The 57,382-nt window shown below is 61.1% G+C and carries 53 protein-coding genes (1 of these 53 cut by a window edge); 30 read left to right on the top strand and 23 right to left on the bottom strand.

Going from position 1 to position 57,382, the window contains the following annotated elements; all coding sequences use genetic code 11:
- Positions 1-103 carry the 5' portion of a sel1 repeat family protein gene (locus FHX06_RS26030; protein ID WP_112544770.1) on the bottom strand. It extends 167 nt beyond the left edge of the window, so the window shows 103 of its 270 coding nt (coding positions 1-103); it begins with the start codon at positions 101-103; its stop codon lies off the left edge, out of view.
- Between the two features lie 431 nt (positions 104-534).
- Between FHX06_RS26030 and FHX06_RS26025 the strand changes: the two genes are divergently transcribed.
- The 3 genes from FHX06_RS26025 (at position 535) to amn (ending at position 2,758) form a co-directional block, all read left to right on the top strand.
- Positions 535-873, top strand: a complete 339-nt coding sequence (locus tag FHX06_RS26025; protein ID WP_112967927.1) for a DUF2147 domain-containing protein — start codon at positions 535-537, stop codon at positions 871-873.
- A 127-nt stretch (positions 874-1,000) separates the two neighbouring features.
- Complete coding sequence (locus FHX06_RS26020) at positions 1,001-1,183, top strand: hypothetical protein (RefSeq protein ID WP_183851097.1); 183 nt, start codon at positions 1,001-1,003, stop codon at positions 1,181-1,183.
- Between the two features lie 72 nt (positions 1,184-1,255).
- Entirely contained in the window at positions 1,256-2,758 is a 1,503-nt protein-coding gene (amn, locus tag FHX06_RS26015; RefSeq protein ID WP_183881338.1) for an AMP nucleosidase, read from the top strand.
- Between the two features lie 46 nt (positions 2,759-2,804).
- On the opposite strand, the gene FHX06_RS26010 is transcribed toward amn, so the two are convergent.
- Positions 2,805-2,972 (bottom strand): hypothetical protein, encoded by a 168-nt coding sequence (locus FHX06_RS26010; protein WP_183851099.1) that lies wholly within the window; start codon positions 2,970-2,972, stop codon positions 2,805-2,807.
- A gap of 259 nt (positions 2,973-3,231) precedes the next feature.
- Here FHX06_RS26010 and FHX06_RS26005 point away from each other — a divergent pair, with 259 nt between their 5' ends.
- Genes FHX06_RS26005 through FHX06_RS25990 form a run of 4 tightly spaced genes read left to right on the top strand, consistent with a single transcriptional unit; the run spans position 3,232 to position 5,571 of the window.
- Complete coding sequence (locus FHX06_RS26005) at positions 3,232-3,582, top strand: YciI family protein (protein ID WP_183881336.1); 351 nt, start codon at positions 3,232-3,234, stop codon at positions 3,580-3,582.
- A gap of 12 nt (positions 3,583-3,594) precedes the next feature.
- Positions 3,595-3,954 (top strand): YciI family protein, encoded by a 360-nt coding sequence (locus FHX06_RS26000; protein WP_112967924.1) that lies wholly within the window; start codon positions 3,595-3,597, stop codon positions 3,952-3,954.
- Positions 3,955-3,956: 2 nt separating this feature from the next.
- Positions 3,957-4,316, top strand: coding sequence for a YciI family protein (locus FHX06_RS25995; protein ID WP_183881334.1), 360 nt, complete (start codon positions 3,957-3,959; stop codon positions 4,314-4,316).
- A gap of 19 nt (positions 4,317-4,335) precedes the next feature.
- Positions 4,336-5,571, top strand: a complete 1,236-nt coding sequence (locus FHX06_RS25990) for an RNA polymerase sigma factor (protein ID WP_183881471.1) — start codon at positions 4,336-4,338, stop codon at positions 5,569-5,571.
- On the opposite strand, the gene FHX06_RS25985 is transcribed toward FHX06_RS25990, so the two are convergent.
- Positions 5,561-6,529 (bottom strand): lysylphosphatidylglycerol synthase domain-containing protein, encoded by a 969-nt coding sequence (locus FHX06_RS25985; protein WP_183881332.1) that lies wholly within the window; start codon positions 6,527-6,529, stop codon positions 5,561-5,563. The two genes, FHX06_RS25990 and FHX06_RS25985, sit on opposite strands and share 11 nt — an antisense overlap.
- An 81-nt stretch (positions 6,530-6,610) precedes the next feature.
- Here FHX06_RS25985 and FHX06_RS25980 point away from each other — a divergent pair, with 81 nt between their 5' ends.
- Together FHX06_RS25980 and FHX06_RS25975 are read left to right on the top strand one after the other, a co-directional pair.
- Positions 6,611-7,621: a glycosyltransferase family 2 protein gene (locus FHX06_RS25980; RefSeq protein ID WP_112544778.1), complete on the top strand. Its 1,011-nt coding sequence runs from the start codon at positions 6,611-6,613 to the stop codon at positions 7,619-7,621.
- Position 7,622: 1 nt separating this feature from the next.
- Positions 7,623-9,113: an ArnT family glycosyltransferase gene (locus FHX06_RS25975; protein WP_183881330.1), complete on the top strand. Its 1,491-nt coding sequence runs from the start codon at positions 7,623-7,625 to the stop codon at positions 9,111-9,113.
- Between the two features lie 55 nt (positions 9,114-9,168).
- Here the strand turns inward: FHX06_RS25975 and FHX06_RS25970 are convergent, their stop codons facing one another.
- A complete protein-coding gene (locus tag FHX06_RS25970) occupies positions 9,169-10,536 on the bottom strand; it encodes an aspartate aminotransferase family protein (protein WP_183881328.1) in 1,368 nt (455 codons plus the stop codon).
- Between the two features lie 75 nt (positions 10,537-10,611).
- Here FHX06_RS25970 and FHX06_RS25965 point away from each other — a divergent pair, with 75 nt between their 5' ends.
- Positions 10,612-11,958, top strand: coding sequence for a glutamine synthetase family protein (locus FHX06_RS25965; protein WP_183881326.1), 1,347 nt, complete (start codon positions 10,612-10,614; stop codon positions 11,956-11,958).
- 163 nt (positions 11,959-12,121) lie between these two features.
- Positions 12,122-13,900: a sensor domain-containing diguanylate cyclase gene (locus FHX06_RS25960; protein ID WP_112544781.1), complete on the top strand. Its 1,779-nt coding sequence runs from the start codon at positions 12,122-12,124 to the stop codon at positions 13,898-13,900.
- Positions 13,901-13,903: 3 nt separating this feature from the next.
- Here the strand turns inward: FHX06_RS25960 and FHX06_RS25955 are convergent, their stop codons facing one another.
- A complete protein-coding gene (locus tag FHX06_RS25955; protein ID WP_112967918.1) occupies positions 13,904-14,848 on the bottom strand; it encodes a diacylglycerol/lipid kinase family protein in 945 nt (314 codons plus the stop codon).
- 295 nt (positions 14,849-15,143) lie between these two features.
- On the opposite strand from FHX06_RS25955, the gene FHX06_RS25950 reads away from it, so the two are divergent.
- Entirely contained in the window at positions 15,144-16,391 is a 1,248-nt protein-coding gene (locus FHX06_RS25950; protein ID WP_112967917.1) for an MFS transporter, read from the top strand.
- On the opposite strand, the gene FHX06_RS25945 is transcribed toward FHX06_RS25950, so the two are convergent.
- Positions 16,359-16,760, bottom strand: a complete 402-nt coding sequence (locus FHX06_RS25945) for a winged helix-turn-helix transcriptional regulator (RefSeq protein ID WP_112544784.1) — start codon at positions 16,758-16,760, stop codon at positions 16,359-16,361. The two genes, FHX06_RS25950 and FHX06_RS25945, sit on opposite strands and share 33 nt — an antisense overlap.
- A gap of 105 nt (positions 16,761-16,865) precedes the next feature.
- Between FHX06_RS25945 and FHX06_RS25940 the strand changes: the two genes are divergently transcribed.
- Complete coding sequence (locus tag FHX06_RS25940) at positions 16,866-17,879, top strand: zinc-binding alcohol dehydrogenase family protein (RefSeq protein ID WP_183881324.1); 1,014 nt, start codon at positions 16,866-16,868, stop codon at positions 17,877-17,879.
- A gap of 316 nt (positions 17,880-18,195) precedes the next feature.
- A complete protein-coding gene (mgtE, locus tag FHX06_RS25935) occupies positions 18,196-19,569 on the top strand; it encodes a magnesium transporter (RefSeq protein WP_112544786.1) in 1,374 nt (457 codons plus the stop codon).
- Here the strand turns inward: mgtE and FHX06_RS25930 are convergent.
- The 5 genes from FHX06_RS25930 to FHX06_RS25910 all read right to left on the bottom strand — a co-directional run bounded on the left by FHX06_RS25930 (position 19,566) and on the right by FHX06_RS25910 (position 23,925).
- Entirely contained in the window at positions 19,566-20,378 is an 813-nt protein-coding gene (locus tag FHX06_RS25930; protein ID WP_113212415.1) for an ABC transporter ATP-binding protein, read from the bottom strand. The two genes, mgtE and FHX06_RS25930, sit on opposite strands and share 4 nt — an antisense overlap.
- Positions 20,371-21,378 (bottom strand): FecCD family ABC transporter permease, encoded by a 1,008-nt coding sequence (locus tag FHX06_RS25925; RefSeq protein ID WP_183881322.1) that lies wholly within the window; start codon positions 21,376-21,378, stop codon positions 20,371-20,373. The genes FHX06_RS25930 and FHX06_RS25925 overlap by 8 nt, the downstream gene beginning before the upstream one ends.
- Positions 21,375-22,388 carry a FecCD family ABC transporter permease gene (locus FHX06_RS25920; RefSeq protein ID WP_113212413.1) on the bottom strand — a complete coding sequence of 338 codons (1,014 nt, stop codon included), beginning with the start codon at positions 22,386-22,388 and terminating at the stop codon, positions 21,375-21,377. Before FHX06_RS25920 ends, FHX06_RS25925 begins: the two co-directional genes overlap by 4 nt.
- A gap of 6 nt (positions 22,389-22,394) precedes the next feature.
- Positions 22,395-23,327, bottom strand: a complete 933-nt coding sequence (locus FHX06_RS25915; RefSeq protein ID WP_113212524.1) for an ABC transporter substrate-binding protein — start codon at positions 23,325-23,327, stop codon at positions 22,395-22,397.
- A gap of 124 nt (positions 23,328-23,451) precedes the next feature.
- Positions 23,452-23,925 (bottom strand): Lrp/AsnC family transcriptional regulator, encoded by a 474-nt coding sequence (locus tag FHX06_RS25910; protein WP_113014089.1) that lies wholly within the window; start codon positions 23,923-23,925, stop codon positions 23,452-23,454.
- 143 nt (positions 23,926-24,068) lie between these two features.
- Here FHX06_RS25910 and FHX06_RS25905 point away from each other — a divergent pair, with 143 nt between their 5' ends.
- Positions 24,069-24,974 (top strand): DMT family transporter, encoded by a 906-nt coding sequence (locus FHX06_RS25905; RefSeq protein ID WP_183881320.1) that lies wholly within the window; start codon positions 24,069-24,071, stop codon positions 24,972-24,974.
- Positions 24,975-25,069: 95 nt separating this feature from the next.
- Here FHX06_RS25905 and FHX06_RS36320 read toward each other — a convergent pair whose 3' ends face one another.
- The 3 genes from FHX06_RS36320 to FHX06_RS25895 all read right to left on the bottom strand — a co-directional run bounded on the left by FHX06_RS36320 (position 25,070) and on the right by FHX06_RS25895 (position 27,934).
- Positions 25,070-25,300, bottom strand: coding sequence for a DUF6719 family protein (locus FHX06_RS36320; RefSeq protein ID WP_112547812.1), 231 nt, complete (start codon positions 25,298-25,300; stop codon positions 25,070-25,072).
- A 128-nt stretch (positions 25,301-25,428) separates the two neighbouring features.
- Positions 25,429-26,049, bottom strand: coding sequence for a L,D-transpeptidase (locus FHX06_RS25900; protein WP_112547811.1), 621 nt, complete (start codon positions 26,047-26,049; stop codon positions 25,429-25,431).
- Between the two features lie 220 nt (positions 26,050-26,269).
- Positions 26,270-27,934: an electron transfer flavoprotein-ubiquinone oxidoreductase gene (locus FHX06_RS25895; RefSeq protein WP_183881318.1), complete on the bottom strand. Its 1,665-nt coding sequence runs from the start codon at positions 27,932-27,934 to the stop codon at positions 26,270-26,272.
- Between the two features lie 254 nt (positions 27,935-28,188).
- Here FHX06_RS25895 and FHX06_RS25890 point away from each other — a divergent pair, with 254 nt between their 5' ends.
- Positions 28,189-28,977: an SDR family oxidoreductase gene (locus FHX06_RS25890; protein ID WP_113208445.1), complete on the top strand. Its 789-nt coding sequence runs from the start codon at positions 28,189-28,191 to the stop codon at positions 28,975-28,977.
- A 7-nt stretch (positions 28,978-28,984) separates the two neighbouring features.
- Here FHX06_RS25890 and FHX06_RS25885 read toward each other — a convergent pair whose 3' ends face one another.
- Complete coding sequence (locus FHX06_RS25885) at positions 28,985-29,863, bottom strand: phosphotransferase family protein (protein ID WP_113208444.1); 879 nt, start codon at positions 29,861-29,863, stop codon at positions 28,985-28,987.
- A 296-nt stretch (positions 29,864-30,159) separates the two neighbouring features.
- Here FHX06_RS25885 and FHX06_RS25880 point away from each other — a divergent pair, with 296 nt between their 5' ends.
- The gene (locus tag FHX06_RS25880; protein WP_113212410.1) at positions 30,160-31,473 is read left to right on the top strand and encodes an efflux RND transporter periplasmic adaptor subunit; all 1,314 of its coding nucleotides are present in this window, start codon (positions 30,160-30,162) and stop codon (positions 31,471-31,473) included.
- Positions 31,470-34,586: an efflux RND transporter permease subunit gene (locus tag FHX06_RS25875; protein ID WP_112967907.1), complete on the top strand. Its 3,117-nt coding sequence runs from the start codon at positions 31,470-31,472 to the stop codon at positions 34,584-34,586. The genes FHX06_RS25880 and FHX06_RS25875 overlap by 4 nt, the downstream gene beginning before the upstream one ends.
- A gap of 37 nt (positions 34,587-34,623) precedes the next feature.
- On the opposite strand, the gene blaOXA is transcribed toward FHX06_RS25875, so the two are convergent.
- Complete coding sequence (blaOXA, locus tag FHX06_RS25870; RefSeq protein ID WP_113212409.1) at positions 34,624-35,448, bottom strand: class D beta-lactamase; 825 nt, start codon at positions 35,446-35,448, stop codon at positions 34,624-34,626.
- Between the two features lie 104 nt (positions 35,449-35,552).
- Between blaOXA and FHX06_RS25865 the strand changes: the two genes are divergently transcribed.
- From FHX06_RS25865 to FHX06_RS25845, 5 genes are all read left to right on the top strand, one after another.
- A complete protein-coding gene (locus FHX06_RS25865) occupies positions 35,553-36,443 on the top strand; it encodes a LysR family transcriptional regulator (protein WP_113212408.1) in 891 nt (296 codons plus the stop codon).
- 145 nt (positions 36,444-36,588) lie between these two features.
- Entirely contained in the window at positions 36,589-37,884 is a 1,296-nt protein-coding gene (locus tag FHX06_RS25860) for an Hsp70 family protein (protein WP_018114301.1), read from the top strand.
- A 68-nt stretch (positions 37,885-37,952) separates the two neighbouring features.
- On the top strand, positions 37,953-38,843 hold the full coding sequence (locus tag FHX06_RS25855) for a uracil-DNA glycosylase family protein (protein WP_113212407.1): 891 nt from the start codon (positions 37,953-37,955) through the stop codon (positions 38,841-38,843).
- Positions 38,844-38,977: 134 nt separating this feature from the next.
- Positions 38,978-39,169: a hypothetical protein gene (locus tag FHX06_RS25850; RefSeq protein WP_018114375.1), complete on the top strand. Its 192-nt coding sequence runs from the start codon at positions 38,978-38,980 to the stop codon at positions 39,167-39,169.
- Positions 39,170-39,235: 66 nt separating this feature from the next.
- Entirely contained in the window at positions 39,236-39,382 is a 147-nt protein-coding gene (locus tag FHX06_RS25845; RefSeq protein ID WP_183881316.1) for a hypothetical protein, read from the top strand.
- Positions 39,383-39,405: 23 nt separating this feature from the next.
- Here FHX06_RS25845 and FHX06_RS25840 read toward each other — a convergent pair whose 3' ends face one another.
- Complete coding sequence (locus FHX06_RS25840; protein ID WP_018114373.1) at positions 39,406-40,278, bottom strand: hypothetical protein; 873 nt, start codon at positions 40,276-40,278, stop codon at positions 39,406-39,408.
- A 247-nt stretch (positions 40,279-40,525) separates the two neighbouring features.
- Positions 40,526-41,464: a DMT family transporter gene (locus tag FHX06_RS25835; RefSeq protein ID WP_029616336.1), complete on the bottom strand. Its 939-nt coding sequence runs from the start codon at positions 41,462-41,464 to the stop codon at positions 40,526-40,528.
- A gap of 438 nt (positions 41,465-41,902) precedes the next feature.
- Here FHX06_RS25835 and FHX06_RS36080 point away from each other — a divergent pair, with 438 nt between their 5' ends.
- The 3 genes from FHX06_RS36080 to FHX06_RS25820 all read left to right on the top strand — a co-directional run bounded on the left by FHX06_RS36080 (position 41,903) and on the right by FHX06_RS25820 (position 48,362).
- Complete coding sequence (locus FHX06_RS36080) at positions 41,903-43,009, top strand: methyl-accepting chemotaxis protein (protein ID WP_113013849.1); 1,107 nt, start codon at positions 41,903-41,905, stop codon at positions 43,007-43,009.
- 184 nt (positions 43,010-43,193) lie between these two features.
- Entirely contained in the window at positions 43,194-45,842 is a 2,649-nt protein-coding gene (gene pepN / locus FHX06_RS25825; RefSeq protein ID WP_113212406.1) for an aminopeptidase N, read from the top strand.
- 204 nt (positions 45,843-46,046) lie between these two features.
- Positions 46,047-48,362 (top strand): PAS domain-containing sensor histidine kinase, encoded by a 2,316-nt coding sequence (locus tag FHX06_RS25820; RefSeq protein ID WP_113146105.1) that lies wholly within the window; start codon positions 46,047-46,049, stop codon positions 48,360-48,362.
- A gap of 11 nt (positions 48,363-48,373) precedes the next feature.
- Here the strand turns inward: FHX06_RS25820 and FHX06_RS25815 are convergent, their stop codons facing one another.
- The 4 genes from FHX06_RS25815 to FHX06_RS25800 form a co-directional block, all read right to left on the bottom strand.
- Positions 48,374-51,331, bottom strand: coding sequence for a bifunctional [glutamine synthetase] adenylyltransferase/[glutamine synthetase]-adenylyl-L-tyrosine phosphorylase (locus FHX06_RS25815; protein ID WP_113212405.1), 2,958 nt, complete (start codon positions 51,329-51,331; stop codon positions 48,374-48,376).
- 93 nt (positions 51,332-51,424) lie between these two features.
- Positions 51,425-52,831, bottom strand: a complete 1,407-nt coding sequence (locus tag FHX06_RS25810; protein WP_113212404.1) for a sensor histidine kinase — start codon at positions 52,829-52,831, stop codon at positions 51,425-51,427.
- The gene (locus FHX06_RS25805) at positions 52,828-53,574 is read right to left on the bottom strand and encodes a response regulator transcription factor (RefSeq protein ID WP_029616368.1); all 747 of its coding nucleotides are present in this window, start codon (positions 53,572-53,574) and stop codon (positions 52,828-52,830) included. The genes FHX06_RS25810 and FHX06_RS25805 overlap by 4 nt, the downstream gene beginning before the upstream one ends.
- A gap of 133 nt (positions 53,575-53,707) precedes the next feature.
- Entirely contained in the window at positions 53,708-55,267 is a 1,560-nt protein-coding gene (locus tag FHX06_RS25800) for a Do family serine endopeptidase (protein ID WP_018114528.1), read from the bottom strand.
- Between the two features lie 239 nt (positions 55,268-55,506).
- Between FHX06_RS25800 and FHX06_RS25795 the strand changes: the two genes are divergently transcribed.
- From FHX06_RS25795 to FHX06_RS25780, 4 genes are read left to right on the top strand one after another with little or no spacing between them, the layout of a single operon-like run.
- Positions 55,507-55,854: an ArsR/SmtB family transcription factor gene (locus FHX06_RS25795; RefSeq protein WP_018114527.1), complete on the top strand. Its 348-nt coding sequence runs from the start codon at positions 55,507-55,509 to the stop codon at positions 55,852-55,854.
- Positions 55,855-55,893: 39 nt separating this feature from the next.
- Positions 55,894-56,370 (top strand): SRPBCC domain-containing protein, encoded by a 477-nt coding sequence (locus FHX06_RS25790; protein WP_183881314.1) that lies wholly within the window; start codon positions 55,894-55,896, stop codon positions 56,368-56,370.
- 5 nt (positions 56,371-56,375) lie between these two features.
- Entirely contained in the window at positions 56,376-56,792 is a 417-nt protein-coding gene (locus FHX06_RS25785; RefSeq protein WP_183881312.1) for a VOC family protein, read from the top strand.
- Complete coding sequence (locus tag FHX06_RS25780) at positions 56,789-57,178, top strand: DoxX family protein (RefSeq protein WP_183881310.1); 390 nt, start codon at positions 56,789-56,791, stop codon at positions 57,176-57,178. Before FHX06_RS25785 ends, FHX06_RS25780 begins: the two co-directional genes overlap by 4 nt.
- Before the next feature lie 38 nt (positions 57,179-57,216).
- Here FHX06_RS25780 and FHX06_RS25775 read toward each other — a convergent pair.
- Positions 57,217-57,382 (bottom strand): cytochrome c-type biogenesis protein CcmH (locus tag FHX06_RS25775; RefSeq protein WP_183881308.1); only part of this gene is annotated, 166 nt, incomplete at its 5' end.

The following is a 57,382-nucleotide window of genomic DNA, read 5'->3' as shown; positions in this document are numbered from 1 at the left end:
GGCCGGTCGCATACATCAGACCCATTTCGCAGAAGACATCGGCGCTGTTGCTTTCGCCACCCATGGTGGCCATTTCAGCATTGTGCATTTCAAAGCGTGCCATCGGTTCTATCCCTGTTTAGCCTGTTAAGACGTACCCTGTTTTACCTTTGGGCCTTGCCATCTTCTGCGGCTTCCGGCCTCTCCGGTCCGGCGGGTTTGCCCCGCTCGTTTGATGGGTTCACTATGCCAAACGGCTTTCAAAAAACGCCTAAAATGCATGATTAATTTGACGCAAACAAAGTGCAAATGCTTGGTAAACTTGGGTTTTTGTTAAACATCGGAATCCCTGCGAATTAAGGATTTTCCAGCGCCTTTTACGAAAAATTCAGATTTGGAAATTGAGGATTTGTTCACTATGAAATCAGCATCGCTCTGGCCATCAGCAGAAAAAACCTCGCGCGGAGGCCGGATTTTTGGCCCGTCCTGCATCATATTTACCTTTACGTTCGCGTCAGTTATTTTCCCGCCATTTCATATCTCAAGGAGGAAGAGATGATCCGTACCCTCGTTCTTGCCGGCGCACTGGCACTCGCGGCAGGCCTTGCCCAGGCAGATGAACCGATCGTCGGCAACTGGAAGACCCGCGCCGGCGATACGGCAGTGATTGCGCCCTGCGGCGGGGCATACTGCATCACGCTGAAGACGGGCAAATATGCCGGCAAGAAGATCGGCAGACTGTCCGGCGCTGGCGGCAGCTATAGCGGTGAGATCACCGATCCTGCCGACGATAAGACCTACAGCGGCTCGGGCATCATCTCCGGTGGCTCGCTCAAGATGCAGGGCTGCATGATGCAGGTCTTCTGCAAAACGCAGACCTGGACCCGTCTCTGAAACGCTCGGCCTCTGAGAACCTTAGCCGGCCTCAGAAACTGAACGCAAAATGAACCACCGTCTCAGCACCCGTTCAGCCACATCATGGCAAAACAGCACCATGAAGGGCGCATATCGGGGTAAGGACGTGGACGTGTTCATTCTGGCGAGACGCTTTACAATCATAACGCTGTTTGCGGCGATCTTCGCGATCTCGTTTTCGGCAGTCGTCGTGCGCAACGGCGGTGGCGGAGGCGCACAGCAATCGCATTTCGGCGCGAACTATACGTGCCTGGCAAGCAGCGGCGGTTACTGCACCGTCATCCGTTGAGACCCGGGAAAAATCTGGGTCTCAGCCTTTGAGCGTCGTTTGCTTGTTAAAAACGACTCTCTATAATGCCTCATGAGCAAACGAATCTATCCCCTGTCCGCGTTCGACATTTCGTCGCCTCCCCCTTTCGAGCCGCAAACCTTCGATGATCCGGCAAAAGCCGTCGAGGTGCTGACGGCACTTTACGAGCGCAACACCTCCTTCCTGATCGACAGCTTCACGAGGCTTGCGCAGGGTGCACCGGTCACCTCCCGCTACCGCGCTTTCTACCCGCAGGTCAGCATCGAGACGACGAGCTTCGGCCATGTCGACTCCCGTCTCTCCTACGGCCACGTGACGGCACCCGGCGTCTATACGACGACGGTCACCCGGCCAAAGCTCTTCAAGCACTATCTGAAGGAGCAGCTTTCGCTGCTGGTGAAGAGCCATAACGTGCCTGTCGTCGTTTCCGAATCCTCGACGCCGATCCCGCTGCACTTCGCTTTCGGCGAAGGCGCGCATGTGGAAGCGTCGGCAGCGGCTTTTGTCGATATTCCGCTGCGCGATCTCTTCGATACGCCCGACCTCAACACGACCGACGACGAAATTGCCAACGGCGAGTATCTGCCGCCTCCGGGGGAGCCCTCGCCGCTGGCACCCTTTACCGCACAGCGCATCGACTATTCGCTGGCCCGCCTGTCGCACTATACGGCAACGGGTGCCGAGCACTTCCAGAACTTCGTGTTGTTTACGAACTACCAGTTCTATATCGACGAATTCTGCTCCTGGGCACGCAAGCTGATGGCAGAAGGCGGCGATGGCTATACGGCCTTCGTGGAGCCGGGCAATATCGTCACGCTGGCAGGATCGAGCGTTCCGGAAACGGATGCCGTGCTTACCCGCTTGCCGCAGATGCCGGCCTATCACCTCAAGAAGAAGGGCCATGCCGGGATCACCATGATCAATATCGGCGTCGGTCCGTCCAACGCCAAGACGATCACCGACCATGTGGCCGTGCTGCGCCCGCACGCATGGCTGATGCTCGGCCACTGCGCCGGCCTGCGCAACAGCCAGCGCCTCGGCGACTACGTTCTGGCGCATGCCTATATGCGCGAAGATCATGTGCTCGACGACGACCTGCCGGTCTGGGTGCCGATCCCGGCACTTGCCGAAGTGCAGGTGGCGCTCGAAGCGGCCGTTGCCGAGATCACCGGCTACGAGGGCTTCGAGCTGAAACGCATCATGCGCACCGGCACGGTCGGCACGATCGACAACAGAAACTGGGAGCTGCGCGACCAGGCCGGCCCCGTGAAACGCCTGTCACAGGCCCGCGCCATCGCGCTCGACATGGAATCGGCTACGATTGCCGCCAATGGCTTCCGGTTCCGCGTTCCCTATGGGACGCTGCTCTGCGTTTCCGACAAGCCGCTGCATGGCGAGCTCAAGCTGCCGGGCATGGCGACCGCTTTCTACCGTACGCAGGTGAACCAGCATCTGCAGATCGGCATACGAGCAATCCAGAAGCTTGCCGCCATGCCGCCGGAAGCCCTGCATTCGCGCAAGCTGCGCAGCTTCTTCGAAACGGCGTTTCAGTAAGTTATCAGCTGTGGCCCGACCTTGTCGGTCGGGCCACGCGCTGTTCTCAGGCGCTTGCGGCAAGCTGCAGCGCTTCGATCAGGCCGGCAAATGCCGCCAGCGCAATCCCGGTCCTGACCAGCATCTTCATCACCTCGGCATTCTCAAGCGGCGGCATCTTGCGCACGCCGCGTGTGACGATCAGATGTGCTATTCCGAATTCAAGCATGCTCATTGCTCCATCTCCTCGATGTTGTCAGATGAAGCTTTGTCGAGCGCTGCCTTGGCCTTTCGACATTCAGGCCGCTTGAAAGATATTTTTCTTCCCTGTCGAAAAGTACCTAGGCTGTTCGTCTCTAAGCATCGGCCCGAAAATCGCGATAGATTTTCGGAGAGCCCGATGCATAGATTCAAAGATTTAGAGCGTCCTTTGTGCGTCCGAATGGACGCACGGCGCTCCAAGGGCTGTGAAAGTACAGCGTGGAGGATAAGCAATGAAATATCTTTGCCAGGTCTGGTTCGACGGCACGGTGCTGTCGGCCATGTCGCAGGAAGAGAAGAACAAGCTTGGCCGGGATTCGCTCGCCTATGACCGCGACCTAACCGACAGCGGCCACATGATCGTCGCGCAGGCGCTGCAGTCGCCGCAGTCGGCCGTCACAGTCAGGGTGCGCGGCGGCGAGATGTCGGTCACCGACGGCCCCTTTATCGAGACGAAGGAAGCGCTCGGGGGCTTCATCCTGATCGAAGCCAAGGACCTCAACGACGCGATCCGTGTTGCAGCCGGCATTCCGCTGGCAAAACTCGGCGCGATCGAGGTTCGCCCCATCCACGAATTCGGCTGAGGAGGTCATGCCATGAAATATCTGGGTCAAGTCTGGTTCGATACTGAAAAGAGCAGCCAGGTCAGTCAGGAGGAATGGGCAGCAGTCACGCAGGAATGCATCATCAGCGACGATCACTGGCGCGAGAGCGGCCATATGTTGAGCGCGCTGGCGCTCTATGAGCCGGAGCAGGCCGTAACGCTCAGGGTTCGCAACGGCACCGTGGCCGCAACGGATGGTCCATTCGCGGAAATCAAGGAACATCTCGGCGGCTTCGTGGTGATCGAGGCTGGGGATATGGAGGAAGCCAAGGCGATCATTGCCACCTTCCCGATCCTCAAATATGCGTCGATCGAGATCAGGCCTGCCTATTCGATCAAGGATGGGAGATAGCGATGCGCTTCGTCTGCCTCATCTATAATCCTGCCGATATGGATGGCACGCTCAGCAAGGCCGAGGGCGACGAGCTCGTGAGGGACCATTTCCAGTATGACGAGGAGCTCGAGCGCAAGGGCATCATGATCCATTCCGATGCATTGGAAGGTCCCGAGAGCGCCTCGGTCCTGAGAGTGCGCCGCGGCATTCTGTCTTCGACCGACGGTCCCTATGTCGAGACCAAGGAACATCTGGCCGGCATCTACATCATCGAGGCGGGCGATCTCGAAGAGGCGCGCAAGGTCGTTGCGGGCATTCCTAGCGCCCGGGTCGGGTCGATCGAATTACGTCCGGTGAGGCTTCTCACCCTGCCGCAGTGAGGGCCGGCCCTTGAAACAGGTGATTGGGGAACAGGTGATCGAAGATATCTACCGGCAGCATTCGCGCCGGGTTCTGGCGACGCTGATCCGCCTGCTCGGTGATTTCGACCGGGCGGAAGAGGCGCTGCACGACGCCTTTGCAGCAGCCGCGCGGACGTGGCCGATCGACGGCATGCCCAATAATCCGGTCGCCTGGCTGGTCTCGACCGGTCGCTTCAAGGCGATCGATCACCTCCGGCGGCGGGCCCGCTTCAACGCCTCGCTGCAGCACATCGAGGATGGCCTCTATCCTGATGGCACAGAAACGGAGATTGGCGACATGGAACCGATCGAGGACGACATGCTGCGGCTGATCTTCATCTGCTGCCATCCGGCGCTTGCCGCAGATGCACAGACCGCGATGGCGCTGCGCGAGGTCTGCGGATTGACGACGGAAGAAATTGCACACGCCTTCCTCGTGCCGGCGCCGACCGTCGCGCAGCGGATCGTGCGCGCCAAGAACCGGATCAGGACGGAAAAAATTCCCTATGAAGTGCCCGTGGGGGCCGAGCTGCCGGAAAGGCTCGACCGGGTGCTGCACGTCATCTACCTCGTTTTCAACGAGGGCTATTCGGCATCCTCGGGCAACACGATCGTCCGCGCGGATCTGACGGCCGAGGCGATCCGGCTGGCACGCTTGCTGGCGACCCTGCTGCCGCATCCGGATGTCTCCGGCCTGCTGTCGCTGCTGCTCCTGCAAGAATCGCGCCGTGCTGCCCGGCAGGATGGCGACGGCGCGCTGGTGCTGCTTGCCGATCAGGATCGGTCACGATGGGACCGGACAAAGATTGCCGAGGGGCTTTCGTTGCTTTCGATCGCCATGCGCGCACCCGAAGTTGGGATCTATACGGTTCAGGCGGCGATCGCGGCGGAACATGCCAAGACCGGCAACATCGAACAGACGGACTGGCGGCGCATCGCCTCCTACTACGACCTGCTGCTTGCCGCCCATCCGTCGGCTGTTGCCGAACTCAACCGCGCGGTGGCGATCGCCATGGCTGACGGACCCGAGACAGGCCTCGCACTTGTCGATGTCATTCTCGGCAAGGGGGAGCTTTCGACCTATCACCTCGCTCACTCGGCGCGCGCGGATTTCCTGCGCCGGCTTGGACGCCGGGCCGAGGCGATCGAAGCTTACGAGACGGCGCTGACATTCTGTCGGCAGGAACCGGAACAGGTCTTTCTGCGCAAGCGCATTGCGGAGCTTAGGATCTAGCCTTGCGGCGGCGGCCCAGCGGGAGCGAGATGGCGGTGCCGGTCAGGGCCGAAACGATGATGAGCAGATGCGCGCTGACGCTCGCTTGCGCCAAAGCATCCAGGGCTGAGCGTTCGCTTGACGCACCGAAGGCGACCGCACCGGCAGTGATGCCGGCCGGATAAGTGCCGACACCGCCCGGCGCATGTACCGGCAATACGGAGGAAAGCTCGCCACCCAGCGCGCCGCCGAAGCTTGCGGCCATCGGCAGCACGCCCATCAGGCCGAGCGCCCAGGCGAGCACCAGCACCTTCACCAGCCAGTTGACGATGGTCATCGCCCAGGCGCGGCCGAAGGCCACGGCATCGAAAGGAAGTCCATTCTCGATTTCATGGAGCAGTGCCTGCGCCTTGCGCGGCAGGAGCTTTGCACCGAGACGCAGCAGCGGCTTGCGGCCAGCGAAGGCAAAGACCGGCAGGAACAGAAATATGACCCAGATGAGCCAGGCAAGCGCGGCATTGGAGGCGGCCACAGCAAAACCGAGGCCGGCGGCAGCGAGCAGCGCATGCAGGTCCAGAAGCCGCATGACCAGCAGGGCGGAGGTGCCGCGGGTCAGCGGAATGCCGAATTCCGTGCGCATCAGCACCGGAAAACTCGTCTCGCCGGCGCGGAAGGGCAGCATGATGTTCAGGAGGTTATGGATCTGCGTGACGCGGAAGAGTGCCACGAAACGGCCTGCCGTCTCCCGTGGAAAATAATCGTAGATGCGCCATGTACGCAGGAAATAGGTGCTGGTCAGGAGTATCAGTGCGCCGATGACCGGACGTGCTCCGACGGCGGCCCATTGTTCCAATATGACCGACCAGCCCCAGAACCATTCGATGAAAAGTGCATAGGCTGCGACGATTGCGACCGTCAGCAGGCTCATGCGATTGCGCAGAAACCAGGATTGCCCGCTTTCAACACTCGGGGTCTTCATGTATCAGGCTTCCTAAGTTTGGCTGCGGCGGCTGGTATTCCATTGGTCCTTCATTGCCGCGCCTTTTAGGAGAAATGAAACTTGCAGACAACGGTAGAGTCCATTCGCGGTGCGAATGATCAGATGCAACCGCTCGAATTGTCGCTGGTCGTCCCTGTTTTCAACGAGGAAGAAAGCATCGGCCCGCTCATCGAGCGCATCGTCGCAGCCATGGCCGACTATCCGCATCGCTGGGAACTGATCCTCGTCGACGACGGCAGCACGGACGCAACACTCGTCAACGCCCGCAAATTCGTCAACCGCGACGGGCTGACGCTGCGCATCGTCGAACTGCAGCGCAATTTCGGCCAGACCGCCGCCATGCAGGCTGGTATCGACACGGCCCAGGGCCGGCTGATCGCCACCATGGACGGCGACCTGCAAAACGACCCGAAGGATATCCCTTCGATGGTCTCGGAGCTGGAACGGCGCGAACTAGACCTGCTCGTCGGCTGGCGCAAGAACCGCCAGGACGGACTGCTGCTGCGCAAGATCCCCTCCTGGTGCGCGAATTACCTGATCGGCCGCATCACCGGCGTGAAGCTGCATGACTATGGCTGCAGCCTGAAGATCTACCGCGCCTCGATCATCAAGCAGGTCAAGCTGATGGGCGAGATGCACCGCTTCATCCCGGCCTGGGTTGCCGGCGTCGTGCCAAGCTCGCGCATCGGCGAAATGGCTGTCACCCATCATGCACGCCAGCACGGCACCTCGAAATACGGCATCTCGCGCACCTTCCGCGTGATCCTCGACCTGCTGTCCGTCATGTTCTTCATGCGCTACAAGGCGCGCCCGGGACATTTCTTCGGCTCGCTCGGCCTCGGCCTCGGCGGCCTTGCCGCGCTGATCCTCCTCTATCTCGGCGTCGACAAGTTCATCATGGGCAATGATATCGGCACAAGACCGATGCTGATGGTCGGCGTCGTGCTGCTGCTGTCGTCGGTGCAGATGATCACCACCGGCATCCTGGCGGAGATGATCGCCCGAACCTATTACCGCGACGACGCCTCGCCGAATTATATCGTGCGCCAGATCTTCTCTCGAGAAAGCTGACGTGCAGAGCCTGTTCAGCCGCCGGCCACATCTGATCCTGGCGGTGCTCGGAACCTATTTTCTGCTCCACCTTATCGTGCGGCTCAGCATCCCCAATGCGCTGGAGCTGGACGAGGCGGAGCAGATGCTGCTCTCGCAGTGGTTCGCCTTCGGCTATAATTCGCAGCCGCCCTTCTACAACTGGGTGCAGTATGGCGTGACATCGCTGATCGGCGTGTCGCTGTTTTCGCTGTCACTCCTCAAATGCACCATGCTGTTCCTGTCCTACGTCTTCTATTGGCTGGCGGCGCGTCTGACGTTGAGGAACAGCAGCCTGGTGGTGATGGCAACGCTCGGCTTGCTCACCGTGCCGCAGATCGTCTTCGAGGCGCAGCGGGATCTGACGCATTCGGTCGCAACGATCTTTGCCGGATCGCTGTTCCTCTACGGCTTTTTCCGCACGCTAAAGGCGCCTTCGGCGATCTCCTACACCATTGTCGGCATTGCGACCGGCATCGGCATGATATCGAAGTATAATTTCGCGCTCCTCCCGGCCGCCGCTCTGATCGCGGCCCTCATCGACGCGGATTTTCGCAAGAGGATTTTCGACTGGCGGCTGGCGCTGACGATCGTCGTGTCGATCGCTATCGTGCTGCCACACGCACTCTGGTTCCTGCAGCACTTCGACGTTGCCGTCGACCGCACGCTGCACAAGATGACCGGTGACGGGGAAAGCTTTCTGGCGCAGGTATCGACCGGCGTTTTCCGCTTCATCTCCGCGATGGTCGGCATCGCCGGCGTATCGGTCGCCATCTTTCTGGCGCTCTTTGCCAAATCGTTGCCGGCCATGTCGCGCGCTTCCAGCCGCTGGACAAGAATTGCCGGTCGCATCCTGCTGATCGAGATCGGCGCCATTGCACTGATGATCCTGCTTGCCGGGGTCGACAACGTCGCCGACCGGTGGCTGACGCCACTCTTTCTCATCCTGCCGCTTTATATCTGCATGAAGGCCGACAGTGCCGAAGTCGATGCAGGCGTGCCCTTGCGGGCGTCGCTCGCTGTCGGCGGTGTCATCATGGTTACGGTGCTGGCCGTGCTTGCCATGCGAGCCTATTGGGGTCCGCTTTTCGGCAAATATCAGCGGCTGAACATTCCCTATTCCGGCTTTGCCGAGATTATCCGCAAGGATATCGGCGGCGAACCGGCGCTGATCGTCGGCTACGATCCGCATCTCGACGGTAACATGCGGCTGCTGATGCCCAACACACCGGTGCAGACCTATTTCTATCCGGACTTCAAGCCGACGTTTCGACTGGATGCAAAACATCCCGTCGTTTTCGTCTGGCGCGATGACAAGGGCGGACCGCCGCCCGCCTGGCCGAACGACTATTTCGGGGATGTGCTGGCGCAGAACGGTTTGAAGCAGCCGGAGACGCATGTCGTCACCTTGCCCTACATCTACGGCCGGCCCGGTGACACCTATCAATTCGCCTATGCGGTCGCCTATCGCTAGAGTATTTCCCTCTTTCTTCGACGCAAAACCGCAATGCACTCTTGCCGGAATTGCTTTAAGCGCGCAGTTCCTTCCAGGCCGCATCGAGCGCCAGTTTGGCGATCCGCGCCATCTCGTCGACCTCCTTATGGCTGATGACGAGCGGTGGCGAGGCCAGCATGCGGTCGCCGGTGGCGCGCAGCACGAGGCCATTTGCCAGCGCGTGATTGCGCACCAGCGCGCCGATCGGATCGGGCTTTTCGAAACGGCTGCGGGTCTTCTTGTCGGCGGCAAGCTGCAAGCCGCCCATCAGGCCGACACTTTGCGCCTCACCGACGAAATCATGCTCGGCAAGGGCGCCCCACTTCTTTGCGAAATAGGGACCGATGTCGCCTCGCACGCGCTCGACGAGCTTCTCCTCCTCGATGATGCGCAGGTTTTCGAGCGCGGCGGCGGCGCAGACCGGGTGGCCGGAATAGGTAAAGCCGTGATTGAAATCGCCGACGTCGTTGATCAGCACTTCGGCGATGCGATCGCTGACGAGCACACCGCCGATCGGCAGATAGCCTGAAGACAGGCCCTTGGCGATCGGCGCGAAATCCGGCTCGACGCCGAAATATTGATGGCCGAACCATTCGCCCAGCCGCCCGAAACCACAGATGACCTCGTCGCTCACAAGCAGGATGTTGCGTGCCTTGCAGATGCGGTCAATCTCCGGCCAGTAGGTCTCCGGCGGCACGATGACGCCGGCCGCGCCCTGGATCGGCTCGGCGACGAAGGCGGCGACGTTCTCCTCGCCGAGCTCATCGATCTTGGCTTCGAGCTCGCGGGCGACCTTCAGCCCGAATTCGGCAGGCGAGAGATCTTCGCCCTCCCCGTACCAGTAGGGCTGGCCGATATGGACGATGCCCGGAATGGGCAGATCGCCCTGCTCGTGCATGTATTTCATGCCGCCGAGGCTGGCGCCTGCAACCGTCGAGCCGTGATAGCCGTTGCGGCGCGCAATGACCGTCTTCTTCGAAGGCTTGCCCACGGCTGCCCAATAGACACGGGCCATGCGAAACCAGGTGTCGTTTGCTTCCGAGCCTGAACCGGTGAAGAAGATATGGTTGAAGCGCGGGCCGGCCTTGGACGTCACCTTCTCCGCCAGCAGGGTCGTCGGCGGCGAGGTCGTGCCGAAGAAGGTGTTGTAATAGGGAAGTTCGTTCATCTGACGCGCGACAGTGTCGGCGATTTCCTTGCGGCCGTAGCCGATGTTGACGCACCAGAGACCGGCGAAGCCATCGAGGTACTTTTTGCCGTGACTGTCGAAAATATGCACACCCTCGCCGCGCTGGATGATGCGCGTGCCATCGGCGTTCAGCTTCTTCATGTCGGAGAAGGGATGCAGATGGTGTGCGGCATCGATCGCGGCAAGGTTTGACAGCGGGTAAGTATCGGACATGATTAGACCTTCGGATTGAAAGGCTTTGACTGATGGTTTACGACCTTGGCCTTCTGCGAGAGGATTTTCAAGGTCATGGCGAGCAAGGGTAAAGAGACTGAAGCGGGTGATCCGCGTTTCGAGATCCTGATCGTCGGCATGAATGGCGATCTGCGCGGCAAGCAACTGCCGCTATCGGCCGAAGAGAAGGTCTGGGCCGGCGACATCCGCCTGCCGACCTCCACGCAATCGCTCGATATCTGGGGCGACGACAATGACGATATTACGGGCCTGTCGCTGACGATCGGCGACCCCGACGGCAATGTCATTCCCGATAGGCGCAGCCTGACGCCAATGCCGTGGGCGCCCGAGGGATCGATGCAGGTGCTTGCCACGATGCACGAATTCGACGGCAGCCGGAGCTTCATGGATCCGCGCGGTATTCTCGCCTCCGTGCTTGAACGTTATGCCGAGCGCGGGCTGACTCCTGTGGTGGCGACCGAGCTGGAATTCTATGTGGTCGAGGAGAACTGGCGCGAGACGGGCATTCCCTCTCCGCCTGCAAGCCTTACCTATCGCGGCGATCCGAACGGTTTCCAGCTCTATGATATGAGTGCGGTCGATGCGCTCGACGACTATCTCCAGACGCTGCGCGCCTACGCCAAGGCGATGAACCTGCCGGCGGAGGCGACGACGGCGGAGTTCGGGCCGGGCCAGTTCGAAGTGAACCTGCTGCACCGGCCCGATGCGCTGGCTGCGGCCGACGACTGCCTGTATCTGAAGCGCGTTGCCGAACAGGCCGCACGCAGGCACGGGCTGAAATCCACCTGCATGGCCAAGCCCTATTCCGAGCATGCAGGCTCGGGACTGCATGTGCATGCGAGCATCATCGACAGGGATGGCAACAATATTCTCGATGCCAAGGGCGGCGAACCAAGGCTTTTGAAATCGGTGACGGCGGGCCTGCTGCAGACCATGCAGGAGGCGCAGCTGGTGTTCGCGCCCTTTGCCAATTCCTATCGCCGCTTCCAGCCAGGTTCCTTCGCGCCGACCGATCTGACCTGGGGCAGCGGGCATCGCGGCACGGCCATCCGGATTCCCGATACCGACGGACCGGCGGCGCGCATCGAGCACCGGGTGGCGGGTGCGGATGCCAATCCCTATCTTCTACTGGCGGCGATCCTCGGCGGCATGTTGCTCGGCCTCGACGGAGATCTCGATCCGGGCGAGGAAACGACGCCCGCTTACACACCACCGGACGCAAAACGGCTCACGCATGATTTTCTGACGGCGGTCGAAGCCTTCCGGCAGTCAGCCTTTATCACCAATATCTTCGGCGACAGGTATCGAAAGTTGTATGGCGACACAAAGTACAAGGAAGCAATAGCCTATCTTCGTACCGTATCGGATTTCGATTATCGCACATATCTTGCGCGCCTCTAGTTAATAGAGCGGTCACATAACTTTCACCTGCACGCTTTTCTTAACCCTGTTGGGCATTATCGATTATCTATACTCGAAATCGGTAATATATGCCTGATATCAGCATATTCAGCAAACCGGCAACGGCGCCGGATCAGATGACAGGTTGAAAGGGTTCGGTTTGATGAACCGCATCACTCTTGAGGGAAAGCTGCTTTTTGCAACTGTCATCGTGGCATTTCTCACCCTCGTTCTGACAGCCAGTGCTCTCATTCCGACCTACGAAAGCTATCATTCGACCAATGACAATCTGCGGGCGGTGGAGCGTTTCCGCCAGGTCCTGGAAGCGGCGAGCCGCATGTCGGCGGAACGCGGACCAGCCAACGACATCATGGCGATCGAGCCGAACAGCAGCGCGCCTGCAACAGAGCGTTTGAAGGTCTTCCGGCGTATCAGCGATATCTCGCTCGAGGCGCTCGATGAGCCGCCTGAAGTCGACGTATCCTCCTCCCTTCCCGATCTCGGGGCCGCGCTTGCCGAGACACGAACGCAGCTTAGCAGGGCTCGCGAAGCCGTCGACCGCGTTGCCGCAACACCGCTTGCCGACCGCCAGCCGGACGATGTGCAGAACGCGATCGGCGAGATGATCGAGGTGATCGAAACCTTCCAGCATGTTGTCGACTGGCACATAGCCGCCTTCACCGCCCACCGGTCGGAACTGACCGCACCATTCCTGACGGGGCGGATGATCAGTGACATGCGCGAATATGGCGGCCGGGCTGCCTCACAGATCATGGGTCCGATTGCCACGCGCCAGCCGCTGCGTGACAGCCATATCACCGACGCAAGCCGCACCATTGGCCGGCTCCTGGAGTTGCGCAAGCTGATGCAGGGCCAGAAAATCGTCAGCGATCGCGATGCGCTGTCCCAGCAGCTCATGAAGGATATCGATACGATCTTTTTCGGATCCGGCGTCGAGCTCGTTAAAATATTGATCGAGCAGGGCAAGATCTCCGGCGACTATTCGGTTTCCGCAGTCGATCTGACGCGCGACTACGTTCCGACGCTGCAGCCGCTCGAAAGGCTGCGCACGGTATTTCTCGACGACGTGGTGAAGCGCTACCGAACCCAACACTATGCCGCGTCCTATCGCCTGGCGGTCATCGCTGTGATCACCGCCTCCGCTCTCGCGGTGCTGTTCATGCTATTCCGCTCCATCCGCCTTCACATGCTCGATCCGTTACTGACGGCCCGCCGACAGATCATCGCGCTTGCCGAGGGCGGGGCCATGACGAACCTTGGGACGGGATCAAAGGCGCCGGAAATGCGCAGCCTGTTCGATGCGCTGGAATTGCTGCGCGGCAAGCTCGACGAGCGGGCCGAGTACGAGGCTCGGCTGAAGATGCAGGCCGAAAAGGACGGGCTGACCGGCGTATGGAACCGCCGGGCGCTGGAAGGATTCGGCAACGCGCCTTCGGAACGCGAGGAAGATGTCTGCCTGATGCTGATCGATATCGATCACTTCAAGACGGTCAACGACACCTATGGCCACCTTACCGGCGATGCCGTGCTGATCGAAATGGCCACCCTTTTGCAAGGTGCGATGCGTCCGACCGACGTCGTCGCACGTTATGGCGGCGAGGAATTCGCCGTTCTCGTTTCGACACCGGATCTTGCGAATACCGTCGATTTTGCAGAGCAACTTCGCAGCCGCATTCAGGCGCATGTGATCCGTGACGGGGAAACCGGCATCGATCTTTCCATTACCGTCAGCATCGGCGTCGCCTCCGGTCTATGCGGTGCAAGCGGCTGGCGCCAGCTCATCGCATCGGCCGACGAGGCGCTTTACTGCGCCAAGAAGAAGGGACGCAATCGCACCTGTGTGTTCGGCGACGAGGCGAACCGGGATATCGTCGAAAGCGCCCTCATTCCTTTCAGGGCCAGGCGCGCCGCTTCTTTCTGAGCATCAGGCTGCCGGCTCGCGCCGGTCGCCCTCGCCTTCCTGGGCAGCCAATCCCTGCCTGACCAGTACCTTCAGTTCGCCCGGATGAAGCTTCACCGTGATATCGCGCGCCAGCGGCAGAAGTTCGCCGTCCATGACGCAATTCGCCTTGGCGCGCAGCTTCGGGAAATGCAGATACACCTCGGCCGGATGCATGACCATGACAGCGTCGTTTTCGCGGAACTTGCCCCGCAGCATGTCGATTGCCAATCGTGCGACGCCGAGCGGTCTCAGCGGCTTTGCCGTATAGAAGCCGAGTTCGCCGCTGCGCAGATTGTCTGCATAGAGCAGCGCGTTTTCGCCGAAGGGATTGTTGGAGACCGATATAGCCGAGACGCGCCGGGTCTCCTTCATGCCCGCCGCCTCGAACGCGACCTCGAATTCCGGCGGGTTGAAGACGACGCCGAAGGCAGCACGCGTGCTGGCGCGCATCTTTCCGAGGCGGGAGCGGTAGCTGTAGGAATTGCGGTATCGCACCATGCGTGCGTGCAATCCGGCGGAGAACTGGTGAATGAAGGGCCTGCCGTTGGCGCTGGCGATATCGACATTGTCGAGCTCGCCGAAAGCAAGCACATCGAGCGCCTGCCAGATATCGAGCGGCACTTTCAGCGAGCGGGCAAAGAGATTCATGGTACCGGCCGGCACGACGCCGAGCGCCACCCCGTTCTTCCAGGCGATGGAAGCGGCTGCCGAGATCGTGCCGTCGCCACCACCGGCGACAATGCCGTCTATATCGTCGCGCCGTGCGGCGCGCTCCATGGCGGGAACGATCTCGCCGCCGGAAAAGACGATCGCTTCGAAATCATGCCCGGCATCGCGGAAGACCTCCTCCGCGCGCTTCTCATAAGCCTGCATGTCTGTCGTTCTGAAAGTACCGCCGTCGCGATTGAAAAAACCGACGAGCTTCATGAGGTGCCTATTCCCTGTCCTCGCTGTGATGCCTGACCTCAAGAAATGGTCGATACACCTGTGATTTCAAGCCGGACGATTTTTCCGGACACATCACTGAAGCGCAAATATTGCAATGGACGTATGCAGATAGCAGGACGCTGCACTGCAAAAAAAGCACTCGACGCCTTCGGCTTGCCATTTGATAGATAGAAGGCTGGAGATCCCATCTCCGCCTCCCGCCATTTCTGAATGACCGGTCCTGCGTGTCCCGCCAGCGGCCGTTATCCAAGCACAGATCCTCCGAGGACCGCCCGTGAGCCAGGTTGCCGTCAACGATTCCATCAATGATTCCGTCGATGACGATTCTACCGATTCCGGGCCGGAGACAGCCCTTCCCTCGGCCATGACCGTCGCGCTCGTGCAACTGGCGCTCGCCGCCGGCGGCTTCGGCATCGGTACGGGTGAGTTCGCCATCATGGGTCTGCTGCCTAATGTGGCGGACACGTTTTCGGTCACGACCCCACAGGCTGGTTATGTCATCAGCGCCTACGCGCTCGGCGTCGTCATCGGCGCACCCGTCATCGCCGTGCTTGCCGCCAAGATGGCGCGGCGGACGCTACTGCTCTGCCTGATGCTGCTCTTTGCCGTCGGCAATATTCTGAGCGCCATCGCGCCGACCTTCGAAAGCTTTGCGGTGCTGCGCTTCATTACCGGCCTGCCGCATGGCGCCTATTTCGGCGTGGCAGCCCTCGTTGCCGCCTCCATGGTGCCGGCGCACCGCCGTGCGCGAGCCGTCGGCCGCGTCATGCTCGGCCTGACGGTCGCAACCCTGCTCGGCACGCCGCTCACGACCTTTTTCGGCCAGGCGCTCGACTGGCAGGTGGCCTTCCTCACCGTCGGCATCATCGGTCTCGCGACTGTCGCGCTCATCTGGTTCTACGTGCCGCATGACAAGGTTGCTGAAGGGGCAAGCGCATTGCGTGAACTCGGCGCCTTCCGCCGTCCGCAGATCCTGCTGACGCTCGGCATTGCCGCAGTCGGCTACGGTGGCATGTTCGCGATGTTCAGCTACATCGCCTCGACGACGACGCAGGTGGCAATGCTGCCGGAAACGGCCGTTGCGCTGATGCTCGTGCTCTTCGGCGTCGGCATGAATGCCGGCAATGTCATCGGTTCATGGCTTGCAGACAAATCGCTGCTCGGCACGATCGGCGGCTCGCTGGTCTACAATATCGTCGTCCTGACAATGTTCTCGCTGACCGCCTCCAACCCCTACATGCTCGGGCTCTGCGTCTTCCTCGTCGGCTGCGGCTTTGCAGCAGGCCCGGCGCTGCAGACGCGCCTGATGGATGTCGCAGCCGATGCGCAGACGCTGGCGGCAGCCTCCAATCACTCGGCCTTCAACATTGCCAACGCGCTCGGCGCATGGCTCGGCGGCCTCGTCATTGCCTGGGGCTACGGTTTTGAGGCGACCGGCTATGTCGGCGCCGTCCTGTCCTTCCTCGGCCTCTTCGTCTTTGCCGCGTCGCTACGCCTGGAGCTCCGCAGCCGAACTGCCTAAGGCCTTTGCGATACGCAGCTCTCGTCCCTCGGGGCTGCAGAAGACGAACTCATCGCCCCAGGCGGCAAGCGCCCGGATGACCGGCTTCAGCGTGGAGCCGAGCGGTGTCAGCGCATATTCGACACGCGGCGGCACGACCGGGTAAACAGTTCGTGAGATCACGCCTGATTCCTCCAGCTCGCGCAGCTGCTTCGTTAGCATGCGCTGGGTGATGGCAGGCAGATGGCGTCTCAGCTCGTTGAAGCGCAAAGTCCTGTCCATCAGGTGGAAAAGGATCACTCCCTTCCACTTTCCGTCGAGATAACTCAGCGTCGCCTCGACCGGGCAACCGGGGAAATTCGTGACCAATTTGGCGCGCGGCAGCGACATTTACAGTATCCTTTTTGGTACTACGTACAGAATTTGTGCATTCTTGCGTTGTCGGAACATAGGTCGCATCTAGCTCTCGTGCAATGAACACAGGAGTTTCCCAAGATGCGCGCCGTCGCCTACAAGACCCCACAGCCAATCGCCGCCGAAACCTCGCTGATCGACGTCGAGCTGCCGACCCCGGAAGCCAGGGGTCACGACCTGCTCGTCGAGATCAGGGCCGTTTCCGTCAACCCTGTCGATGTGAAAGTCCGTGCCAGCATGGCGCCGCCTGCCGATGAACTGAAGGTGCTCGGCTATGATGCGGCCGGCATCGTCAAGGCTGTCGGTTCGGATGTCACGCTGTTCAAGCCGGGCGACGAGGTCTTCTATTCGGGCGTCATCAATCGCCCCGGCTCCAATGCCGAATTCCAGCTCGTCGACGAGCGCATTGTCGGGCGCAAACCCAAGAGCCTCGATTTTGCCGCTGCGGCCGCCCTGCCGCTCACCTCGATCACCGCCTATGAAGCGCTGTTCGACCGTCTGCGTGTCACCGATCCGGTGCCGGGCGCGGCTCCTGCCGTGCTCATTATCGGTGGCGCCGGCGGCGTCGGCTCGATTGCCGTGCAGATCGCCCGCATGTTGACCGAGCTGACCGTGATCGCCACCGCCTCGCGACCGGAAACCCAGGAATGGGTCAAGGCACATGGAGCGCATCATGTGATCGACCACTCCAAGCCGATCGCACCGCAAGTCGCAGCACTCGGTATCGGCGCACCGGGCTTCATCTTCTCGACGACGAATACCGACAAGCATGTTGCCGATATTGTCGAGGCGCTCGCACCGCAGGGCCGCTTCGCGTTGATCGACGATCCCAAGACCTTCGATATCGTTCCCTTCAAGCGCAAGGCCGCTTCGGTTCACTGGGAACTGATGTTCACCCGTCCGCTCTTCGGCACGCCTGACATGATCGAGCAGCACAAGATCCTCAACAAGATTTCCGAGCTCGTCGATGCCGGCAAAATCCGCACGACGCTGTCGGAAACCGTGGGTGCGATCAATGCCGCGAACCTGAAAAAGGCGCATGCCATGGTCGAGAGCGGCAAGATGAAGGGCAAGGTCGTTCTCGCCGGATTCTGAGGTTTTCAGGACCGAAAATCCGCGTTTTTCGACGCCCGAAATATTGCGTAAAGGATGCTGACCTATAATGCCGCGCCGAGGGTGCGGCATTCTGGCGTTAAGCATCTAGGCAGCTTGACTTTTTCCGCATTCGAGACCACCTAGTGTGACACGTGGATGACGCATGTCTTGCACGGATATCAACGGAGCCATCATCACGATGCCAAGCGACAGTAGCAGTCGATTGCCTTTGCCGTACGCGGCCGTCGTGCGCTGACCTGGACGCTCCAGGCTCGCCCGTTCGGACGCTACGGCGGATCGACGGAAAGGCGAGCCAATGAATATCAATCGCTTCCCCCTGCGGGCCGGCTATGCTGCCCGTGCCTTCATGAATAACAGCCGTGTCGCGACTATTGCCGAGCGCGTGGAGTCGTTGAACGGACTTGCCCCGGCTGAAGCCGGCCGCATCCTCTCTCGGATGCCGCAGGACTATGCCGTCAACATTCTCGACCGTCCGGAACTGCGCAACGCACCGGCCATTCTGGCGCTGATGGACAGCGCAGATTCGGCCCGGCTGCTGCATGGCATGTCGAACGACCGCGTCGCCGACGTTCTGTTGGAACTCGATGTCGATGATCGCGTACGCCTATTCTCCAGCCTGGAAGAACCCGTCCGCATCGCCATCCAGCATCTGATGGGCTATCCGCCGCGCACGGCCGGCAGCATCATGACGACGGAATTCGTCAGCGTGCCCGACGACTGGACCATCGCCCAGACACTGGACCATGTGCGGCAGGTCGAACGCTCCCGCGAAACCGTTTATGCCATCTATGTGCTGGATCACAATTCCGGCGCGCTCATGCATGTCGTCACACTGCGCCGCCTCATCACCGGCGAGCCTGACGCCTCGATCCTGTCCGTCGCGCAGAAGGGTACGCCGGTTTCGGCCAATGCGCTGATGAAGCAGGAAGACGTCGCACGGCTGATCCGCAAGCACGACCTCCTGGCCATGCCCATCGTCGACGACCACGGCATGGTACTCGGCATCGTCACGGTCGATGACGTCATCGACACGATGATATCAGACACGACCGAGGCCGCCCAGAAATTCGGCGGCATGGAAGCGCTGGGCAAGCCCTACATGAAGATCAGCTTCGGCGGCATGATCCGCAAGCGTGCGGGCTGGCTCTGTGCCCTCTTTCTCGGCGAAATGCTGACGGCAAGCGCCATGCAGCATTTCGAAGGCGAGCTGGAAAAGGCCGTCGTTCTGACGCTCTTCATTCCGCTGATCATGAGCTCCGGCGGTAACTCCGGTTCGCAGGCAACCTCGCTCATCATCCGGGCGCTGGCTGTCGGCGAGTTGAAGCTGACCGACTGGTGGCGGGTGCTGCTGCGTGAACTGCCGACGGGTGTCGTGCTCGGCGCCATTCTCGGGCTTGTCGGCATGCTGCGCGTGATCTTCTGGCAGACGGCCGGGCTCTATGATTACGGCCCGCACTGGCAACTGGTCGGCCTGACGGTCTTTGCCGCATTGGTCGGTATCGTCACCTTCGGCTCCATGTCGGGTTCGATGCTGCCCTTCCTGCTGCAGAAACTGCGGCTCGATCCGGCAACGGCATCGGCTCCGTTCGTTGCCACGCTGGTCGACGTGACCGGGCTCGTCATCTACTTCTCGGTGGCGCTGCTGATCCTCAGCGGAACGCTGCTTTAGCGCCCAACGAACGGCAGGCAGAGTGGTGTCCCATCAACCGGATGGGATATCACCACGGCATCGATGCCGAAGACGCTGCGGATCAGCTCCGGCTTCAGCAAGTCGACGGGGCTGCCTGCAGCATGGATGCCGCCATCGGCGACCGCGATGATGTGGTCGGCATATTGGGCGGCGTGATTGAGATCGTGGACGACCATTACGATGGTGCGTCCACTCTTCTCGTTCAATTCCTTCAACAGTTCCAGAACTTCCAGCTGATGGGCAATGTCGAGATAGGTCGTCGGCTCGTCGAGCAGCAGGATCGGCGTTTCCTGCGCCAGCGCCATGGCAATCCAGGCACGCTGGCGCTGGCCGCCGGATAAGCGGTCTAGCGGGCGTTCGGCAAGATCCGCCAGCCCGGTTGCAGCGAGCGACGCCTCGACGACCGCCTCGTCGTGACGGCTCGTGCCCGACAGCATGCCTTTGTGCGGGTGACGGCCGAAGCGGCAGAGCTGGCGCACCGTCAGGCCATCGGGCGAGACGGGGCTTTGCGGCAGGAGCGCCAGGGTCTGGGCGATCGCCTTGCCAGACATGGAAGCGATTGCCTTGCCGTCCAGCGTCACGGTGCCGCCGAGCGGCTGGATGATACGGCCGAGAGCACGCAGCAGCGTCGATTTGCCGGAACCGTTGGCGCCGATCAGGGCAGTGATCCTGCCGTCGGGGATCGTGACATCGACATGATCGAGCACTTTGATTGCAGCATAACCGAGTGTCAGATTCTCGGTGGAGAGGCGTGAATGGCCGGCGTCAGCCTTGCCTGCATCAGTCATGGCGACCCGCCTCCTTGATCAGCAGGAAAATGAGATAGGGGCCGCCGATCACGGCGGCGACGATGCCGGCCGGAATCTCATTCGGCAGGGCCACGAGCCGGCCGATCAGATCGGCAGCGGAAAGCGTCAGGGCGCCGATCAGCGCGCTTGCCGGAACCATATGCCGGGCACGTGGACCGACGAGCAGGCGGGCGGCATGAGGCGACAGCAGGCCGAGGAAGCCCATGCTGCCGACGGCGGCGACGCTGCCGGCGCAGAGCAGCACCGAGACGACGATGAGGCCGCCGCGCAAGAGGCCAGGCGAAATGCCGACGCTCGTCAACGTATCGTCACCAAAACCGCCGGCATCGAGCCTGATAGTGGCGATCAGCACGAAAGGCAGGCAGGCGATGAGCCAGAGTGAGAGAGCGACCACATCGGTCATCGTCGAGCCATAGACGCTGCCGGCAAGCCAGACCATCGACTGGTCGGCGCGCGTCGGGAAGAGCACCATGACATATTGCATCAGCGCCTGGGCCAACATGCCGAGGGCGACGCCCACAAGCGCCAAGGCCGCGATGCCGCCGCCGAAGCTGCGGCCGATGGCAAGCAGCACCAGCGCGCCCGCAACCGCACCGGCGACGACACCAGCGGGAATGGCCCAGACGGCCCACGCCGGCGGCGCGAAGAGACCGGCAAGGAAGGCGCCGAGGCCGGCCCATTTGGTGATGCCGACGACATCGGGCGAGGCCAGCGGGTTTCGCAGCGCGCCTTGCAGGAAGGCGCCGGCAATGCCGAGCGAGGCGCCGGCGAGGATGGACACGATGACGCGCGGGGCCCGGTACTGCATGACGATGAAGGCGCTCTTGCCGCCGGCAATGCCGTCCAGCACTTGGCCGACCGAGAGCGTGACGGCGCCGATCGTCATGCCGAGCACGGCAACGATTACGATGAGGGCCGCAATGGCAAGGCAGACGCTTGCGGCACGCAGGCTCTTCGATGGCAGGGCCGCACTCGTCATTTTGCCCTCTGCCGCCAGAGGATGGCGACGAAAGCCGGTGCTCCGATCAGAGCCGTCACGATGCCGACAGGGGTTTCGGCCGGAAAGGCGGCGACGCGGCCCAAGAGATCGGCGGCAGTCAGCAGCAAGGGGCCGGTGATAGCGCTCAGCACGATCACTGTCAGCTGGTCGTTGCCGGCGAGACGCCGCACGATATGCGGCACCAGCAAGCCGATGAAGCCGATCGGTCCGCTGACGGCGACGGCCGACCCGGCAAGGACGACGATGAGCGTGGCTGCAAGGCCACCGACACGCCGGGCATTCTGGCCAAGCGAAATACCGGTGGTCTCATCAAGCGCCAGCACGCCGAAATGACGACCGGCGATCAAAGCGATTCCGCCGCCGAGAAGCGTGAAAGGCAATATGATCCAGACCTTGCTCCATTGCGCGCCATTGATGGAACCGGCGAGCCAGTAGACGATATCCTGGCCGGCATTGTTGGCAATCAGGATCGCCTGCACGAGGGCGGCAAGCACGAGCTGGATGGAGATGCCGGCAAGCGCCAGCTTCATCTCGTTCATCGCGCCCGATACCGACAGCGCCCACATGGCGAGACCTACGGCAGCCGCACCGATGAAAGCCGGCCAGACGGTGCCTGCGGCGCCCAGGCCCGGCATGGCGATCAGTGAAATCACGATGACCAGCGAGGCCCCGGCATTGATGCCGAAGGTCTGCGGCGAAGCGAGCGAATTGCGGGTCAGCGTCTGGATCAGCACGCCGGCAACGGCGAGGTTGGCGCCGACCAGCGTGGCGAGCATTGCCCGCGGCAGCCGCACGTCCCAGACCAGGGCGCTGTCAGGCGAGCCATCGGGCACAAAAAGGAGATGAAGCGCGCGGGCGACCGGTAGCGCGGAAACGCCGAAGGAAATGCCGGCCAGGACAGTCGCAGCGAGCGCCAGCAACAGGCAGAATGCCAGCAGTGCGGCGCTGCCGGTTTCATGCCGCGTGGCTGCGCCGCCTCTTGTCGTCATCGACGCTTATCCCGCCTGATAGACCTTGGCGAGGATTTCGCGGGCGATCATCTCTGCCGTCGTCAATCCGCGGAAACGGGAAAACTGGTTGCGGTCGACCTGAAAGACCATGCCGGCCTTCACCGCCGCAATATTGTTGAAGGCGGCATTGCTTTTCCACTGGTCGAACACGGTGGCGCCGGTATCGGTCGCAACCAGGAATACGTCCGGATTGACGGCGACCAGGCGCTCGATCCCTGCCCCGCTTTCCACGGCATCGCTGGAATCGATCGCCGGCGTCAGGCCCATGGCCTTGAAGACGGAACCGGTGAAGGAGGAGGAGCTATGCAGGCTCATCGAATCCGGATTGGCGACGGCGAGCAGGAAGCGGCGCTTTTCGCCGGCCGGGATCTTTGCGACCAGTCCGGCGATGACGGCTTCATGGGCGGCGAGCGCTTGTTCACCCTTCGCCTTTTCGCCCAAGGCATCGGCGATAGTGACGACCGAAGATTTGATGGTCTCGTAGTTGCCCTCCCAGCTGTTCAGCACGATGGTCGGCGCAATGGCACTCAATTGCTCGTAGATGGCCGAATGGCGGAGTTCATCGGCAATGATGAGATCGGGCGTCAGCGCAGCGACGAGCTCGAGATTGGGCTCCAGCCGCGTACCGACCGAGCTGTAGTCGATCTTCTTGCCGAGCAGCTGTTCGATACGCTTCGGCTGGTTGTCGTCGGTAATGCCAACCGGCACGACGTCGACGGCATTCAGCGCCTGCACGAAGGAGAATTCAAGGGCGACGACACGCTGCGGCTTGCCGGAAATTTCGGTGGTGCCGAGCTCGTGCTTGATGGTTCGCTTGTCGTTGTCGGCAAGGACAGTGCCCGGTACGGCAGCTGCCACGCCAGCCGAGAGCAACAGGCCGAACTGGCGGCGCGACAGCGGAGTATCAAAAACGCTCACGGCTAAATCCTTCATGCTGAAATGATGGGCCGGCCCTCTCGCCGGCCGAGACACCGGCTACAGAAGTGAAGCGCCTTTTTCAAGTAAAGTTTACAATTGCAGTCATATTAATGGAGATGGTGCGTCAGTTGCGCTCCGGCAGCTTCAGCGGTCCATGTGTCTTGATACTGCGGATCGCGAAATTCGACCTGATATCGGTGACGTTCGGCAAGGTCAGCAGCGTCTCCGTCAGCAACCGCTCGTAGGCCGAAAGGTCTTCGACGACGACCTCCGCCAGGAAATCGGCCGTACCCGAAATCAGGAAGCAGGAGACGATCTCGGGAATGGCGAGCAAGGCCGCCTGCTGCGCCTCGGAATTTTCCCGGCTGTGATGGGCAACCTTGAATTCCACGAAGACGGTGAGACCAAGGCCAACCTCCTTGCGGTCGATATCGGCGGTATAGCGGCGGATGACGCCGAGCTTTTCGAGATTGCGGATGCGGCGCAGACAGGGTGATGGCGAAAGATTCACCTTCTCGGCGATCTCGACATTGGTGGCGCGCGCATCCTCCTGCAGGCATTTCAGGATGGCAATATCGAATTTATCGAGATTTGGCATAATTGCGAAATCCATCAGCGTGAATTGGCAGATCATTGCGCATATCACGTTCTCCGAGCCATAGATAGCAAGGACATGCCTCGGCCCTTCGCGCTAATGTTCTTTCAACCGGACGAGATCCGGATGCAGGAAAGGACGAGACGATGAGCACGATCGCATTTTCAAACGAGAAGTCGCCTTCGCAAGGACTGGGTTATGCCGCCGGCACCGTGACGGTGCTGATCTGGTCGACATGGTTTCTGGCGACGCGCCACAGCGCCGCAACGCCGCTCGGTTCGATCGATATCGGTCTCATCCGCTTCGGCATCCCGGCTCTCGTTCTCTCACCCATCTGGCTGCGCATCGGGCTCATGCCAAAAGGCCTGCCGCTGCATCTGCTGGCGATCATGGTCGCCGGCTGCGGCGCAATCTTCTTCCTGGTGACGACGCTTGCCATTCACTCCACACCGGCGGCCTCGTCGGGCATCCTGCTGGGCGGTTCCATGCCGCTCGCCACCGCACTGATCGGGATTCTTCTGTTTCGCGAACGACCGGATGCGACGCGTATTGCCGGGCTGGCGGCGATCGTCGCCGGTGTGCTGATCCTGCTCGTGCGCAGCCTTGCCGATGCCTCCCTGCCCTGGACGAGTTTCGTGCTGCTCCCGGCTGGCGCCGTTCTCTGGGCAAGCTATACGCATGCCTTCCGCCGCTCGGGTCTTTCGGCCATCCAGGCGAGCGCGCTGATTGCCATCTGGTCCTTCCTGATCATGGCCGTCCTCGCGCTGGTGTTCGGCATCTCGCTGCCGCAGGCTGCCCTTCCGGAAATCGGCCTGCAGGTGCTGAGCCAGGGCATTCTTTCCGGTCTTGTCGCCATGGTCGCCTATGGCACGGCGGTGCGCACCCTCGGCGGAACGCAGGCTGCCGCCTTTACTGCACTGACGCCGGTGCTGGCCACGCTCGGCGGCGGCTTCCTGCTCGGCGAGCAGATGGGCCTTGCCGAAATCAGCGCCGCCGTCATCACCGGCATCGGCGTGGCACTCTCGACCGGCATTGCCGCCAAGCGCCGCTGAACATTCGCCCAAAACAAAAGCCGCCGACAGCGATCCGCTGCGGCGGCTTTCGGGCGCCTCAATCACCTTAGACCGGCTTGATCGACTGATGTTCTTCAGTTCGAATGAACGCAGGATTTTTTAAGTTGACCCGACTTTTCTTTGTGGACGAATTTGGCAATCTGCCCTGAAGGACACTGACCATCATTAAAGAGCACGGCGTGCCCCGCCGGCAATGACTGAATTGTCGGCCTCTGTGTAACAGTCTTGATCGCCGCCAACGCAGGCAGAGTACTGGCAAACGCAGAAATAACCACAATAGAAGTTACTAGACTTATACTGCGCATTTCGCTCTCCCCTCATGAATAGACAGCAGGAGATTGAGCGCACTTGCCTCGTCCGTTAATTCACTTCCATCGATGACGCTCGCCTTGATCTCCAATAGCACCGCGTTGCTTTCCCGGGGCAACAATGCTCAAGCCGTCGCCTGGATGACAACGACCCTGGCGCCGACTTCGACGCGATTGTAAAGATCGATGACGTCGTGGTTCATCATGCGGATGCAGCCGCTCGACATGGCAAGACCGATCGATTGCGGCTGGTTGGTGCCGTGGATGCGGAAATGCGTGTCACCACCGCCGCGATAGAGATACATGGCGCGCGCACCGAGCGGATTGTTCGGGCCGCCCGGCATGCCGCCGGCGAGCTTGCGGTATCGCTCCTCACGGCGCTGCATGTTCTCCGTCGGCGTCCAGCTCGGCCATTCCGCCTTGCGGCCGACATAGGCGTTGCCGGCAAGGGCCAGACCCTCGCGACCGACACCGACGCCATAACGCATCGCCCTGCCGTCGCCGAGGATATAATAGGCGCGCCGCGCCGGTGTATCGACGACGACGGTTCCCGGCGCATAGCTGCCCTCATAGGCGACTTCGGTGCGGCGAAGCTCCGGTTTGATCTGATCGATCGGCACCTGCCTCAGCGGAAATTTCTCATCGGGAAGTGCGGCATAGTTCGTCTGGCTGTTCAGAGTGGTCGAGGAGCAACCGGCGACAAAGAGGGGAAGAGCGATCAGGAAGCCCCGGCGCGAGATCGTCATGAACATGTCCTTAGTGCGTCAAGAAGATGTCGCAAGCTAAGGAGATTATGGTTAATGAAATGCTAAATAGGCCCGGCGCAAAGTGATAACGAATGTGTTATCAGGTATAGGGCGCGCGTTACTCGGCTGAGGCGTCAATACTATTCACCCGCGATATTGATCAGCGGCACGCCAGGAGCACTTCGGCGCCGCATTTACGGCGCCGAACAACTGACCGGCATCACATATTCGGATAGACCGGCCCCTCGCCGCCCTGCGGCGGCACCCAGTTGATGTTCTGGTTGGGATCCTTGATGTCGCAGGTCTTGCAGTGCACGCAGTTCTGGGCGTTGATGACGAACGTCTCTTCGCCGCCCTTCTCCACCCATTCGTAGACGCCGGCCGGACAGTAGCGTGTCGACGGGCCGCCATAGATGCCGAATTCGGACGATTTCTGCAGCGCCATGTCCTTGACCTGAAGATGAACCGGCTGGTCCTCTTCATGGTTGGTGTTCGACAGGAAGACGGAGGAGAGGCGATCGAAGGTGAGCACACCGTCGGGTTTGGGATAGTCGATCTTCTTGTGCTGTGACGCCGGCTCCAGCGAGGCTGCATCGGTCTTGCCGTGACCGAGCGTGCCGAAGAAGGAGAAGCCGAAGAGCTGGTTGGTCCACATGTCGAGACCACCGAGTGCGACGCCGAGGGCCGTGCCGAACTTCGACCAGAGCGGCTTGACGTTGCGCACGCGCTTCAGGTCCTTGCCGATATCGCTCTTGCGCCAGTCGTTTTCGATCTCGACCACTTCGTCATTGGCGCGGCCCGATGCAATCGCGTCGGCGATGCGGTCGGCGGCCATCATGCCCGAGAGCACGGCATTGTGGCTGCCCTTGATGCGCGGCACGTTGACGAAGCCTGCCGAACAGCCGATCAGCGCACCGCCGGGGAAAGAGAGCTTCGGCACCGATTGGTATCCGCCTTCGGTGATGGCGCGCGCGCCATAGGAGAGGCGCTTGCCGCCCTCGAACGTGCCGCGGATCGCCGGATGGGTCTTGAAGCGCTGGAATTCCTCGAAGGGGTAGAGCCAGGGGTTCTTGTAGTTGAGATGGATGACGAAGCCGACGGCGACGAGATTGTCTTCCAAGTGATAGAGGAAGGAGCCGCCACCGGTCGACATGCCGAGCGGCCAGCCGAAGGAATGCTGCACGAGGCCGCGGCGATGGTTCTCCGTCTTGACCTCCCAGAGTTCCTTGATGCCGATGCCGAATTTCTGGGGCTCGCGATCCTTCTGCAGGTCGAACTTGGCGATCAGCTGCTTGGCGAGCGAACCGCGCACACCTTCGCCGATCAGCACATATTTGCCCATCAGTGCCATGCCGCGCGCGTAGCTCGGGCCGGGCTCGCCATTCTTCTCGATGCCCATGTCGCCGGTCGCGACGCCGATGACGGCGCCCTCGTCATTGTAGAGCACCTCGGTGGCGGCAAAGCCCGGATAGATCTCGACACCGAGTTCTTCCGCCTTCGTCGCCAGCCAGCGACAGACAAGCCCAAGCGATACGATGTAATTGCCGTGATTGCTCATCAGCGGCGGCATCATGATGTTCGGCAGGCGGATGGAGCCGGCGGGGCCGAGCAGCAGGAAGTGGTCGTCCTTGACTTCGGTCTTGAAAGGATGGTCGCTTTCGCTGCGCCAGCCGGGCAACAGGCGGTCGATGCCGACAGGGTCGACGACGGCGCCGGAGAGGATATGGGCGCCGACTTCAGCGCCCTTCTCCAGCACGACGACCGAGAGTTCCGGATCGATCTGCTTCAAACGAATGGCGGCCGAAAGGCCGGCCGGACCGGCGCCGACGATCACCACGTCGAATTCCATGCTTTCGCGTTCCGGCAGCTCGGTCATTTCGGTCATCCATCCGTCTCCACTCGGCCGTCTCGCGACCGTTCATCCCCATTACGGGGTATTCTCTTGTCAAAACCGGAAAACATTGTCGAGCCGGGAAGCGACAGCCAATCCTCCAATTCGCACAATGACGTTCATCCGCACAGAAGATTATATAACGCTTACGTTAACGTCAATTATTGGAGTACCCGTAAAGCGCTCTTCGTCCTTTTCTTTCACGGGACTTGCGCCCTATAGATGGGCCACCGGAAATGGAGGAAATCATGGATCTCGGCATCAAGGGCAAACGCGCACTCGTACTCGCCTCCTCACGCGGTCTCGGGCTCGGCATCGCAAAGGCGCTGGCGCAGGAAGGGGCAAATGTTCTTCTCTGCGGGCGCAGCGGCGAGCAGCTGGAAGCCAATTGCAAGGCGATCAACGGGCAGCGCAATGGCAAGGCCGACTGGATCTGGGCCGACCTTGCGGATGACAATTTCGTCCAGACCGCTACGGGTGCCGTGCAGGAGAAATTCGGCGGGCTCGATATCCTCGTCAACAATACCGGTGGCCCGACGCCCGGCACGACCGAGGACATGACGCCGGAGAAGCTCGAAACCTATTTCCTCTCCATGGTCGCGCGCGTCATCACGCTCACCAATGCGCTGCTGCCCGGCATGAAGACGCAGGGCTGGGGCCGCATCCTGACGGTTGCCTCGTCAGGAGTGATCGAGCCGATCGCCAACCTCGCCCTGTCGAACACGCTGCGCCCGGCCCTTGCCGGCTGGAGCAAGACGCTGGCATCGGAAGTCGCCGGCCATGGCATCACCACGAACATGCTTCTGCCCGGCAGCATCCTCACAGCAAGGCTCGACGATCTCGACGGAGCTGCGGCCAAACGGACCGGCAAGAGCGTCGAGCAGATTCGCGTGGAGAAGGAGGCGCGTATTCCGGTCGGGCGCTATGGCAAGGTCGAAGAATTTGCCGCAACGGCGGCCTTCCTGTGCAGCCAGCCGGCGAGCTACATCACCGGTTCGCTGATCCGCTGTGACGGAGGTGCTGCGCGCTCCCTCTGACCCCCCCTCATCCGGCACGGTCCGCAGCGGCCCATGCCGCTACGCTGTCGATCTTTGCGCTGACATAGGTGGGATCGCCTGCAAGTTCGGCCAGCTCGGACAGGCGGTGGAAACCCGTGAGAATGGCGATGCGCCGGCGGTCCAGCCGGCGACCCGTCAGCGTCTCGTAGCCAGAGACGATGCGTGATGTCAGATCGGGCGAGATGAAGTTCGAATAGATGAATTCCTGATGCAGCGGGCCGAAACCTGAATCGGCGAAATCATAGAGGCCGTTTAACCTGCCCTCGGCATGGTCGAAGGCCATATTCCAGCCATGGCCATCGAAGAAGCCGTAAGTGACCCCGCAAGGATCCGGCGGCAAAGCCTGGAAATCCCAGATGACTTTCTCTGCATAGCTTGCCAGTTCGGTCGACAACAACGGCAGCGCCATTTCCTGCACCTTATCAGGCGATTGCCAGGGCAGGATCGGACCGGCGCCGAGCGCGCGCATGCGGTCGTCATCGAGATCATGCAGTTCGGCATAGAAGCGGGCGAGATCGTCGCCGAGGCGCTGGCGGGCCGCATCCGGCAGAAGCTCGTAATCGTCGGTGATGAGGTGTTCGCCCTGGATCTTGGCATGGCTGGAGAAAATCGGAGGGCCGTCATGAATGCGCATATCGGGAACCGCCATCGACAGCGACGGCCTGATGGCGCCGAGAAGAGCGGCTTCCCTGACTAGCGCCCTCTCGGCGGCCGGATTGCGCGGAAACTTGAAGATCAGACGGTCATCGACATCGATGGCCGTCGAATCCCAGCCCTTCGTCGCGAGCTTGAAAACGGAGCCCGTCAGCTCCGGAAAGATGTTGGTGATAAGCGCGCGAAAATCACCGGCGTTCAACTCGGCCATGACAGTCTGCCTCTGCATTTCCCAGGTTCCATCCCGCGCAAAAACCTGCAATGCGGACCAAATAGTGTTTCGCCGGTACAGCCTGCGCTGGCAGCTCGCCAAGGCGGAGAACGCTGCCTAAACGACTATATATTAGTATAGTTTGAATATTACGGAATGTTCATTACGAAAATTTAAGCCATTATAACTGCTTAGTGATCATTGCCGGGGTGATTATGTCTTTTTTGCGCCGCAATATAGGCGGCTCAATCACCGTACAAAATCACGCAATCTGCCCAACAAAACCGGTTTCGCTTATGAAGAAATTTTGGATCACCGTCAGCATTGTAGCCGTGGCCGCGGTTGGCTTCTGGCAGTTCGGGAACAAGATCCCCTACGCTTCTGATATTCCTTATCTGTCGCAGTTCATCAAGAAGCCCGACGGGAGCCAGAACGGCAATCATCAGCAGGCTCAGGCCGACCAGACCCAGAGCGGCGGCGGACAGCAGGGTGGTCAACAACAGGGTGGCGGGCGCCGGCGCGGCGCAAACGGTCCCACAATGGTCAAGACCGTAGCAGCCGTGAAGGCCGCTTTGCCCACCGACGTCACGGCAACCGGCTGGGCAGATGCCGACGACAATACGACGATTGCCGCCCAGGAACAGGGCCTCATCGTCAGCATAGAGGCCAATGACGGCGCCACGGTCAAGGAGGGCGACCTGATCGCCAAACTGGACGACCGGACGGCCAAGGCTGCCGTTGACAAGGACAATGCGATGATTGTGCGTGATGCAGCAACGCTCGCAGAATCCGAGACGGCGCTGACAAGGGCGCAGGACCTCTTCAACCAGAAGGCCGGCACGCAACAGAGCCTCGACCAGGCGAGAGCCGCCCGCGATACCGCCGCCGCAACCGTCGAAGCCGACAAGGCCACGCTCGCTTCGGACCAGGTTATCCTCGAGCATACCGATATTCGCGCGCCTTTCGATGGCAGGCTCGGCGATATCGCTCCCAGCAAGGGTGCCTTCGTCAATGCCGGTGCGGCCATCGTCACCATCGCCAAATACGATCCGATCTATGTGAAGTTCCACCTGCAGGAACGTTACCTGCGTGAACTGAAGAAAGCGCTGGCCGTCGGTCCGGTCGAAGTCAGCACGGCGCCCAATTCCACCAAGGGAAGGGTGCGCAAGGGCGAGATCAGCTTCTACGACAACACGGTAGACACGGCATCGGGCACGATCCTTGCCAAGGCGAAGTTCGAAAACGCCTCGGGTGCGCTATGGCCCGGCCAGTCGATCAATATCATCGTGCATTTCAACAATGACGAGCAGCAGGTGGTCGTGCCGACGGTTGCCGTCAGCCCCGGCCCCGATGGCTTCTTTGCATTCGTGGCCAAGGACGGCAAATCGCATCTGACGCCCGTTACCGTCGCCCGTGCCAATGGCGGCTTCACGGCCATCGCATCCGGCCTTTCGGAGGGCGACCACGTGGTCGTCGAGGGCCAGGGCCAGCTCAACGACCAGCAGGCGGTCAGCGAGCAATTCGACGACAAGACACTGAACGTCGCTTCCGCCGACGCGCCTCGGCAACAGCAGCAGGCCGAAACGATCGCGGTGGGGGCTGAGCAATGATCCCGAATTTCTGTATTCAGCGGCCGGTCGCAACGACCCTGCTTGCGATCGGCGTCATTCTGGCGGGTCTTGCGGGCTACCAGCGCGTGCCGGTCGCGGCTCTGCCGCAGGTCGACTTTCCGACCATCAACGTCTCGGCGCAGCTGAGCGGCGCCTCGCCGCAGACGATGGCGACTTCGGTCGCGACCCCTCTGATCAAGCAGTTCGAGACGATCCCCGGCATCAGCGAGATCAGCGCGTCGAGTTCGCTCGGCAGCACCAGTATCGTGCTGCAATTCGACCTGAACCGCGATATCGATGCGGCCGCCGCCGACGTGCAGGCGGCCATTTCGCATGCGACGCGGCAGCTGCCCGACAACATGACGACGCCGCCGAGCTACCGCAAGACCAACCCGGCCGATGCGCCGATCATGCTGCTTTCGGTGCAAAGCAATACCATGCCGCGCAGCAAGCTCGACGAGATCGCCGAAGACATCATCTCGCCGTCGCTGTCGACGCTTCCGGGCGTCGCCCAGGTCAGTGTCTTCGGTGCGCAGACCTATGCCGTGCGCGTCGAGGTCGACCCCAACAAGCTGCTCACCCGTGGGATCGGCATCGACACCGTCAACAAGGCGCTTGCGGCTGCCAACAGCCAACAGCCCGTGGGCACGCTGCAGAACAATTCGCAGGCCATGACGATCACGGCCAATACGCAGCGTACCAATGCCGAACAGTTCCGCTCGCTCGTCATCGCCAATCCGAACGGCGCACCGATCCATCTCGGCGATATCGCCGATGTCCAGGACAGCGTCGAGAACCAGTATACGGGCAGCTGGTATGACGGCCAGCGCGGCATTATCCTGGCCATCCAGCGTCAGCCGGATGCCAACACCGTCGACGTCGTCGATGCGATCAACGCCAAGCTGCCGCAGCTTCACGCCGAAATCCCGCCCTCGGTCAACACGGTCATCATGAACGATGCCGCGAAGCCGATCCGCGATGCCATTGCCGACGTGAAGTTCACGCTGCTTCTGACGATCGGCCTCGTCGTTCTCGTCATCTATCTCTTCACGGGCCATGCGACGGCAACGATCATTCCGGGCCTTGCCGTTCCGCTGTCGCTGATCTCGACCTTCGGCATGATGTATGTGCTCGGCTACAGTATCGACAACATCTCGCTGCTCGGGCTGACGCTCGCGGTGGGTCTCGTCGTCGACGACGCGATCGTCATGCTGGAAAACATCCTGCGCCATGTCGAGGAAGGCATGCCGGTGCGCGAGGCGGCGATCAAGGGTGCTGGCGAAGTCAGCTACACCATCATCTCCATGTCGGTGTCACTGATCGCGGTCTTCATCCCGATCCTGTTGATGGGCGGTGTTGTGGGCCGCGTGTTCAACGAATTCGGCATGGTTGTTGCGATCGCCATCATCGCTTCGGCGATCGTCTCGCTGACGGTCACGCCGATGCTCGGTTCGCGCCTTTCCAACAACCACAGCCGTCCGCCACTGCTCATCCGCATCTTCGATGCCGGTTTCGAGCGGACGCTGCGCGGTTACGACAATGCGGTCGGCTGGTGCCTTCGCCACCGCCCCTTCATCCTTGGGGTCTTCCTCGCTTCCGTCGCGCTGACCGTCTATTTCTTCATGACGCTGCCGACGAGCTTCTTCCCGCAGGAAGATATCGGGCGCCTGACGATCAGTACCCAGGCCCGGCAGGATATTTCCTATTCGGCGATGGAGGCCCTGCAGCAACAGGCCGCGGCCGTCGTCAAGGCGAACCCGGCGGTCAATCACGTCATGTCGACCGTCGGCGGCAACCCCAACAAGCCCCAGAACAACGGCTCGATGTTCGTCGAACTGAAGGACAAGGATCAGCGTGAACCGCTTGAGCAGACGCTGCGCGAGCTGCGCACGGCGATCAACAAGATCCCCGGCCTGCAGGCCTTCGTGACGCCCAACCAGAGCCTGCGCTTCGGGGGGCGCCAGACCGCCAGCCAATATCAGCTGGTCATCCAGGCGCTGAACGCCGACCAGACCAACCTGTGGGCCGGCAAGATCCAGCAGGCAATGCGCGGCGACCGCCTGTTCACGGACGTGACCTCGGATGCGCAGAACAATGCCCTGCAGGCCAATATCGTCATCGATACCGAGCGGGCAGCCGCCTACGGGATCGACAATGACACGCTGCGCACGACGCTGCAGGAATCCTTCAGCGGCTTTGCGGCGGCGGAAATCCAGTCGACCGGCGACAGCTACGACGTCATCGTCGAATATGACACGAGCAAGCCATGGGACGACCAGAAGCTTTCTGAAATCCGCGTCGCCTCCTCCAATGGCAGCCTGGTGCCGCTGTCGAACTTCGCGCATGTCGAGCGCACACTCGGGCCGGTCACCATCAACCAGACGGGCCAGCTCGTCTCGACCACCGTTTCCTTCAACCTGCCGGAGGGCGTATCGCTCAGCGACGCAACGGCCCGGATCGACCAGATCAAGAAGGATCTCAACATGCCGGCCGACGTCTTCACGTCCTATGGCGGCACGGCAGAGATCTTCCAGCAATCGCAGGGCAATACGCCGTATCTGATCCTGGCAGCGGTGCTGACCATCTATGTCGTGCTCGGCGTGCTCTATGAAAGCTTCATCCACCCGCTGACCATCCTGTCGGGCCTGCCGGCGGCGGCCTTCGGCGCGCTGCTGGCGCTGAAGATCATGGGCTTCGATCTTTCGATCATTGCCCTGATCGGCCTGCTGATGCTGATCGGCATCGTCAAGAAGAACGCAATCATGATGATCGACGTGGCTGTCGAGACCATGCGAACGACGGGCGAGAAGGCGACGGCGGCGATCCACGAGGCCTGCGTGCGACGCTTCCGCCCGATCATGATGACGACCTTCTGCGCCCTGCTCGGCGCCCTGCCGATCGCGCTCGGCACGGGTGCGAGCTCGGAATTGCGCCAGCCGCTCGGCATTGCCGTCGTCGGCGGTCTCATCGTTTCGCAGATGCTGACGCTGTTCATCACCCCGGTCATCTTCGTCGAGATGGATCGCTTCGGGAATTTCCTCAACCGCTTGCTCAGCCGCGGGAAGACGGAAGAGCACGTCGCAGAGGAACCACAGGCGATGGCCGCCGAATAGAGAGACAGAAAGGGCGCCTTCCGGCGCCCTCTTCCTTTCAGCGGTCTTCGACCAATCCGGGGAAATCCGCAACCAGCGTATCGCGCGTCTCGAAGCTGATCGGATTGTCGGCGTAGCGATGATTGGCGATGTAGAGCCTCGCGAAAATCAGCCGTCTGTCGCCCTTTGTCGCCCAGCCGACGAACCAGCCGAGCGGCCGTTCATAATTGGTCTTGCCGGCCGCGTTGCGCAACCAGCCGGCGCCGGTCTTGCCCTGGATATCCCAACCGTCGGCCGCTTCAAAATGCGGGATGATCGCCTCCGTCATCTGCCGCGCGCGCTGCGATATCGGCAGGCGGCCGGTTCGGAACCGGCGGAGGAACTGCACCTGGTCCTCGGCGGAGATCCTGAGCGATGACATCAGCCAGGATTCGGTCAGCCCATCCGTATTGCCAGGACCGCCCGAGACATCCTCATTGCCGTAGCCGAAGCGCCTGACGTAATCGGCAAGGGCACGTTTGCCGAGCTTGCGGGTCAGCGCCTGTGAGTACCAGACGATGGAATCCCGCTCCCAGATGGTCGGGTCGGTATCCTTCTGCTCGCGCTGCGGTCGCTTGAGCTTCGGATCATATGTCCAGAGCGGATTGTGCTCATCGACCAGAATGCCGGAATCATAGCCCATCATGGCCAAAGGCAATTTGAAGGTCGACTGCGGATAGAAGCCCTGATCACAATTGCCCTGACGGTAAATCGTCTCGCCGGTCTTCTCATCGATGATGACGGTGCAGCGGATGGGATCGGCGGCATAAGCCGGCGCCGGTTTCATGGAAATCACTGCAATACTTATGGAAAATGCCAGAAGAACAAGTCTTTCGAAAGCCACTTTCTCTCTCCATATGGTTCGACCTGGGCTTTCTAGGCTGGCTTGCGAGGCCCAATCAAACGACGATATTTCCGGTCAGGTATAAATCAGATTAGGCCATTGCCATGGTTCGACCATATTTGCCGCTGAATTCGCTGCGCGCCTTCGAGGCAGCGGCGCGCCATCTTTCCTTCACCCGGGCGGCAATCGAACTCTGCGTTACGCAGGCGGCCGTCAGTCATCAGGTGAAACTCCTGGAGCAACGGCTCGGCGTCAGCCTGTTTCGCCGCCTGCCTCGCGGGCTGATGATCACGGAGGAAGGCCTTGCGCTGCTTCCTGCCCTGCAGGATTCCTTCGACCGCATGGCCGACATGCTGGAGCGTTTCGAAGGCGGTCATATGCGTGAAGTGCTGAAGCTCGGCGCGGTCGGCACGCTTGCCGTCGGCTGGCTCCTGCCGCGGCTTGCCGATTTCCGCGAGCAATATCCCTTCATCGATCTCAGGCTTTCGACCAACAACAACCGCGTCGATATTGCTGCCGAAGGGCTCGACTATACGATCAAGTTCGGCAACGGCGCCTGGCACGACATAGAGGCCGAAGCCCTGTTCGAAGCGCCACTCTCGGTGCTCTGCATTCCCTCGATCGCCCGCCAGCTCTCCTCCCCCGAAGACGTCGCCCATCAGACGCTGCTGCGCTCCTACCGCGCCGACGAATGGCCGAGTTGGTTCGAGACGGCTAACGTCAACTCCCCGCCGATCCGCGGCATGGTCTTCGATTCCTCCGTACTCATGATCGAGGCGGCGCTGCAGGGTGCGGGCGTGGCGCTCGCGCCGCCCTTGATGTTCTCCCGTCAGCTTGCCGCCGGTGAGCTGGAACAGCCCTTCCCGATCTGGATTTCCAAAGGCAGCTACTGGCTGACGCGGCTCAAATCCCGCTCTGTTACGCCCGCCATGGAGATGTTTCGCAAGTGGATCGGCAAGATGGCAGAAGGGACACGCGTGCAACTCGGAAACTAAGCGGCATGGGTTGCTTTCCGCCTGCTCCTATGCGATCACGCGCCTCTCACAAGATATCAGGGGCGCACAACAAGGCGCCCTTTCGCATTTCGGGGTATCTGCCCCGGCTCATAGATTTTCGACATATTTGACAGGGAGCACGGCCATGGCACGGGCGCTCGGGCTTGACTTCGGCACAACCAATACTGTTCTGGCGCTGGCAGACGGCGGCGCCGACACGCATTCCATATCACTGACCAGCAGCGCCGGCACGGCCGACAGCATGCGCACTGCGCTGTCCTTCATGAAGGACGCGCAGCTTGGCGCTTCGGCTCTGAAGGTGGAGGCCGGACATGCGGCAATCCAGCAGTTCATCGACAATCCCGGCGATTGCCGTTTCCTGCAGTCGATCAAGACCTTTGCGGCAAGCGCGCTTTTCCAGGGTACGATCATTTTCGGCAAGCGGCAGAGCTTCGAAGACCTGATGGAAATTTTCATCCGGCGTCTGCGCCACTATGCGGGCGAGAACTGGCCGGGCGACGTGAACCGCATCATAGCCGGCCGTCCCGTGCATTTTGCCGGCGCCAATCCGGACCCGGTGCTGGCGGTGCAGCGATACAACGAGGCGCTGACGCGCTTCGGCTTTCCGGAAATCCATTATGTCTACGAACCGGTCGCGGCCGCCTTCTACTTCGCGCAGAACCTGAAGGCCGATGCGACCGTGCTCGTCGCCGACTTTGGCGGCGGTACGACGGACTATTCGCTGATCCGCTTCGAGACCAGAGCCGGCAAACTGACGGCAACGCCGATCGGCCATTCCGGTGTCGGTGTCGCCGGCGACCATTTCGATGCGCGCATGATCGACAACATCGTTGCGCCGCAGATCGGCAAAGGCAGCCATTTCAAGAGTTTCGACAAGATCCTCGAGGTACCGTCAAACTACTATGCGAGCTTCAGCCGGTGGAACCAGCTGTCGATCTTCAAGAGTTCGAGGGAATTCGAAGACCTCAAGAAGCTGGTGCGCACAGCGCTGGAGCCCGAGAAGCTGGAAATCTTCGTCGACCTTATCGATCACGACGAGGGCTATCCGCTCTATCAGGCCGTCTCGGCAACGAAAATGGCGCTTTCCGCCGCCGAAGAGGCGCCCTTCGATTTTGCCCCGCTCGGCCGTGGCGGTCACCGCACGATCAAGCGCAGCGATTTCGAAAGCTGGATCGTCGATGATCTCGCCCGCATCGAGGGGGCGCTGGACGAGGTGCTGGAAAAGACCAACACCGATGCATCCGGCATCGACAAGGTGTTTCTGACCGGCGGCACATCCTTCGTACCGGCCGTGCGGCGCATCTTCACCGAGCGCTTCGACAGCGACAAGATCGAAACCGGCGGCGAGTTGCTTTCGATCGCACACGGTCTGGCGCTGATCGGCGAACGCGACGATATCAACCAGTGGACTGTGCAATAGTGGCCGAAAGGGCGCGGGCAAGGATGCCCGCCCTTTCATTGCCGTTTTCGCTCCGCTAAAGTCTGCCCATGATCTCCGCAAACGACCTGAGTCCGGCCGAACTTGCAGCACTTCTGCATTTCCATGCGGAGGCGGGCGTGGACTGGTTGCTGGAAGAAGAGCCGGTCGACCGTTTCGCCGAGTTCGAGGCGATGAAGGCCGCGCGCCGTTCGGCGGCACCGGCTGCGCAACCGCAGCCGGACAGACAGGCGCCACCGGAGAGACAGGCGTCCCCTCGCCCTGCGCCGCAGCAGACGGCAGCGTCAATTCCGTCCTTGCGGCCACAGCCGGCAATTCCTGACGGTGAAGCCGTGCAGCAGGCGCGGTTTGCAGCCGAGAGCGCTCGCTCGCTTGCAGAACTGAAAACAGCGCTCGAAGCCTTCAATGGCTGCAATCTGAAAAACAGCGCCCGCTCGACCATTTTTGCGAGCGGCGATCCGGCCAGCGGCATCATGGTGATCGGCCCAGCGCCGGGCGCCGATGACGAGCGCGAGGGAGCGGCCTTTGCCGGCAGGCAAGGTCAGTTGCTGGACCGGATGCTGGCTTCGATCGGGCTCGAGCGGTCAGCCATTCTCCTGACGCAGATCATTCCCTGGCGTCCGCCGGGCAACCGCATGCCGTCGGCGGCCGAGACAGAGATCTGCCGTCCCTTCATCGAGCGGCAGATCGCGCTTGCCGAGCCGCGTGCCATTCTGCTGCTCGGCAACTACACGGCGCGCTTCTTCTTCGGCGAAAATGACACGATCCACGGGCTTCGCGGCCGCTGGAAGGAGATCGCCGTTGCAGATCAGGTCATTCCGGCCATAGCCAGCCTGCATCCCCAGGACCTGCTGACCGCGCCCGTCAACAAGCGGCTTGCCTGGAGCGACCTGCTGGCCTTCCAGGCTCGACTTAAAGAACTGTCTCTGCTTACAAATTAGCCAAGTTTGAAAATATTGTGAATATTCCCATGCAATATACGCATGGCTGCATCCTGCAAGGGTGCATTGAAGAATCGATGCTGCACTGCAATATAGAGGGCGTGTCTTGGGAGGAATGAACAGGAACCAAGGCCATGAGCAAAAGTTTTCGTCCTATACATTGCGGGTTTGAAACCCTGCGCCAAGCAAGCGATCAGGTTCGCAGCACCCAGGGCTACAGCCGTTTCGGCTTTGCCACGAACGAACAGATGATCGCCCGCGGTACCGGAATCAGCAGCCGCACCTCGCGTCCGGCAATGATCTTCGCGGATTTCCAGGAATATTGAAAATTCCGGAATGATGATCCGGCAGGCGGTTCGCCTGCCTTTTCGTATTTCCGAAAGTAGCGACCAATGTCCACAATTCTGATTTCACTGCTGTGCAATATCGACTCTTTCGAGCATATCCGTGCTGCCGTCTGCGCTGCGCACGAATATCGCCGCGAGCTTTGCGACACGCCGTCAGAGGCCAAGACCCCGGCTTCCGCCATCGCGCTCTGAGAGCACGGTTTGCTGGAATTGCTTCAGCAGTTTTCGGATTCGAACCTCGCCTTTGCCCATTCGAAGGCTTCGTCCACATAGGCGAACTTGATCGCCTGCCAGCCGACATATTCTCTCAGAAAATCGCGCGACAGCCACAGTTGCGACTTCTTCGGCTCGTCGTACCAGCCGAGACAACCGCGCTGGGCGCCCTTGGCGAGCAGCCGCTGGAGATGCGTGCGCGACATCATGAAATCACCGGCGAGCGGGCGGGTTTCCACCCTGCCGATCGCGAGCCGTTCCGGATCGCCTCCCTCGAGATCGAGCCGGGACATGAAATGATCGATGACCATGCCGCCCGCTTCCGTCCAGAGGAACAGCGCCACCTGCTCAGGCGGTTCGCGCCATCTGCTATCCTCGAGGCAGTTATAGGCGATACGCGGCTGGATCTGGCGGAAAAGCACGGGATTTTCATGCAGAAACGCCGCCCGGTTTCCACCATCGATGAGATCAAGCGCGCCGAGGTTGGAGTGCAACCAGCCGAACATTGCCTGATGGCTGACTTCCGCGGGCTCGAAATGGCGCGGACGGCGGCGTTCGTCACCCGGCGTATGGGCGATGAAGCGGTAGGTGAAGAGTTCTTCGATGAAGGCAAGCACGGTATTGCGGCTGGCGATCTTGTGCGCGGTGATCTTGCCGGTCAACCGGACGGCGGTGAAACCCGAGGTCACATCCCGCGGGTCATATTCCAAATGCAGTGCATAGGCCGTCTGCGTCAGGAGCCAGCGTTGATGCGAGGCCAGCAGGCGCGCCAGCCGCGGCCCCGCATCAAACATGCCGCGCATTTGCCCGGCCAGAAAGCGAATGCTCACTACGAAAGAGGGGTTCTGCGCCAGTTCTTCCGCTGTGAACGCCATAATGCTTTTCCTCAACCCTCGCTCGCAAGCCAGCGTTCGGAGCAGCGATACCGAAACTCCCCCGGCATCTATGGCCTATCGATTATGCACGGCTTTGAATAAATGAAAGTAATTCACTTTCATAACCATATTTCTGACAAAAGCGATATCCCAAGATTTCACCACCCCCTTCTCTTTTGAGGGAGTGGCGGAATAGATTTTCAATTATTGCGACAGTAAATTCCACCTGTGATACAGGCGCAGCCACTCAGGATTGCGGTGCGCCAGCTTTTCGCGCTTCGCGACTCTCGAGGCCAAGCTGGTGCTCGCGGTAGATGATGAAGACGCCGGCGGCGATAACGATGAGGGTGCCGAAGAGCATCGTACTGCTCGGAACGTCACCGAAGACATAATAAGCGACAATGCCGCCGAGCAGGATCGAGCTGTATTCGAACGGAGCGATGGTGGAGACATCGGCGTGCCGGTAGCTCTCGGTCAGGAGGATCTGTGCCACACCGCCGCAGAAACCGGCAGCGATCAGGAAGAGCGCCGAGGTCCAGTCGAGCAAAAGCCAGCCGAAGGGGACAGTGACCAGAGAGAAGACCGAAGCGGTGATCGAGAAGTAGAGCACAATCGTTGCCGTCTTCTCTTCCTCGACAAGGCGACGTACCTGGATCATAGCCATGCCGCCGAGAACCGCCGACAGCAGCACGCAGAGTGCGCCGACGGCCTGTTCAGCCGCCATGCCGCCTTCCCTGAACAGCGTGAGCTTCGGCCAGGAGATGATGGCGACACCGACGATGCCGAAACAGACCGCGCTCCAGCGGTATACGCGCACCGTCTCGCCCAGGAAAACCGCTGCGAAGATGACGGCGATTAGCGGCATGGCATAACCAAGCGCGATCGCCTCCGGCAGCGGCAGGTGCAGCAGCCCGTAAAAGCCGAAGCCCATCGAGATGATGCCGAGCGTCCCGCGCTTCAGATGACCGATCGGATTGGCAGTATAGAAGGCAGAGCGCAGTTGATGCCGGTAGCCGAGATAGGCCATGATCGGAAACAGCGCGAAGAAGGAACGACAGAAAGTCACCTGGCCTGGCGGGATATCCGAGCCTGCCAGCTTGATGAATGTCTGCATGGCCAGGAAGACCACGACCGACGAGACTTTCAGCGCAATGCCTCTCATCGGGTTTCTGAGAACCGATTCCATGATCCTGGCTCTTATGCGGGCATGCCGAGCGGGGAGACGCGTTCGACTCGAACGCAGCGGATGATTTTTTCATCGTAACCGAAGAAATGCGTCGGCGGGAAAAAATCTGCGCGTACCAAACGCCGTGCGTGCATTCGCACGCTCTAACTTTTGGAATTTACGCATCAGGCTTTTCGAAAATCGATTCTGATTTTCGGGCAGATGCTGCAGCGAGCAAGTATTTACCTGCTTTTGATCTGCCGCTTTTCTGTGCAAATTCGTCTTTTGATGAAAAAACTTCTCGTTTTACGCTTATTCGCCCGAAAATGTTCGCATCCGGACCCTCTGCGTTAACCTGTTGCAAACCATGCCCCCGCATCGTTCGCAGTTAATTAATCATACAAAAGAATCGCATTCGTACGCAGCCAGTCGCGTCAGCTTATTTTCAGGATCTTTTTGATGAAGCCGCTCAGCGCAGAGATCATATCCCAGTCACAGAATGCAACGCCCCGCTCGATGCGTGTCGTCACCGACGGCATCAGCACGGATCTGGAGCGATTCAGCACCGACAACACCAGCATCGTCAAACAGATCAAGCTGCTTGCCATCAACGCACTGATCGAGGCGGCGCGCGCCGGTGAAACCGGCAAGGGCTTTGCGGTGGTTGCCAATGAAGTGCAGCGGCTGGCACAGATCGCCACCGAGATCACCAGCAAGTTCGAGAGCAATGTGCTGGGACGCATCGGGCTGAGCCGTGCGATGGCGGATTCGCTCGTGACCGAAATGGAAGGCGTGCGGCTGACCGATCTCGCGCAGACGCTGGTCCAGCTCATTGTGCGCAATCTCTTCGAGCGCACTGCCGACGTGCGCTGGTGGGCGACGGATACGGCGCTGTGGCAGGCGTTGCAGGAGCCGGACAAGGACCGTATCGCCTTCGCGGGCGAACGGCTCGGCGTCATCAACCGCTTTTATACCGTCTATCTCGACCTCGTCATGACCGATCTCTCCGGCCGGGTGATCGCGTCCGCCAACCCGACCTTCCAGCGCAAGATATCAGGCTCATCGCTTGCAGGTGATCCATGGTTCCGGGCGGCGGCCAGCTGCGCGTCCGGCGACAGCTATATCGTCGATGAAGTCAAGCCGAGCGTTCTGCACGACCAGCGGCATGCGCTGGTCTACGCGACCGGCATCCGCGAAGGCGGCAAGCTCGACGGCAAGCTGATCGGCACGCTCGGCGTCTATTTCGACTGGCAGAACCAGGGCCAGGCGATCGTCGAGAAGGAGGCGAACCTGCCGCCGCAGCTTGCGGAAAAGACCACCGTCATGCTGCTCGACGGCGCAAGCCGGGTGATCGCCTGCACCAATCAGGCTCTGCTCTTCACCCATTTCGCTCTCGCCAACCCCACCGGCCAGGCAAAGGGCAGCTATTACGACAACAATGGCTCGATCGTCGCTTTCGCGCGCACGCTCGGCTACGAGGATTATGACGGGCTTGGCTGGTACGGCGTCGTCGTGCAGCAGACGGAAAGCGATGTTGCGATCAAGAACGCCCTCAATCTCAAATAGCAGCTTTCTCCTTTCTGCTGCATGCACGATAATTCGACCATAATAAATTGGCTGTGAACTTGGCGCTCACGGCCAATTTGCTTTAACTTTAGTTCAGACTTTAATGTAATCATGGCGGCCAAATTTCAGCAGAGTGCGCCCGCCTCTGTATTCGGCCATTGTCTAATAAAGGTCTTCAGGCAACATGCGAACAGATACCGGCCAGGTCATCAATCTGGCAGATTACCGCCCAACAGATTTCGTGCTGGAACGCGTCGACCTGACCTTTGAACTGGATCCGACGGAAACAAAGGTGGAAGCCCGGCTGATCTTCCATCGCCGCGAAGGTGCCGATCTCTCCGCTCCCCTTGTTCTCGACGGCGACGAACTCAATCTTTCCAGCCTTCTCTTCGATCAGAACGAGCTGGCGCCGGAACGCTACACGGTAACGCCCGAAAGCCTCACGATCCACGACCTGCCGGAAACGGCGCCGTTTGAAGTCACCGTTACCACGCTCATCAATCCCGAAGCCAATACGCAGCTGATGGGCCTTTACCGCACCAGCGGCATCTATTGCACGCAATGCGAGGCCGAGGGCTTCCGCCGCATCACCTATTTCCCCGACAGGCCGGATGTGCTGGCGCCCTATACGGTCAACATCATCGCCGACAAGGACGCCAATCCGCTGCTGCTGTCGAACGGCAATTTCCTCGGCGGCGCAGGCTACGGTCCGGGCAAGCATTTCGCCGCCTGGTTCGACCCGCATCCGAAGCCGAGCTATCTCTTCGCGCTGGTCGCCGGTGATCTCGGCGTCGTCGAAGACGCGTTCACCACGATGTCGGGTCGCGAGGTCGTGCTGAAGATCTATGTCGAACATGGCAAAGAGCCGCGAGCAGCCTATGCCATGGACGCGCTGAAGCGCTCGATGAAATGGGACGAGGAAGTCTTCGGGCGCGAATACGATCTCGACATCTTCATGATCGTTGCCGTCTCCGACTTCAACATGGGGGCCATGGAGAACAAGGGTCTCAACATCTTCAACGACAAATACGTGCTCGCCGACCCTGAAACGGCGACGGATGCCGACTACGCCAATATCGAGGCGATCATCGCGCATGAATATTTTCACAACTGGACGGGCAACCGCATCACCTGCCGCGACTGGTTCCAGCTCTGCCTCAAGGAAGGCCTGACTGTCTATCGCGACCACGAATTCTCGTCGGACCAGCGTTCGCGTCCGGTCAAGCGCATCGCCGAGGTGCGCCACCTGAAATCCGAGCAGTTTCCGGAAGATGGCGGCCCGCTCGCCCATCCGGTGCGCCCGACCAAATATCGCGAGATCAACAACTTTTATACGACGACGGTCTACGAGAAGGGCAGCGAAGTCACGCGCATGATCGCGACCTTGCTCGGCCGTGAGACCTTCAAGAAGGGCATGGACCTCTATTTCGATCGCCATGACGGCCAGGCCGTCACGATCGAGGATTTCGTCAAATGCTTTGAAGATGCCAGCGGCCGCGACCTCGCGCAGTTCTCGCTCTGGTACCATCAGGCCGGGACCCCGCTGGTGACCGCATCCGGCACCTATGATGCAGGCGCCAAGACGTTCAGCCTGTCGCTGGAACAGATGACCCCCGCGACACCCGCCCAGCCGACCAAGGAGCCGATGCATATTCCGCTGAGCCTCGCGCTGTTTGCCGAGGACGGCTCCAAGATTGAGCCATCCTCCGTCGAGGGCGCCGAATATGCCGGCGAGGTGCTGCACCTGACAGCGCGGACGCAAACCGCCGTCTTCCACGGCATCGGTTCGCGGCCGGTGGTTTCGATCAACCGCAGTTTCTCTGCGCCGATCAATCTGCATTTCGACCAGAGCCCGGCCGATCTGGCGCTGCTCGCCCGCTATGAGACGGATCACTTCGCCCGCTGGCAGGCGCTGACGGATCTTGCGCTGCCGAACCTCCTGAAGGCGGCTCGCGATGCCCGCGAGGGTGCCGCCATCGTTTGCGAACAGACCTTCATCGATACGCTGGTCGCAGCAGCCGCCGATGAAAGCCTCGAGCCCGCCTTCCGCGCCCAGGCGCTCGCCTTGCCGAGCGAATCCGATATTGCCCGCGAACTCGGCAGCAATATCGATCCCGACGCCGTGCATGCAGGTCGCCAGGCGATCATGAAACAGATCGCCGAAGCCGGCAAAGCCACCTTCGCGTCGCTTTACGATGCAATGACCACACCCGGCGAATTCAGCCCGGATGCCAAGAGCGCCGGCCGCCGTGCGTTGCGCAACGCCGCCCTCACCTATCTTTCCTATGCCGAGGGCACGCCTGTTCGCGCCAAGGCTGCCTTTGACGGCGCCAACAACATGACCGATCTCAGCCATGCGCTGACGATCCTCGCTCATCGCTTCCCCGACAGCGCGGAGGCAAAGGCGGCGCTCGAAGCCTTCCGCAGCCGTTTCCAGGAAAACGCGCTCGTCGTCGACAAATGGTTCGCGATCCAGGCCGGCATTCCCGGACAGGGCGCGGTCGATCGCGTCAAGGCGCTGATGGAAAATCCGCTCTTCAAGCGGACCAACCCGAACCGCATGCGCTCGCTGGTCGGCACGTTCGCCTTCGGCAACCCGACCGGCTTCGGGCGTGCTGATGGCGAAGGCTACCGTTTCCTCGCCAGCCAGATCCTCGACATCGACCAGCGCAACCCGCAGCTTGCCGCACGGTTGCTGACCTCAATGCGCTCCTGGCGCTCGCTGGAATCGGCCCGTGCAGATCACGCACGCTCGGCATTGCTCGAGATCGAAGGGGCGGCGAACCTTTCGACCGATGTCCGCGACATCGTCGAGCGCACCCTCAAGGGGTGATTTGCCACAAATGATTTGCCGCCTAGCTGTCCTGTGTTCTCCAGACAGCTAGGCCGGCCATCAGCGAATCCCTCCGAAATACCAGCAATCGCAAATGGTTAATAAATTTTTACCAGCGGCTCTGGACAAGGCGAATCACGCATGATTCTCTGTGTGTAGTTCGAGCGAGCGGCGCGCGAATCACACGAGGGATTAGGTTCAGAGATGATGGACGTGCGGCGGGCAACCGCGGCCGAAGGACGGCTGCGTGTCGATTTTGGCGGGCTCAAAGCCTGGCGCGACAGCCTGTCCGGAAACGCTGCGAAAGCTCCTGAACCATTGCTGCGCCACCTGCCGAAGGCAGAGCTTCTCCTGAAGCGCACGATCCCCGTTCTGATCGTCGCCTTCCTTGCCGTCGTGGCGGCCTCGCATTTCTTCGGCATGGTCAGCGAATACAGCCGCATGGAAGCCTCCGCGCGCCATGCCACGGCGCTCTCGGCTGCTACCGCGGCCGCCGTCTTTGCCGATGCGACCGATCTCTTCGACGGCGGCAGCGCCGCAGAGGCACAAGCACGCCTTGTGAAATTCCTGCCGCAGGACCGGCTGGAAAACGGCGCCTTCGTGCTGCTGGTGGAGGCGAGTGGCAAGGTGTTTGCGGCAACGGCGGCGGGTGCCGCCTATGTCGGCGCCGATGTCTCGGCCCTGTTCCCCGAGATCTCCGCGATCCGCCGCTTCGGCGACCGCACCGACGTCATCGAAACGAGCATCGGCGGCGAGCTGCATTATGCCGAGATCTCCCTGATGGGCACGGCGGGCGGCTATATCGTTTCCGCCACCTCGCTCAACGAGATAAACCGTCTCTGGCGCGAAGAGCTGACGCTCAACGTCACGCTGTTTGCCGGCATTTCCTCCATCCTGCTCGTCATCCTCTATGCCTATTACATGCAGGTGAAGCGGGCGCGCGATGCCGACGACATCTTCCTGGAATCCAATCTCCGGGTGGAGACGGCGCTATCGCGCGGCCGCTGCGGCCTCTGGGATTTCGATTTCCACAATCGTGAATTCTTCTGGTCGCGCTCGATGTACGACATGCTTGGGCTTGCCGGTTCGGACAAGACGATGAGCTTTGCCGATGCGGCCCGCCTCATGCATCCCGAGGATAACGGGCTACATGAGATCGCCCGCGCCATCGCCAAGGGCGATTCCGGCCAGGTCGATCAGATTTTCCGCATGCGCCACGCGAGCGGTCATTATGTCTGGATGCGCGCCCGCGCCCAGGTGATCCGCAGCCATTCCGGCCGCGTGCACATGATCGGCATCGCCATGGACGTGACCGAGCAGCATCGCCTCGCCCAGCGCTACGCCGAGGCCGACCAACGTCTGGCCGATGCCATCGAGTGCACCTCGGAAGCCTTCGTGCTTTGGGACAAGAACGATCGGCTCGTCATGTGCAACGCGCATTTCCAGCAGGCTTACGGTCTTCCCGACAGCGTGCTCGTGCCCGGTACCGAGCGTACGGTCGTCCATGCGGCCGCGGCACGCCCGGTGATCGAGCGGCGTATCGCCGATGCCGACGGCTCCGGCTATTCGCGCACGACGGAAGTGCAGCTTGCCGACGAGCGCTGGCTGCAGATCAACGAGCGCCGCACCCGAGACGGCGGGCGCGTATCCGTCGGCACCGACATTACGCCCCTGAAGCGTCACCAGGAACGCCTGCGCGATTCCGAGCGCCGGCTGATGGCGACGATCAACGATCTCTCGGCCTCGCGCCAGACGCTGGAAACGCAGAAGGCCGAGCTTTCGACCGCCAACTCCAACTATCTGGTGGAGAAAGAGCGTGCGGAAGCGGCCAACAAGGCGAAGTCGGAATTCCTGGCCAACATGTCCCATGAGCTGCGCACGCCGCTCAACGCCATCCTCGGCTTCTCGGAAATCCTGCAGAACCAGATGTTCGGGCCGCTCGGCTCGGCCAAGTACAATGAATATGCCCGCGATATCCATGATAGCGGCAAGCATCTGCTCAACGTGATCAACGACATTCTCGACATGTCGAAGATCGAGGCAGGCCATATGCTGCTGTCGCGCGAGCGTATCGATCTCGTGCCGCTGATCGAGGAAAGCCTGCGCTTCACCGCGATTCCGGCGGCCGAGAAGAACATCGTCATCCAGCAGCGCCTCTCCTCGGGCATGACGCTGATGGCCGATCGCCGCGCCATGAAGCAGGTGCTGCTCAACCTGCTCTCCAATGCGGTGAAATTCACCAACGAGGGCGGGCGCATCGCCGTGCGCACCCGCCGCGTCGCCGATGGCGTCATGGTCACCATCGCCGATACCGGCATCGGTATCCCGCGTGCAGCACTTATCAAGATCGGCCAGCCCTTCGAGCAGGTGCAGAGCCAGTATGCCAAGAGCAAGGGTGGCTCAGGCCTTGGCCTTGCTATCTCCCGTTCGCTGACAAGTCTGCACGGCGGCAGCATGAAGATCCGCTCACGCGAGTCCATCGGGACGGTGATTTCGCTGCGCATTCCCGATCACGGCTGATGCGGAAAGGCTCAGGCCTTTACCACCGTCTGGAAGACCTTGCGGACAGCCTTGGACAGCCGCTTCACCTCACCCTCCAACGTCTTGATGTCGGGGCAGTCTCCGGCCCGGCAGACGAGTTCGGTCAGGCCGGCGGGCGCCTCCTTCGGATCGAACATTCCATCGATGCAGAGACGGATCAGCTGTGACAGCTCCGTATAGAGGGTAAAGGCTTCAAGGCAGGTATCGAGGTCTGCAGAACCCATCAGCTTCTCGCCCAGCACCTTCAGGGCCGCACCCGTTGTCAGGCCGTTGATCCTGATATCGACACCCTTGGCTGGCGCGATCAGGGCGAGATACTGGGCGATGAATTCGACGTCGATCACGCCGCCCGGAATGAGCTTCAGATCCCAGCCATTCTCCGGCGCCTTTTCCTTTTCGATCAGTTCGCGCATCTCAGCCACATCATGCGTCACCTTGGCGACATCGCGCTTCCCCGAGAGCACGTCGGCAATGATGCTTTCAGCTTCATTGACAAGGCTTTCATCGCCGCAGATCAGCCGGGCGCGCGACAGCGCCATATGCTCCCAGGTCCAGGCCTCTTCGCGCTGGTATTTGCCGAAAGCATTGATGCGGGTTGCGACCGGTCCCTTGTTGCCGGAGGGGCGAAGCCGCATGTCGACTTCATAAATCACGCCTTCGGCCGTAGGGGCCGAGAGGGCAGCAATCAGCCGCTGGGTGATACGGGTGAAGTACCGTGTCGCATCGAGCGGTTTTGCACCGTCGGATTCACCGGCGGCATCATCGTAGTCGTAGAGCAGGATGAGGTCGATATCGGAGCCTCCCGTCAGTTCGAAGCTGCCGAGCTTACCCATGCCGGCAATCGCAATCCTTCCGCCGGGATAATCGCCATGCGTCACGCGTATCTCGTTCATGACGGCGTCGAGGGCGGCTTCAATGATGAGATCGGCTAGATGGGTGAAGGCGCGCGCGGCCATGTCGCCGTTGATTGCGCCGGTCAGCAGGCGGATACCGATCAGGAAGCTCTGTTCCGACGCGAAGATGCGCAGACGGTCAAGCACCTCCTCATAATGCCGGGCCTGTACCAGCGAGGCCTTCAACCGCTCGCCGAGATAGTCACGCGTCGGCAGCTCCGCCATCAGGCCGGGATCGAGCATGCCGTCGAAGACATGCGGGCGGGCTGCGATGACTTCCGCAAGCTTCGGCGCCGAGGACATGATGTTGACGATGAGGGAGAGCAGCGCCGGATTGCTGCCAAGCAGCGAGAAGAGCTGGATGCCCGACGGCAAGCCGGAAATGAAGCTGTCGAAGCGCAGCAGCGCCTCGTCCGCACGCTTGCTCTCGCCGAAGACGCGCAGAAGTTCGGGCGTCAGCTCCGTCAGCCGCTCGCGCGCCTCGACCGATTGCGTGGCGCGGTAGCGGCCGTAATGCCAGGTGCGGATGATGCGGGAGATATCCGAGGGACGCTCGAAGCCGAGTTTCCTCAGCGTCTCCAGCGTGTCGGGATCGTCGCCCTGGCCGGTGAAGACGAGATTGCCGGTGCCGACCGAGAGTTTGGTTTCCTGTTCGAAGAGGTCGGCATAACGCCGCTCGACCGTCTTCAGCACCTCCACCAGCCGCTCGGAAAAACTGGGCGTATCGGTAAAGCCCATCATGAAGGCGATGCGTTTCAGTTCTGCGTCCGTCTCCGGCAGAAGATGGGTCTGTTCGTCGCGCACCATCTGGATGCGGTGCTCGACATCGCGCAGGAACCAGTAAGCCTCGATCAGCTCGTCGCGGGTTTCCGCGTCGATCCATTTTGCCCTAGTGAGTTCGGCCAGCGTCTCCTCGGTCACGCGGGAACGCAGTGCCGGCATGCGCCCGCCGGCGATCAGCTGCTGGGTCTGCACGAAGAATTCGATTTCGCGGATACCGCCGCGGCCGAGCTTGACGTTGTGGCCTTTCACGGCGATTGCGCCATGACCCTTATGGGCGTGGATCTGCCGCTTGATGGAGTGGATATCCGATATCGCCGCATAGTCGAGATATTTGCGAAAGACGAAGGGAACGAGACCGCGCAGGAACTGTTCGCCGGCAGCCAGATCGCCGGCCACCGCACGGGCCTTGATGAAGGCGGCCCGCTCCCAGTTCTGCCCCCTGCCCTCGTAGTAAATCATGGCGGCATCGACGGGGATTGCGAGCGGCGTGGAGCCGGGATCCGGCCGCAGCCTGAGATCGGTGCGGAAGACATAACCATCCGCGGTGCGTTCCTGCAGGATGCGCACCAGCCGCCGCATCATGCGCGGAAAGATCTCGATCGCGTCATCGGGGTCGGGCACAATGCCGGCTTCTTCGTCGAAGAAGACGACGAGGTCGATATCGGAGGAATAGTTGAGTTCGGAAGCGCCGAGCTTGCCCATGCCGAGAACGATCACGCCGGAACCTTCGCTCGGAGCCGCAACATTCTTCAGCTTCAGCTTGCCGCTTTCATGCGTTGAGAGCAGCAGGTGATCGATGGCGGCGGTGACCGAGGCTTCTGCCAGTTCGCTGAGCCAGGCGGTTGTCGCCCGGCCGTCGAAGATGCGGGCGAGATCGGCAAGGGCTACGAGGAAGGCCACCCTGCGCTTGACGATGCGCAGCCTGCTCATCACCTGGCTTTCGCCAGGCGTACTTCCTTCGCCGTCCGGTTTCCAGCAATCGCGCGCTTCTGCAATCAAAGCCTCGATCTGCGGCTCCAGCGGATCGCTGATGGCAGAGGCAAGGATTGCCGGATCGAGATTGGCGATTTCGCGCAGATAGGGAGAGAGCGTCAGGACGGCGGCGATAAAGTCGCGCAGCGCCCCCTCGGCCTTCAGCATCTCAGCCACGACGGGCTCGCTCTTGCCGATATCCTGCAGGTCGGCAAGCGCCGATTTCAGTTCCGTCTGGTTCAACGGCCGCAAGAGGCCTTCGGTGACATCCTTGAGGCCGTGCTTCGATTTCGTCAGCATTCGCTCTCCCTGCATCGCTGCAATGCGACTTAAACTAGGGTGTCGAAGCTAGGGCCTCAAGGCGAAAGCGCCAATATGAAAATGAGAAGAAAATCAGGCAAGCCTTGCGGGGAAAACCATGCTGACGGTGAGGCCGGGACGTTCCGCATTGCCGGGCTCGGTATCGGAAAGCTCCAGTGTGCCGCCATGCAGCTCCATGATTGCTTCGACCAGCGAGAGGCCAAGTCCGGTGCCGGGTTTCGAGCGGCTTTCGTCCAGGCGCACAAAGCGCTTCAGCACGTCCTCGCGCCGATCGGGCGGGACACCCGGCCCGTGGTCGGCGACGGACAGGCAGATGCCATCAGGACGGCGGCGAAGCTTCACCGAGACGGAACCCGCGCATTCGGTATCGGCGGAATATTTGATCGCATTGTCGAGCAGATTGAAGATCGCCTGGCCGATCAGTTCGCGATTGCCCTGAATCTCGATACCGGGCTCGATCTCGGAGTTCAGTGCCATGCCCGCCTCGTCGGCCACCGGCTCATAGAGTTCGGCGCTGTCGGCGACGATGGCTGAGAGCTCGATCGGCGACATTTCGGCGGCAACGGAACCGGCTTCCACGCGCGAGATCATCAGCAGCGCGTTGAAGGTGCGGATGAGCTGGTCGGATTCGGAGATGATGCCTTCCAGCGCGCTGCGGCGGACTTCGCCATCCTCGATATCGAGCGCATCGGCGGCCTTGTTGCGCAGGCGCGTCAGCGGCGTCTTCAGGTCATGGGCGATATTGTCCGAGACCTGCCGCAAGCCCTCGTTCAGCTTCTCGATGCGTTCCAGCATGTTGTTCAGCGAGACGGAAAGGCGGTCGAACTCGTCGCCGGAACCGCCGACCGGCAGGCGCTGCGAGAGATCGCCGGCCATGATCTTCTTGCCGGCATCCGACATGCGGTCGATGCGCTTCAAGGCATTCCGGCCGATGCCGAACCAGATGATGATGGCGCCGAGGCCCATGATGGCGAGCGCGATCATCAGCGCCTGACGCACCAGCACGCGGAAACGTTCCGGCTCGCCAAGGTCGCGACCGATCAGCACCCGAAGGCCATTGTCGAGGACGAATATGTTGGCAATCGCCGTATGCCCGACCACTCCGCTATCGGTGTAGCGCTGATAGGAGAAGGGCACCGACGTCCAGCCCTGCTCCTCGAACACACCCGGCTGCACAGAGGCGACATTGCCGGCAAGGATATCGCCGGAGGGACCGGCAATCAGATAGAGATTGGCGCCCGGCTGACGAGCGCGTCGTTCCATCGTGCGAAGGAGCAGGTTCATACCCCCGGCATCATAGGCGCGCTGTACCTGCGTCACTTCCTGGGCGACCGCGTCGCGGATCTGACCGGACAGCAGCCGCTCGGACATCGCCGTCACATAGAAGACGAGCGTTGCGGCGCAGATTGCAAAGAGCAGAATGTAAAGGGCCGAAAGGCGGACTGCAGTGGACTTGAAGAGAACCCAGAAACGGCTCATCCCTCATCCTTGATCATGTACCCCGCACCTCGGATCGTCTTCAGCAGCGGCTGGCTGAAGTCCTTCTCGATCTTGGAGCGCAGGCGCGAGACATGCACGTCGATAACATTGGTCTGCGGGTCGAAATGGTAATCCCAGACATTTTCGAGCAGCATGGTGCGGGTCACCACCTGGCCGGCATTCTTCATGAGATATTCCAGCAGGCGGAATTCGCGCGGCTGCAGCGGGATTTCCTTGCCGCCGCGGCGGACTTCATGGGACAAGCGGTCGAGCTCAAGATCGCCGACGCGATAGACGACATCCTGATCCGGCGTGCCCTTGCGGCGGCCGAGCACTTCGACGCGGGCCAGCAACTCACTGAAGGCATAGGGCTTCGGAAGGTAGTCGTCGCCGCCGGCGCGCAGACCGGTCACGCGGTCGTCCACCTGGCCAAGCGCCGAGAGGATGAGAACGGGCGTATGGATGCCCTTGCGGCGCAGCTCGCTGATGACGGAGAGACCATCGCGGCGCGGCAGCATGCGGTCGATGACGATGACGTCGTAGGTATTTTCCGACCCCATGAAGAGACCGCTTTCGCCGTCGCTCGCATGGTCGGCAACGATCCCCGCCTCGCGAAAGGCTTTTGTAAGATAGACCGCCGCTTCCAGATCGTCTTCGATAATGAGAATCTTCATGCGGCCGACATTACCCGCCGGTTGCTTTTCGGCAAGGCTCAAAGCGTCTTCCTGTTGTGGGGAGGTCATTGCGGGCGTCCTTCATAATTGAAGAATTTGGCATAATCGAAGAACTAGGCGGCCGTGAAGAATTCGCGGGCTCGTGAAACGGAGCCGCGCAGCATTTGCTCCTGCGCGGCTCCAGCTTTCCGGGGCTGGAAGATCAGCCCTGACCGTTGATCGGAAGGGCGACGAAACGGCTGCCGTCCTTCGACTGGATCTGGAACAGCGCGCGGGTGCGGCCGTCCTTCTTGGCCTGGTTTATGACGCGGACGACATCGTCGGCGCTGGAGACCTCCTGGTTGTTGACCGAGGTGATCGTTTCGCCTTCCTTGATGCCCTTGTCGGCAGCATCCGAATTCGGATCGATGCCGGTGATGGCGAGGCCCTTGCCGTCATCCGACGGGCCGACCGTCAGGCCGAGATCGGCAAGCGCCTTCTCGGAAGCCGGCGGCTGGGCCTGCTCCTGCTGGTCGTTGTCGTCACCAGCGGAAGCCTGCTGATCGGCCGGCAGCGTGCCGAGCTCGACGGTCACGGACTGGGCCTTGCCGGAACGCCAAACCGAAAGTTCGACCTTGCTGCCCGGCGTCATCGCACCGATGCGGCGGCTGAGATCGCGGGCATCCTTGACCGGCTCACCATTGACGGCGGTGACGACGTCACCGGTCTTCATGCCGGCCTTCTGGCCGGGCGTGCCCTCCTGAGCGGAGACGACAAGAGCGCCGTTTGCTTCGGAGAGGCCGAGGGAGTCGGCAATGTCCTTGGTGACCGGCTGGATCTGCACGCCGAGGTAACCGCGCGAAACCGTGCCGTCCTTCATCAGGTCGGCGACGACATCCTTGGCGGTAGAAGCCGGGATCGCGAAGGCGATGCCGACGCTGCCGCCCGACGGCGAGAAGATCGCGGTGTTGATGCCGACGACCTGGCCATTGAGGTTAAAGGTCGGGCCACCCGAGTTACCGCGGTTCACGGCCGCATCGACCTGCAGGTAATCGTCATAGGGGCCGGAGCCGATATCGCGGCCGCGGGCCGAAACGATGCCGGCCGTGACCGTGCCGCCGAGACCGAAGGGATTACCGACGGCGACGACCCAGTCACCGACACGGACCTTGTTGTCATCGGCCCAGTTCACGTAGGTGAATTTGCGGCCCTTGCCATCGACCTTCAGCACGGCGAGGTCGGTGCGCGGGTCCTTGCCGATCAGCTTGGCATCGAGCTCGGTGCCATCGTTCATGACAGCGACGAACGCGGTGCCATCAGAAACGACATGGTTGTTGGTGACGATATAGCCGTCTTCGCTAATGAAGAAGCCGGAGCCTTGAGCGACCGGACGCAGACGGCCCGGGCCGCCCGGCTGGCCGAAGCGGCGCTGCTGGTTCTGGCCCTGGTGGCCCTGCTCGCCGAACTGGCGGAAGAACGGCTTCAGGGCGTCGGGAAGATCGTCAAAGCCGCGGCCGTTGAAATCGAAAGAGAAACCATCACCATCGTCGGAGGCCGGCTTGACGCGGCTTTCGACGCGAACGGAAACTACGGCCGGGGAAACGGCGTCAACGACATTGGCGAAGCTCGGAACCGAGGGAGACTGGACATTGACAGCCTCGGCATAGGAACGGGAAATCTCGACAGGGATACCGGTTGCAAGAACGGCGGCTGCCAGACCTGCAACGGTGGATGCCTGAAGCACCGTTTTAAGGGACGGACGTCCGCGGAAATTTTTCAGCATAAGAGCTCCTTCTCTTTTTTCAGACCCTCTTTCCGGCAATGCCGGATCAGTGATGGACCGAGATATAGGACGCCGCACCTTACTACGAACTGTCCAGCCCATGAAAAATTCGTAATGTACCAACATTCTTTTGGTTGCATGTCGGACAAGGTCAACTCGCTGCGCCCTATTTAACCGATCGGTTGACAATCAAGGTTGGACCCTATATTTAACCATAGAGTTACATACGAGGGCCCATCATGCAAACCGACACTCTGAGCGCCACTTTCGCGGCCCTTGCGGACCCCACGCGGCGGGCAATCATCGCACGGCTGGCCGAAGGTGAGGCTTCGGTCAACGAACTCGCTGCTCCCTTCGACATGAGCCTTCCGGCTGTCTCCAAACATCTAAAGGTGCTGGAAAAGGCTGGGCTTATCAGCCGGGGCAAGGAGGCCCAATGGCGACCGGCCAGGCTCGAACCGCAAATGATGAAAAGCATCGCCGACTGGCTGGAGCAATACCGGCGCTTCTGGGAATCGAGTTTCGACCGGTTGGATGGCTACCTGCAAAATATCCAGAAGGCGGACGACAGCGGCCCCCGCAACTGATCGCCGGCCCGCATTTTCAATCATCACAAGGGGAATACCATGGCCGATCAGCTGTCGCGCCCCACATTGCATATGCAGCGGATATTCAATGCACCCCGCGCCCTCCTATGGGCCGCCTGGACCCGGCCGGAAATGGTCGTCGCCTGGCTTGGTCCGGTGGAGTGGCCGGCGGTCAGCGTCGTACAGGATCTGCGTGTGGGCGGCTCCTATCGGGCTTGCCTGAAAAACGCCGAAGATGGCCGGCTGCTGTGGCAGAGCGGCGTCTACAGGGAAATCGAGGAACCCTCGCGCCTGTCCTTCACCTTCCAATGGGAGGATTCGCACGAGGACGGCGAGCCGGTCGTAACCCTGGTGACCGTTATCTTCGAGGAACTGGCCGATGGCCGCACGCGCATGGATTTCACCCATGCGGAGCTGAAATCCGAAGAGAGCCTTGCCGGACACAGACATGGCTGGGAAAGCACCTTCCGCAGGCTGGAAAGCTGGATCGGAAATCAGGGAAATCAAAGGGAGTGATGACCATGAAGCTCGTGACGAATCTCGTTTTCAAAGGCGAATGCCGTCAGGCCTTCGAATTCTATGTCAAGGTGCTGGGCGGCAAGCTGACGGGCATGCACACGTTCGGTGAAGCGCCCGGCGACATGCCGATCGATCCGTCCTTCAAGGACAAGATCATGCATGCCTGGCTCGATGTCGGCGACCAGTCGCTAATGGGCTGTGACGCCCCTCCCGGATATCAAGAGGACATGGGCGGCTTCAGCGCCACCTATCACAGCCAGGATGCGGCGGAAACGAAGCGTGTCTACGACGCACTCTCTGAAGGCGGCAAGATAACCATGCCCTTCAACGCGACCTTCTGGTCGCCGGGCTTCGGGATGTTCACCGATCGCTTCGGCACGCCCTGGATGGTCAATACAATCCCGACGGACCGGCAATGAGCGAGAAGGCCATGATCTGGACCGGGCGCGTGCTGACCGGGCTTTTTGCACTCTTCATGCTCGGCGCATCGATCGCACCCAAGCTTCTCGGCCTGCCGGTCGCGGAGGAAACGATGACGGCGCTCGGCTGGCCTGATGGCTATGTACTCATGATCGGCCTGATCGAGCTTGCCTGCCTCGTGCTCTACCTCATCCCGCAGACCAGCGTGTTCGGTGCGGTGCTGATGATGGGGCTGCTCGGCGGCGCGATGGCCACGCAGATCCGGGCCGGAAGCCCGCTCTTCAGCCATATATTGTTCAGCATCTATCTCGGGCTGTTCATGTGGGGCGGGTTGTGGCTGCGTGATCCCGTGGTCAGGGCGCTGTTTCCATACCGGAAAGCGTGAGGATCGCCATTCCGCTGCCGCTGCGGCGGGATGGTTCGCTATTTTTCAAGCAATTCGGCAAGCCTTGCCTGCTCTTCTGCGGTCAGCTTGCTGCCGGTTGGCTTGCCTACCCGCCTGCGGGCAAAGACGATGAGCGAAACCCCGCCGGCAAGGATCAGCAGCACCGGTGCCCCCCAGAGCAACAGCGTGCGCAGACTGAAGCGC

This window comes from Rhizobium sp. BK512, assembly GCF_014194915.1.
GTDB lineage: Bacteria > Pseudomonadota > Alphaproteobacteria > Rhizobiales > Rhizobiaceae > Rhizobium.
The sequence above is the reverse complement of the archived record's forward strand: the minus strand, read 5'-3'. Positions and strand labels throughout refer to the sequence as shown.

Bases quoted from the DNA above. Each gene is read 5' to 3' on its own strand.
- FHX06_RS26005 (WP_183881336.1), top strand. From the start codon at position 3,232: ATGAAATATCTTTGCCAGGTCTGGTTCGACGGCACGGTGCTGTCGGCC.
- FHX06_RS36320 (WP_112547812.1), bottom strand. From the start codon at position 25,300: ATGCGCAGTATAAGTCTAGTAACTTCTATTGTGGTTATTTCTGCGTTT.
- FHX06_RS26025 (WP_112967927.1), top strand. From the start codon at position 535: ATGATCCGTACCCTCGTTCTTGCCGGCGCACTGGCACTCGCGGCAGGC.
- FHX06_RS25910 (WP_113014089.1), bottom strand. From the start codon at position 23,925: ATGCCAAATCTCGATAAATTCGATATTGCCATCCTGAAATGCCTGCAG.
- FHX06_RS25820 (WP_113146105.1), top strand. From the start codon at position 46,047: ATGATGGACGTGCGGCGGGCAACCGCGGCCGAAGGACGGCTGCGTGTC.
- FHX06_RS25885 (WP_113208444.1), bottom strand. From the start codon at position 29,863: ATGGCCGAGTTGAACGCCGGTGATTTTCGCGCGCTTATCACCAACATC.
- FHX06_RS36080 (WP_113013849.1), top strand. From the start codon at position 41,903: ATGAAGCCGCTCAGCGCAGAGATCATATCCCAGTCACAGAATGCAACG.
- FHX06_RS25940 (WP_183881324.1), top strand. From the start codon at position 16,866: ATGCGCGCCGTCGCCTACAAGACCCCACAGCCAATCGCCGCCGAAACC.
- FHX06_RS25810 (WP_113212404.1), bottom strand. From the start codon at position 52,831: ATGAGCCGTTTCTGGGTTCTCTTCAAGTCCACTGCAGTCCGCCTTTCG.
- FHX06_RS25890 (WP_113208445.1), top strand. From the start codon at position 28,189: ATGGATCTCGGCATCAAGGGCAAACGCGCACTCGTACTCGCCTCCTCA.
- FHX06_RS25865 (WP_113212408.1), top strand. From the start codon at position 35,553: ATGGTTCGACCATATTTGCCGCTGAATTCGCTGCGCGCCTTCGAGGCA.
- FHX06_RS25855 (WP_113212407.1), top strand. From the start codon at position 37,953: ATGATCTCCGCAAACGACCTGAGTCCGGCCGAACTTGCAGCACTTCTG.
- FHX06_RS25845 (WP_183881316.1), top strand. From the start codon at position 39,236: ATGTCCACAATTCTGATTTCACTGCTGTGCAATATCGACTCTTTCGAG.
- FHX06_RS25850 (WP_018114375.1), top strand. From the start codon at position 38,978: ATGAGCAAAAGTTTTCGTCCTATACATTGCGGGTTTGAAACCCTGCGC.
- FHX06_RS25920 (WP_113212413.1), bottom strand. From the start codon at position 22,388: ATGACGACAAGAGGCGGCGCAGCCACGCGGCATGAAACCGGCAGCGCC.
- FHX06_RS25835 (WP_029616336.1), bottom strand. From the start codon at position 41,464: ATGGAATCGGTTCTCAGAAACCCGATGAGAGGCATTGCGCTGAAAGTC.
- FHX06_RS25945 (WP_112544784.1), bottom strand. From the start codon at position 16,760: ATGTCGCTGCCGCGCGCCAAATTGGTCACGAATTTCCCCGGTTGCCCG.
- FHX06_RS25780 (WP_183881310.1), top strand. From the start codon at position 56,789: ATGAGCGAGAAGGCCATGATCTGGACCGGGCGCGTGCTGACCGGGCTT.
- amn (WP_183881338.1), top strand. From the start codon at position 1,256: ATGAGCAAACGAATCTATCCCCTGTCCGCGTTCGACATTTCGTCGCCT.
- FHX06_RS25965 (WP_183881326.1), top strand. From the start codon at position 10,612: ATGGCGAGCAAGGGTAAAGAGACTGAAGCGGGTGATCCGCGTTTCGAG.
- FHX06_RS25995 (WP_183881334.1), top strand. From the start codon at position 3,957: ATGCGCTTCGTCTGCCTCATCTATAATCCTGCCGATATGGATGGCACG.
- FHX06_RS25925 (WP_183881322.1), bottom strand. From the start codon at position 21,378: ATGACGAGTGCGGCCCTGCCATCGAAGAGCCTGCGTGCCGCAAGCGTC.
- pepN (WP_113212406.1), top strand. From the start codon at position 43,194: ATGCGAACAGATACCGGCCAGGTCATCAATCTGGCAGATTACCGCCCA.
- FHX06_RS26010 (WP_183851099.1), bottom strand. From the start codon at position 2,972: ATGAGCATGCTTGAATTCGGAATAGCACATCTGATCGTCACACGCGGC.
- mgtE (WP_112544786.1), top strand. From the start codon at position 18,196: ATGAATATCAATCGCTTCCCCCTGCGGGCCGGCTATGCTGCCCGTGCC.
- FHX06_RS25905 (WP_183881320.1), top strand. From the start codon at position 24,069: ATGAGCACGATCGCATTTTCAAACGAGAAGTCGCCTTCGCAAGGACTG.
- FHX06_RS25815 (WP_113212405.1), bottom strand. From the start codon at position 51,331: ATGCTGACGAAATCGAAGCACGGCCTCAAGGATGTCACCGAAGGCCTC.
- FHX06_RS25900 (WP_112547811.1), bottom strand. From the start codon at position 26,049: ATGACGATCTCGCGCCGGGGCTTCCTGATCGCTCTTCCCCTCTTTGTC.
- FHX06_RS25840 (WP_018114373.1), bottom strand. From the start codon at position 40,278: ATGGCGTTCACAGCGGAAGAACTGGCGCAGAACCCCTCTTTCGTAGTG.
- FHX06_RS25880 (WP_113212410.1), top strand. From the start codon at position 30,160: ATGAAGAAATTTTGGATCACCGTCAGCATTGTAGCCGTGGCCGCGGTT.
- FHX06_RS25970 (WP_183881328.1), bottom strand. From the start codon at position 10,536: ATGTCCGATACTTACCCGCTGTCAAACCTTGCCGCGATCGATGCCGCA.
- FHX06_RS25960 (WP_112544781.1), top strand. From the start codon at position 12,122: ATGAACCGCATCACTCTTGAGGGAAAGCTGCTTTTTGCAACTGTCATC.
- FHX06_RS25860 (WP_018114301.1), top strand. From the start codon at position 36,589: ATGGCACGGGCGCTCGGGCTTGACTTCGGCACAACCAATACTGTTCTG.
- FHX06_RS25955 (WP_112967918.1), bottom strand. From the start codon at position 14,848: ATGAAGCTCGTCGGTTTTTTCAATCGCGACGGCGGTACTTTCAGAACG.
- FHX06_RS25795 (WP_018114527.1), top strand. From the start codon at position 55,507: ATGCAAACCGACACTCTGAGCGCCACTTTCGCGGCCCTTGCGGACCCC.
- FHX06_RS26000 (WP_112967924.1), top strand. From the start codon at position 3,595: ATGAAATATCTGGGTCAAGTCTGGTTCGATACTGAAAAGAGCAGCCAG.
- FHX06_RS25930 (WP_113212415.1), bottom strand. From the start codon at position 20,378: ATGACTGATGCAGGCAAGGCTGACGCCGGCCATTCACGCCTCTCCACC.
- FHX06_RS25805 (WP_029616368.1), bottom strand. From the start codon at position 53,574: ATGACCTCCCCACAACAGGAAGACGCTTTGAGCCTTGCCGAAAAGCAA.
- FHX06_RS25875 (WP_112967907.1), top strand. From the start codon at position 31,470: ATGATCCCGAATTTCTGTATTCAGCGGCCGGTCGCAACGACCCTGCTT.
- FHX06_RS25985 (WP_183881332.1), bottom strand. From the start codon at position 6,529: ATGAAGACCCCGAGTGTTGAAAGCGGGCAATCCTGGTTTCTGCGCAAT.
- FHX06_RS25785 (WP_183881312.1), top strand. From the start codon at position 56,376: ATGAAGCTCGTGACGAATCTCGTTTTCAAAGGCGAATGCCGTCAGGCC.
- FHX06_RS25800 (WP_018114528.1), bottom strand. From the start codon at position 55,267: ATGCTGAAAAATTTCCGCGGACGTCCGTCCCTTAAAACGGTGCTTCAG.
- FHX06_RS25895 (WP_183881318.1), bottom strand. From the start codon at position 27,934: ATGACCGAAATGACCGAGCTGCCGGAACGCGAAAGCATGGAATTCGAC.
- FHX06_RS25790 (WP_183881314.1), top strand. From the start codon at position 55,894: ATGGCCGATCAGCTGTCGCGCCCCACATTGCATATGCAGCGGATATTC.